General features: G+C 62.5%; 54 protein-coding genes and 7 pseudogenes (1 of these 61 running past the window's edge). 15 read left to right on the forward strand and 46 right to left on the reverse strand.

From position 1 onward, the window contains the following. Positions 1-1,113: 1,113 nt before the first annotated feature. Both PSOLE_RS06270 and PSOLE_RS06275 read right to left on the reverse strand, forming a co-directional pair. The gene (locus PSOLE_RS06270) at positions 1,114-2,274 is read right to left on the reverse strand and encodes a GGDEF domain-containing protein (RefSeq protein ID WP_074857715.1); all 1,161 of its coding nucleotides are present in this window, start codon (positions 2,272-2,274) and stop codon (positions 1,114-1,116) included. A gap of 197 nt (positions 2,275-2,471) precedes the next feature. Then, positions 2,472-3,320 (reverse strand): glycoside hydrolase family 19 protein, encoded by an 849-nt coding sequence (locus PSOLE_RS06275; protein ID WP_157837782.1) that lies wholly within the window; start codon positions 3,318-3,320, stop codon positions 2,472-2,474. A gap of 114 nt (positions 3,321-3,434) precedes the next feature. Here PSOLE_RS06275 and PSOLE_RS06280 point away from each other — a divergent pair. Next, positions 3,435-4,392 (forward strand): annotated as a pseudogene (locus PSOLE_RS06280) (tyrosine-type recombinase/integrase); the annotation flags it as partial. 20 nt (positions 4,393-4,412) lie between these two features. Further along, positions 4,413-5,999 carry an ABC-F family ATPase gene (locus tag PSOLE_RS06285; protein WP_003460829.1) on the forward strand — a complete coding sequence of 529 codons (1,587 nt, stop codon included), beginning with the start codon at positions 4,413-4,415 and terminating at the stop codon, positions 5,997-5,999. Positions 6,000-6,122: 123 nt separating this feature from the next. On the opposite strand, the pseudogene PSOLE_RS06290 reads toward PSOLE_RS06285, so the two are convergent. Beyond that, positions 6,123-6,548 (reverse strand): annotated as a pseudogene (locus tag PSOLE_RS06290) (NAD(P)H-dependent oxidoreductase); the annotation flags it as partial. A gap of 47 nt (positions 6,549-6,595) precedes the next feature. Between PSOLE_RS06290 and PSOLE_RS06295 the strand changes: the two are divergent. After that, the gene (locus tag PSOLE_RS06295; protein WP_003460827.1) at positions 6,596-6,754 is read left to right on the forward strand and encodes a hypothetical protein; all 159 of its coding nucleotides are present in this window, start codon (positions 6,596-6,598) and stop codon (positions 6,752-6,754) included. Between the two features lies 1 nt (position 6,755). Here PSOLE_RS06295 and PSOLE_RS25265 read toward each other — a convergent pair. Next, positions 6,756-7,119 (reverse strand): annotated as a pseudogene (locus PSOLE_RS25265) (methyl-accepting chemotaxis protein); the annotation flags it as partial. Between PSOLE_RS25265 and PSOLE_RS06305 the strand changes: the two are divergent. The 3 genes and pseudogenes from PSOLE_RS06305 to PSOLE_RS24370 all read left to right on the forward strand — a co-directional run. Further along, positions 7,117-8,418, forward strand: a pseudogene (locus PSOLE_RS06305) (nucleobase:cation symporter-2 family protein); the annotation flags it as partial. The pseudogenes PSOLE_RS25265 and PSOLE_RS06305 sit on opposite strands and share 3 nt — an antisense overlap. Before the next feature lie 76 nt (positions 8,419-8,494). Then, positions 8,495-9,354: pseudogene (locus PSOLE_RS06310) on the forward strand (outer membrane protein OmpK). A gap of 157 nt (positions 9,355-9,511) precedes the next feature. Then, on the forward strand, positions 9,512-9,979 hold the full coding sequence (locus PSOLE_RS24370) for a hypothetical protein (protein ID WP_211281478.1): 468 nt from the start codon (positions 9,512-9,514) through the stop codon (positions 9,977-9,979). Positions 9,980-10,186: 207 nt separating this feature from the next. On the opposite strand, the gene moaA is transcribed toward PSOLE_RS24370, so the two are convergent. Continuing rightward, on the reverse strand, positions 10,187-11,182 hold the full coding sequence (gene moaA / locus PSOLE_RS06325; protein ID WP_074857707.1) for a GTP 3',8-cyclase MoaA: 996 nt from the start codon (positions 11,180-11,182) through the stop codon (positions 10,187-10,189). Between the two features lie 212 nt (positions 11,183-11,394). On the opposite strand from moaA, the gene PSOLE_RS06330 reads away from it, so the two are divergent. Continuing rightward, positions 11,395-12,039 (forward strand): TetR/AcrR family transcriptional regulator, encoded by a 645-nt coding sequence (locus PSOLE_RS06330; protein ID WP_003460821.1) that lies wholly within the window; start codon positions 11,395-11,397, stop codon positions 12,037-12,039. A gap of 179 nt (positions 12,040-12,218) precedes the next feature. On the opposite strand, the gene PSOLE_RS06335 is transcribed toward PSOLE_RS06330, so the two are convergent. Next, the gene (locus tag PSOLE_RS06335) at positions 12,219-12,755 is read right to left on the reverse strand and encodes a FlgO family outer membrane protein (RefSeq protein WP_074857704.1); all 537 of its coding nucleotides are present in this window, start codon (positions 12,753-12,755) and stop codon (positions 12,219-12,221) included. After that, entirely contained in the window at positions 12,755-13,408 is a 654-nt protein-coding gene (locus PSOLE_RS06340; RefSeq protein ID WP_003460818.1) for a hypothetical protein, read from the reverse strand. The genes PSOLE_RS06335 and PSOLE_RS06340 overlap by 1 nt, the downstream gene beginning before the upstream one ends. A 258-nt stretch (positions 13,409-13,666) precedes the next feature. Here PSOLE_RS06340 and PSOLE_RS06345 point away from each other — a divergent pair, with 258 nt between their 5' ends. After that, positions 13,667-14,017 carry a helix-turn-helix domain-containing protein gene (locus PSOLE_RS06345; RefSeq protein ID WP_084340990.1) on the forward strand — a complete coding sequence of 117 codons (351 nt, stop codon included), beginning with the start codon at positions 13,667-13,669 and terminating at the stop codon, positions 14,015-14,017. A 102-nt stretch (positions 14,018-14,119) separates the two neighbouring features. On the opposite strand, the pseudogene PSOLE_RS06350 reads toward PSOLE_RS06345, so the two are convergent. Then, positions 14,120-14,524, reverse strand: a pseudogene (locus PSOLE_RS06350) (GlcG/HbpS family heme-binding protein). Here PSOLE_RS06350 and PSOLE_RS06355 point away from each other — a divergent pair. The 5 genes and pseudogenes from PSOLE_RS06355 to PSOLE_RS06375 all read left to right on the forward strand — a co-directional run bounded on the left by PSOLE_RS06355 (position 14,444) and on the right by PSOLE_RS06375 (position 20,465). Continuing rightward, on the forward strand, positions 14,444-15,178 hold the full coding sequence (locus PSOLE_RS06355; RefSeq protein WP_074857721.1) for an NAD-binding protein: 735 nt from the start codon (positions 14,444-14,446) through the stop codon (positions 15,176-15,178). The pseudogene PSOLE_RS06350 and the gene PSOLE_RS06355 sit on opposite strands and share 81 nt — an antisense overlap. A gap of 268 nt (positions 15,179-15,446) precedes the next feature. Next, positions 15,447-16,746 (forward strand): annotated as a pseudogene (locus PSOLE_RS06360) (glycerate kinase type-2 family protein). 73 nt (positions 16,747-16,819) lie between these two features. After that, on the forward strand, positions 16,820-17,566 hold the full coding sequence (locus PSOLE_RS25120) for a pyruvate kinase (protein ID WP_373855135.1): 747 nt from the start codon (positions 16,820-16,822) through the stop codon (positions 17,564-17,566). A 222-nt stretch (positions 17,567-17,788) separates the two neighbouring features. Then, entirely contained in the window at positions 17,789-18,703 is a 915-nt protein-coding gene (locus PSOLE_RS06370; RefSeq protein ID WP_074857701.1) for an urea transporter, read from the forward strand. Positions 18,704-19,007: 304 nt separating this feature from the next. Then, positions 19,008-20,465, forward strand: coding sequence for an SLC13 family permease (locus tag PSOLE_RS06375; RefSeq protein WP_003460805.1), 1,458 nt, complete (start codon positions 19,008-19,010; stop codon positions 20,463-20,465). Positions 20,466-21,025: 560 nt separating this feature from the next. Here the strand turns inward: PSOLE_RS06375 and PSOLE_RS06380 are convergent. The 10 genes from PSOLE_RS06380 to ccmA all read right to left on the reverse strand — a co-directional run bounded on the left by PSOLE_RS06380 (position 21,026) and on the right by ccmA (position 28,367). After that, positions 21,026-21,352, reverse strand: coding sequence for a hypothetical protein (locus tag PSOLE_RS06380; protein ID WP_039964681.1), 327 nt, complete (start codon positions 21,350-21,352; stop codon positions 21,026-21,028). Further along, positions 21,352-22,560 (reverse strand): c-type cytochrome biogenesis protein CcmI, encoded by a 1,209-nt coding sequence (gene ccmI / locus PSOLE_RS06385; RefSeq protein WP_074857699.1) that lies wholly within the window; start codon positions 22,558-22,560, stop codon positions 21,352-21,354. The genes PSOLE_RS06380 and ccmI overlap by 1 nt, the downstream gene beginning before the upstream one ends. Beyond that, the gene (locus PSOLE_RS06390; RefSeq protein ID WP_003460802.1) at positions 22,557-23,045 is read right to left on the reverse strand and encodes a cytochrome c-type biogenesis protein; all 489 of its coding nucleotides are present in this window, start codon (positions 23,043-23,045) and stop codon (positions 22,557-22,559) included. The genes ccmI and PSOLE_RS06390 overlap by 4 nt, the downstream gene beginning before the upstream one ends. Next, a complete protein-coding gene (locus tag PSOLE_RS06395) occupies positions 23,042-23,581 on the reverse strand; it encodes a DsbE family thiol:disulfide interchange protein (RefSeq protein ID WP_003460801.1) in 540 nt (179 codons plus the stop codon). Before PSOLE_RS06395 ends, PSOLE_RS06390 begins: the two co-directional genes overlap by 4 nt. Then, on the reverse strand, positions 23,578-25,551 hold the full coding sequence (locus PSOLE_RS06400) for a heme lyase CcmF/NrfE family subunit (protein ID WP_074857695.1): 1,974 nt from the start codon (positions 25,549-25,551) through the stop codon (positions 23,578-23,580). The genes PSOLE_RS06395 and PSOLE_RS06400 overlap by 4 nt, the downstream gene beginning before the upstream one ends. Continuing rightward, complete coding sequence (gene ccmE / locus PSOLE_RS06405; RefSeq protein ID WP_003460799.1) at positions 25,548-26,036, reverse strand: cytochrome c maturation protein CcmE; 489 nt, start codon at positions 26,034-26,036, stop codon at positions 25,548-25,550. The genes PSOLE_RS06400 and ccmE overlap by 4 nt, the downstream gene beginning before the upstream one ends. Then, on the reverse strand, positions 26,033-26,209 hold the full coding sequence (ccmD, locus tag PSOLE_RS06410; protein WP_003460798.1) for a heme exporter protein CcmD: 177 nt from the start codon (positions 26,207-26,209) through the stop codon (positions 26,033-26,035). Before ccmD ends, ccmE begins: the two co-directional genes overlap by 4 nt. Then, complete coding sequence (locus PSOLE_RS06415) at positions 26,206-26,961, reverse strand: heme ABC transporter permease (RefSeq protein WP_003460797.1); 756 nt, start codon at positions 26,959-26,961, stop codon at positions 26,206-26,208. Before PSOLE_RS06415 ends, ccmD begins: the two co-directional genes overlap by 4 nt. A 93-nt stretch (positions 26,962-27,054) precedes the next feature. Continuing rightward, positions 27,055-27,726, reverse strand: a complete 672-nt coding sequence (ccmB, locus tag PSOLE_RS06420; protein WP_003460796.1) for a heme exporter protein CcmB — start codon at positions 27,724-27,726, stop codon at positions 27,055-27,057. After that, the gene (gene ccmA / locus PSOLE_RS06425; protein ID WP_074857692.1) at positions 27,723-28,367 is read right to left on the reverse strand and encodes a cytochrome c biogenesis heme-transporting ATPase CcmA; all 645 of its coding nucleotides are present in this window, start codon (positions 28,365-28,367) and stop codon (positions 27,723-27,725) included. The genes ccmB and ccmA overlap by 4 nt, the downstream gene beginning before the upstream one ends. A 204-nt stretch (positions 28,368-28,571) precedes the next feature. On the opposite strand from ccmA, the gene fliK reads away from it, so the two are divergent. Then, the gene (gene fliK / locus PSOLE_RS06430) at positions 28,572-30,101 is read left to right on the forward strand and encodes a flagellar hook-length control protein FliK (RefSeq protein ID WP_055986372.1); all 1,530 of its coding nucleotides are present in this window, start codon (positions 28,572-28,574) and stop codon (positions 30,099-30,101) included. Further along, positions 30,098-30,445 (forward strand): EscU/YscU/HrcU family type III secretion system export apparatus switch protein, encoded by a 348-nt coding sequence (locus tag PSOLE_RS06435; RefSeq protein WP_074857689.1) that lies wholly within the window; start codon positions 30,098-30,100, stop codon positions 30,443-30,445. The genes fliK and PSOLE_RS06435 overlap by 4 nt, the downstream gene beginning before the upstream one ends. Before the next feature lie 95 nt (positions 30,446-30,540). Here PSOLE_RS06435 and PSOLE_RS06440 read toward each other — a convergent pair whose 3' ends face one another. The 28 genes from PSOLE_RS06440 to fliI all read right to left on the reverse strand — a co-directional run. Further along, the gene (locus PSOLE_RS06440) at positions 30,541-30,954 is read right to left on the reverse strand and encodes a DUF2802 domain-containing protein (protein ID WP_055986378.1); all 414 of its coding nucleotides are present in this window, start codon (positions 30,952-30,954) and stop codon (positions 30,541-30,543) included. A 3-nt stretch (positions 30,955-30,957) separates the two neighbouring features. Further along, the gene (locus tag PSOLE_RS06445) at positions 30,958-31,437 is read right to left on the reverse strand and encodes a chemotaxis protein CheW (protein ID WP_003243242.1); all 480 of its coding nucleotides are present in this window, start codon (positions 31,435-31,437) and stop codon (positions 30,958-30,960) included. Between the two features lie 96 nt (positions 31,438-31,533). Then, on the reverse strand, positions 31,534-32,337 hold the full coding sequence (locus PSOLE_RS06450) for a CheW domain-containing protein (protein ID WP_074857687.1): 804 nt from the start codon (positions 32,335-32,337) through the stop codon (positions 31,534-31,536). Between the two features lie 86 nt (positions 32,338-32,423). Continuing rightward, positions 32,424-33,212, reverse strand: a complete 789-nt coding sequence (locus PSOLE_RS06455; RefSeq protein ID WP_003460780.1) for a ParA family protein — start codon at positions 33,210-33,212, stop codon at positions 32,424-32,426. Positions 33,213-33,294: 82 nt separating this feature from the next. Further along, on the reverse strand, positions 33,295-34,104 hold the full coding sequence (motD, locus tag PSOLE_RS06460; protein WP_003460778.1) for a flagellar motor protein MotD: 810 nt from the start codon (positions 34,102-34,104) through the stop codon (positions 33,295-33,297). A gap of 12 nt (positions 34,105-34,116) precedes the next feature. Next, a complete protein-coding gene (locus tag PSOLE_RS06465; RefSeq protein ID WP_055986384.1) occupies positions 34,117-34,857 on the reverse strand; it encodes a flagellar motor protein in 741 nt (246 codons plus the stop codon). 25 nt (positions 34,858-34,882) lie between these two features. Next, positions 34,883-36,016: a protein-glutamate methylesterase/protein-glutamine glutaminase gene (locus tag PSOLE_RS06470; RefSeq protein WP_055986388.1), complete on the reverse strand. Its 1,134-nt coding sequence runs from the start codon at positions 36,014-36,016 to the stop codon at positions 34,883-34,885. Positions 36,017-36,061: 45 nt separating this feature from the next. Beyond that, a complete protein-coding gene (locus tag PSOLE_RS06475; RefSeq protein ID WP_074857684.1) occupies positions 36,062-38,281 on the reverse strand; it encodes a chemotaxis protein CheA in 2,220 nt (739 codons plus the stop codon). Positions 38,282-38,293: 12 nt separating this feature from the next. Next, a complete protein-coding gene (locus PSOLE_RS06480; RefSeq protein WP_003460774.1) occupies positions 38,294-39,082 on the reverse strand; it encodes a protein phosphatase CheZ in 789 nt (262 codons plus the stop codon). A gap of 19 nt (positions 39,083-39,101) precedes the next feature. Next, entirely contained in the window at positions 39,102-39,476 is a 375-nt protein-coding gene (locus PSOLE_RS06485; protein ID WP_169886842.1) for a chemotaxis response regulator CheY, read from the reverse strand. 100 nt (positions 39,477-39,576) lie between these two features. Continuing rightward, complete coding sequence (gene fliA, locus PSOLE_RS06490) at positions 39,577-40,323, reverse strand: RNA polymerase sigma factor FliA (protein ID WP_074857682.1); 747 nt, start codon at positions 40,321-40,323, stop codon at positions 39,577-39,579. Beyond that, entirely contained in the window at positions 40,320-41,150 is an 831-nt protein-coding gene (fleN, locus tag PSOLE_RS06495; protein WP_169713309.1) for a flagellar synthesis regulator FleN, read from the reverse strand. The genes fliA and fleN overlap by 4 nt, the downstream gene beginning before the upstream one ends. 90 nt (positions 41,151-41,240) lie before the next feature. Further along, positions 41,241-42,551, reverse strand: coding sequence for a flagellar biosynthesis protein FlhF (gene flhF, locus PSOLE_RS06500; protein ID WP_074857675.1), 1,311 nt, complete (start codon positions 42,549-42,551; stop codon positions 41,241-41,243). 11 nt (positions 42,552-42,562) lie between these two features. Beyond that, on the reverse strand, positions 42,563-44,710 hold the full coding sequence (gene flhA / locus PSOLE_RS06505) for a flagellar biosynthesis protein FlhA (protein ID WP_074857672.1): 2,148 nt from the start codon (positions 44,708-44,710) through the stop codon (positions 42,563-42,565). A gap of 85 nt (positions 44,711-44,795) precedes the next feature. Further along, positions 44,796-45,932, reverse strand: coding sequence for a flagellar biosynthesis protein FlhB (flhB, locus tag PSOLE_RS06510; RefSeq protein ID WP_003460765.1), 1,137 nt, complete (start codon positions 45,930-45,932; stop codon positions 44,796-44,798). 2 nt (positions 45,933-45,934) lie between these two features. Beyond that, a complete protein-coding gene (gene fliR, locus PSOLE_RS06515) occupies positions 45,935-46,711 on the reverse strand; it encodes a flagellar biosynthetic protein FliR (RefSeq protein ID WP_003460764.1) in 777 nt (258 codons plus the stop codon). 7 nt (positions 46,712-46,718) lie between these two features. Continuing rightward, positions 46,719-46,988 carry a flagellar biosynthesis protein FliQ gene (gene fliQ / locus PSOLE_RS06520; protein WP_003460763.1) on the reverse strand — a complete coding sequence of 90 codons (270 nt, stop codon included), beginning with the start codon at positions 46,986-46,988 and terminating at the stop codon, positions 46,719-46,721. Between the two features lie 11 nt (positions 46,989-46,999). Continuing rightward, positions 47,000-47,785 carry a flagellar type III secretion system pore protein FliP gene (gene fliP / locus PSOLE_RS06525; RefSeq protein WP_003460762.1) on the reverse strand — a complete coding sequence of 262 codons (786 nt, stop codon included), beginning with the start codon at positions 47,783-47,785 and terminating at the stop codon, positions 47,000-47,002. Beyond that, positions 47,785-48,216 (reverse strand): flagellar biosynthetic protein FliO, encoded by a 432-nt coding sequence (fliO, locus tag PSOLE_RS06530; RefSeq protein WP_003460761.1) that lies wholly within the window; start codon positions 48,214-48,216, stop codon positions 47,785-47,787. Before fliO ends, fliP begins: the two co-directional genes overlap by 1 nt. 2 nt (positions 48,217-48,218) lie before the next feature. Beyond that, a complete protein-coding gene (fliN, locus tag PSOLE_RS06535) occupies positions 48,219-48,695 on the reverse strand; it encodes a flagellar motor switch protein FliN (RefSeq protein ID WP_003460759.1) in 477 nt (158 codons plus the stop codon). A gap of 70 nt (positions 48,696-48,765) precedes the next feature. Then, positions 48,766-49,737, reverse strand: a complete 972-nt coding sequence (gene fliM / locus PSOLE_RS06540; RefSeq protein ID WP_003460756.1) for a flagellar motor switch protein FliM — start codon at positions 49,735-49,737, stop codon at positions 48,766-48,768. Between the two features lie 12 nt (positions 49,738-49,749). After that, a complete protein-coding gene (gene fliL / locus PSOLE_RS06545) occupies positions 49,750-50,265 on the reverse strand; it encodes a flagellar basal body-associated protein FliL (protein ID WP_074857669.1) in 516 nt (171 codons plus the stop codon). Positions 50,266-50,504: 239 nt separating this feature from the next. Continuing rightward, entirely contained in the window at positions 50,505-51,731 is a 1,227-nt protein-coding gene (locus PSOLE_RS06550; RefSeq protein ID WP_074857666.1) for a flagellar hook-length control protein FliK, read from the reverse strand. Positions 51,732-51,798: 67 nt separating this feature from the next. After that, positions 51,799-52,152: an Hpt domain-containing protein gene (locus PSOLE_RS06555; protein ID WP_074857662.1), complete on the reverse strand. Its 354-nt coding sequence runs from the start codon at positions 52,150-52,152 to the stop codon at positions 51,799-51,801. 29 nt (positions 52,153-52,181) lie between these two features. Further along, positions 52,182-53,870: an ATP-binding SpoIIE family protein phosphatase gene (locus PSOLE_RS06560; RefSeq protein ID WP_074857659.1), complete on the reverse strand. Its 1,689-nt coding sequence runs from the start codon at positions 53,868-53,870 to the stop codon at positions 52,182-52,184. Positions 53,871-53,872: 2 nt separating this feature from the next. Then, a complete protein-coding gene (locus tag PSOLE_RS06565) occupies positions 53,873-54,178 on the reverse strand; it encodes an STAS domain-containing protein (protein WP_003460737.1) in 306 nt (101 codons plus the stop codon). Positions 54,179-54,263: 85 nt separating this feature from the next. After that, entirely contained in the window at positions 54,264-54,713 is a 450-nt protein-coding gene (fliJ, locus tag PSOLE_RS06570; RefSeq protein ID WP_003460736.1) for a flagellar export protein FliJ, read from the reverse strand. Positions 54,714-54,783: 70 nt separating this feature from the next. Further along, positions 54,784-55,469: the 3' portion of a flagellar protein export ATPase FliI gene (fliI, locus tag PSOLE_RS06575; RefSeq protein WP_055986414.1), read on the reverse strand. Its footprint extends 661 nt past the window's final position; only the last 686 of its 1,347 coding nucleotides appear in the window; the start codon falls outside the window, past its right edge — the gene reads right to left on this strand; it ends in the stop codon at positions 54,784-54,786.

Below are 55,469 nucleotides of genomic sequence, written 5' to 3' on the forward strand. Positions count from 1 at the left end.
TCCCCACACCCATCAGCGCCCCTTGCGGTTTGCCTGCCTGACCATGCTGCTGGTCAGGCGAGTGGTCGGGATTGCCACGTTCCCCGAGTCGCATCTATTCCCCGTTTAGGCTTCGTCTTTCCCCCGGCAGCGGTGTGGTACCGCATCACATGCCTCTACGGTGATGACCGGCTGCATTGCCATTTTTGGCTAGGGCCAATAATTGCCGTAGGCCCGTCAATGCTTACGAGGGTTCAGGCGACGATTCACATGCGTTAGCCATGCGGGTTAGGTCATTAGCCTCGTTACGTCCGTGCAATTCGGACGTATAGCGTTATCCGTCACCGGATAACACCCTCATAAGAGCGAGATATTGTTAATCGGGCTTCACACCCCAGGGTTGGCCCCTGACGCATGCCGATCTAATGAACTGGCAGGTACATGCCAGGCTCGGTACTTCCTATACAAGCGAAGTTGAGCAATGCGATTCGGAGCTTTTCGCTCCGTGCTTGGTTCAACACCCTACAACGTCTCACGACGGTGAATTTGGCTCACTGCCAGACGTTCGAGGGTGAGTTCTGCCCGGAGGGCAAGTTCACCCTCGGGTCAGACATTTTTAGTAACAATTCGATGATAGCTGAACGTTACTATCCTGTTTCTGTAACCGCTCATTGACCCATTTTAGGGTTTGAACAGATACAGCTTTTGTTATCCATCCCCGCCAAAACGAAGCGTTTCCAGGGTGTGGATTAACCAGGCTGAGCCGGTTTGTTGAATGCTTTTTCGGGCTTCAAACCCCCTGATAGCAAGGGGTTAAGGTGCCTAGGCGCATTAACCAAACCAAGCACGACACGTTCAACGTGTCGCACAAGGGCCTCCATTATATTCCTTCCCAGGTTCTATGCCACTTTGATAATCAATGCAGAAAATGCTTATGCAGGCCCGTAGATTGTGGTTTCTAGCACTGTGAGCCGAATCTCTAACATTTAAATACAAATGCGAACTCGAGATCGGGCACTCGATACAACCATGCCGTTCGTAGCTAACCCGCCCCAAACGCCCCTCTATTTTATGAGGAAATGCCGTGACCGCTTTTGGCCAGCCGTTATAGCCCGTAAATCTGCACTGACCGCTCTACCCCCCTGCCCACTCAACCCGATTCCGCCCCTGTGTCTTCCCCCGGTACAGGGCAGCATCCGCCAACTGCAGAAACGCATCGAAATCCTGCGCAGCTGTAAAAGCCCCCGAAGCGCCAAGGGTCGCCGTACAGCGAATCGGCTGCTTCACGCCTGTGCCAACCACTTCGTTGTGCTCGATCGCCGCACGCATGCGCTCGGCCAGTTGCTGGGCGCCGGTGCTGTCGGTACCCAGAGCGATGACCACAAATTCCTCGCCGCCCAAGCGGCAGACCAGGTCGCCCTGACGTGCCGTGGCCTTGAGCACAGCAGCGACGTGGCTCAGAACACGGTCACCGGCCTTGTGGCCATGGGTGTCGTTGATACGCTTGAAGTGATCGATATCCACGATCAGCAAATACGCCGGGCCAGCCGTGCGCGAGCGGAAGTGGGCGTCCAGGGCGTCCATCAGCCCGCGCCGGTTCAGCAGCTGGGTCAGCGGGTCATGCGCAGCCAGGTTGCGCAGTTCATCGGTAAGCCGGCGCAACACCAGCCACACGGCGCAGGGCGGTAGCACGGTCGCCAGGAATGACATGTAGAGGTAGAAAACCTTCTGGAAGCCACTGCCCATATCGAGGGCCGCCAGGCCACCATTGAGAATCACCGCGAACTTCATGGCATTGAGGATGCAGATGCCACCGATCAGCACGGCGAATACCAGCATCTCGACGCGCAGATCCCGGGCGAAGGTTCGCCGGCCATAAAGCACCACCACGGTCATGGCCAGAAACAACGAGGCACAGGCCGCAGCCAGCATGGCGTGACGGGCTTCGGTTCCCAGTAGCCATTGCACCAGTAGTTGCAACAGCGTGTAGCCGGCCATCAGGGTGAGCAACGGGCGCAGCACCGGCGTCGGCCGCTCGAAAAAGCGCATGGCGCCCAGCACATAGACGACAGGAGCACTGAGCGTCAGCGTGTGATTGATGACGCTCACCAGCCCCTCATCCGGTGGGCCGCCGAACAACTGCAGGATGTAGGCAAGGCCCAGCAACAGGTTGCCCAGCGCGAAGACTTCCATGCCCATTTTCTTGCCGTTCAGCCGGGTGCTGATCAGCAGGAACATCACGGAAAAGCACAGCAGGTAAACGCAGAGCATGCCGAGGATGACGGTAGTGACCATGGGTTCGCGCAAGTTGAGAGGTGGCAACAGGAGCCTAGCACTGAGGCTTTGACGCAAATCATGTGCGCCCTAGCTTCTCTCTGCGTTCCAGAGGCAATCGGCATGGCTGTTCAGGTCTGCGAATCCTAGACCTGAAGCGTCTGAGAAGGCAATCTGCCATCTCTGCACGCCTGCAGGGACAGCCTGACTGCGCTGGCCTATCGTGCGAAAAAAGAACGCCGAGTTGGCTGAGCCGGCTCCGCGATGCTGGCTACGGCTGGAGTGGGCACAGCCGGAATGCTCGGCGTGCTGGCCATGGCCGGTGCGGCAGGAGCAATCGGCGCCCTATTCGTTACCAGGGCCAGCGAAGGCAGCGCGACAAGATTGGCTGCGGCAGGCGCGACCGCCTCAGTTGAGGCGGCAGGCGAAGGGGCCGCACGCAGCTGCGTGACCGCCACAGCATCAGCAGGCGCCGAGCTGAGCGACGGGGAGCCAGCCGGCTCGACAGTCAGGCTGCCGCTAATGGCTTCAGCCAGGTACTTCTCGGTCTTTGCCTGCCGATCCGCCAGTCCATTGGTGCCGCCATTGATCTTCTTCGTGACACCGGTTACATCGCCGTTCTTGGCGGCCTCGCTCAGCCCAGGACGACTCTTCCAGTACCAGGTGGCAACTTTTGCCGCGACCTCGGGATCGGCAGCCATATCCGGATTACTCACCAAGTCTATGCCCAGCGCCTTCCCAGCGGCCTCGTAGTTGGATCGACCGCTAAGCTGCGTGTAGCCGCGCCCGCGGAACTTGTGACCATCTCCTGGCTCAGTGTTGCCCAGATTCCTGGCGCCCCATGCGCCGCCGTACATAGCCTCGCCAGTCGCCTCAGGCCCCTTGCTCAGGATGGCCTTTGTCTCGTCTTCAGTGCTGATGCCAGCGCGCGCGCCGAACATCTTTATGAACTGTTTCGGGCTGTAGCTCAGGTTCTCTTCAAGCCTGGTGAATCCAGCCGATTCATGATCCATCTGCGCCATAAAGGCGGCCTGCTCGTTCGGGTCGGTAATGCCGGATTCGGCCATGGCATGGCGCATCGCCTTCTTGCCGGTAGCGTAGCTGACCGAGTTCTTCGCCGCGCGCACGGCAGTGCAGGGGATCATCTCGCCGGTGCGCTCATCCTTCAGGTTCCTGCTGAAGGTGGGCAGCCCTGTGTCAGGCGACTTGGCGAATACGCTCAGCTCTGGCTGGATTCGAGGGATATTACGGCGGGAACCAGGCTCAACTACAAGAGCGTGCTCAACATCTACTGGATGCCGCACCTGGCACTGACGCGCATCGACCTCATCACGCCCACCCTGCTGCGCCGGATAGTCGCCGGCACCGAATGGACATCATCGGGCGTAAAGCGCAACGCCATCGTAAAACTGGCGGCAATCATGCGATCCGCTGTAGGTGATGGCCTGCTGCAGAAGAACCCGGCGGAATCGATGGAACTGCCGAAACGCACCAAGAAAGAGGTCGACCCGTTTCAGTTGGCAGAGGCAGAGCGAATCATTGATCGCCTCTACCAGACCGAGCACTGGCCAAGCCTGATCTATGCGGCGCTGTTCGAGTTCCTGTTCTTCACCGGGCTGCGCATATCCGAAGCGCTGGCGCTGCAGTGGCAAGATGTGGGCACCGTCCATATACGCCGCACAGTGGCCCTGGGCGAGCTGGAAGAGCGCACCAAGACCGGCAGCGACCGTTTCGTGCTTCTGAATCAGCGAGCGCTGCGGGCACTGTGGTTTGCCAAGGTCTACGCCGACCGGCGCTTGCTGGGTGTTGGCCGGGTCACGTCTACCCCGCATGTATTACCGCCATCGAAGGGCCAGGTACACGTTAAACAGACATCCAACGTGCACCACCAGTGGCGCCCCACCCTGCAGGTACTGGGCATTCGCTACAGGCCGCCATACAACTGCCGTCACACCTATGCGACAATGTGCCTGACTGTCAGGCCTCAACCCCGCCTTTATCGCTCAGCAGCTCGGCCACTCCGTGCAAATGCTGATCTCAACATACGCGCGCTGGATCAACTCAACCTCTGACTGGGGTGAGCTGGAAAAGCTCGAAAACGGTATCAAATCGGTATCGGAGCAAACCAGGCGTCTCTAAGCAATTGATAGGTAAGTCCTTTGATTTCCACCGCTAACATCACCATGCAGTTCGGCGCCAAGCCGCTGTTCGAGAACGTTTCCGTCAAGTTCAACAACGGCAACCGCTACGGCCTGATCGGCGCCAACGGCTGCGGCAAGTCGACCTTCATGAAAATTCTTGGCGGCGACCTCGAGCCTTCCGGCGGCCAGGTGATGCTCGAGCCGAACGTGCGTCTGGGCAAGCTGCGCCAGGATCAGTTCGCCTACGAAGAATTCAACGTGATCGATACTGTGATCATGGGTCATGAGGAGCTGTGGAAGGTCAAAGCCGAGCGCGACCGCATCTACTCGCTGCCGGAAATGAGCGAAGAAGACGGCATGAAGGTCGGCGAGCTCGAAGGTGAGTTCGCCGAGATGGATGGCTACACCGCCGAATCGCGTGCGGGCGAGTTGCTGCTGGGCCTGGGCATTCCGCTCGAGCAGCATTTCGGCCCGATGAGCGAAGTCGCCCCCGGCTGGAAACTGCGCGTGCTGCTGGCCCAGGCGCTATTCTCCGACCCGGACGTGCTGCTGCTCGACGAGCCGACCAACCACCTGGACATCAACACCATCCGCTGGCTGGAAACGATCCTCACGGCGCGCAACAGCACCATGATCATCATTTCCCACGACCGTCACTTCCTCAACTCGGTCTGCACCCACATGGCTGACCTGGATTACGGCGAGCTGCGCCTGTTCCCGGGCAACTACGACGAGTACATGACTGCCGCGACCCAATCGCGCGAGCAGTTGCTGGCCGACAACGCCAAGAAGAAAGCGCAGATTTCCGAGCTGCAAAGCTTCGTCAGCCGCTTCTCGGCCAACGCCTCCAAGGCCAAACAGGCGACCAGCCGCGCCAAGCAGATCGACAAGATCCAGCTGGCCGAGGTCAAGCCGTCGAGCCGTGTCAGCCCGTTCATTCGCTTCGAGCAGAACAAGAAACTGCACCGCCAGGCCGTGACCATCGAGAAGGTGTCCAAGGCCTTCGACGACAAGGTGCTGTTCAAGAACTTCAGCTTCACCGTCGAAGCCGGCGAGCGCGTGGCGATCATCGGCCCCAACGGTATCGGCAAGACCACCCTGCTGCGCACCCTGGTCGGCGAAATGCAGCCCGATGCCGGTTCGGTGAAATGGACCGAGAGCGCCGAGGTTGGCTACTACGCTCAGGATCACGCCCACGATTTCGAAGATGACGTGACCCTGTTTGACTGGATGGGCCAGTGGACCACCGGTGAACAGGTGATCCGCGGCACCCTCGGGCGCATGCTGTTCTCCAACGACGAGATCCTCAAATCGGTGAAGGTGATCTCCGGTGGTGAGCAAGGCCGCATGTTGTTCGGCAAGCTGATCCTGCAGAAACCCAACGTGCTGGTGATGGACGAACCGACCAACCACCTGGACATGGAATCGATCGAAGCGCTCAACCTGGCGCTGGAGAACTACCCGGGCACGCTGATCTTCGTCAGCCATGACCGCGAGTTCGTCGGCTCCCTGGCCACGCGCATCATCGAGCTGTCGGATAACGGCGTGACCGACTTTTCCGGCACCTACGACGATTACCTGCGTAGCCAGGGCATCATCGTCTGAAACTCCCAAACTCCCCTCTCCCATTTATGGGAGAGGGGTTGGGGGAGAGGGCTGGACGACAGCACTCTCAGCCCAGAAACAACAAAGCCCGCTTTCGCGGGCTTTGTTGTTTCAGCGCTCTGCTCAGGCAGTGGCGAACAGCTCGCAGATACGCTGCGCTGCACCTTTCATAGCTTCGCCGCGCGGCTCTTCACCGTAGGCCAGGCTTTCGGCGCGAACGATCTCGATGTCGTCGATGCCGACGAAGTTCAGCATGCGCACCAGATAGTCCTCATGCGCCTGGCCAGACGGCTGGCCGGCATGAATGCCACCGGCGCTGGAGGCGATCACCACGGTCTTGCCGCCAGCCAGCCCTACCGGGCCGCTCTCGGTGTACTTGAAGCTCTTGCCGGCGACGGCGATGCGGTCGATCCAGGTCTTCAGTTGGCTGGGAATGGCGAAGTTGTACATCGGCGCACCGATGACGATAGCATCGGCAGCGAGAAACTCTTCCAGGGTGCGTTCGGCCAGCTCGGCCTCGTGTTTCTGCGCGGCGTCACGCAGCTCGGCCCGGGGGGGGCATTACTCCGCTGCCCACCACCTAATGCCATGAGGAATTGGCCAATGGCAGCCTGGTTTCATTGCTGCCGCACTGGACGGTGCCTGAGGGCTATATCCAGTTGGCCTACACCCACGGGCGCGGCATGTCGCCGGCTGTCCGCGCCTGGATCGAGTTGCTCAGCGACGCATTCAGTCGCTGGAACTTCCCGCTCTGACTCAGATGCGGAACTGACGCACCAGCACCCCGAGGCGATCACCCAGGCCTGCCAGGTTGCGTGCTGTCTGCGCTCCACGCTCGGTTTCGTCGGCAACGCTATCCACAGCAAAGGCGATCTGATTCACGCTGCGATTGATGTCCTCGGCCACTGCCATCTGCTCTTCAGCGGCGCTGGCGATCTGCGTGTTCATCGGCGACCACGGCGAAACCGCGCGCGGCTTCGATGGCGACGTTGAGCGCCAGCAGGTTGGTCTGCTCGGCGATGGGGCGGATCACGTCGAGCACGCTGACGATGGACTGCACGTCCTGTTGCAAGCTGTCGAGCGATACGCCGCTACTGCGGATGTCCTCGACCAGCGAGTGAGCATGGCGCTGTTCGTTTCCGGCCTCGGCACCTTCGTCCAGGCCAAACGCATCGGCCCGATCGGCTCTGGCCTGCTGTGTTTGCAGGGCACCAGTTTCGGCTTCCTCAGCGTGATTCTCAGCGCCGGCTTCATCATCAAGGGGCGTGGCGCCAGTGAGGAGGAAATACTCGCCACGCTGTTCGGCATCTGCTTCTGCGCCGCCTTCGTCGAGATTGCCTTCAGCCAATTCATCAACAAGCTGCGCAAGGTCATCACCCCGGTGGTCACCGGCACCATCATCTGCCTGATGGGCTTGTCACTGATCAAGGTGGGCATGACCGATCTGGCCGGCGGCTATGGCGCGCCAGACCTCGGCGCCCTGCACCATCTGGCCCTCGGCGGCCTGGTGCTGGGCACCATCGTCCTGCTCAACCGCGCCTCGTCACAGGTCCTGCGCCTTTCTGCGGTGATCATCGGCCTGACCCTGGGCTTCGCCGTTGCCTGGTTCACCGGCCGGGTGGACTTCGCCAACATGGCCGAGGTACCGCTGATCAGCGTGCCGCAGCCATTCAAGTATGGTTTCGGCTTCGACTGGATCGCCTTCGTGCCTATCGCCGTGATCTTCCTGATCACTCCACTGGAGACAGCAGGCGACCTGACCGCCAACTCGATCATTTCCAAGCAGCCGGTCAAAGGGCCGGTGTACATGCGCCGGATCAAATCCGGGGTGCTGGCCGACGGCTGCAACTCGGCAGTCGCCGCCATGTTCAACAGCTTGCCGATGACCACCTTCAGCCAGAACAACGGGGTGATTCAGCTCACGGGCGTAGCCAGCCGCCATGTGGGCTTCTACATCGCCGGCATCCTGGTGCTGCTGGGCCTGTTCCCGGTGGTGGGCGCGGTGTTGCAAATGATGCCCAAGCCCGTGCTCGGTGGCGCCACCCTGATCATGTTCGGCACCGTTGCGGTGGCCGGCATCAAGATCCTCAGCGAAACCGGCCTGCACCGCCGCAATGTGCTGATCGTGGCCATTTCCCTGGGCCTCGGCCTGGGCGTGGCCGGCGTACCGGATGTGCTCTCGCACATGCCGGACGTACTGAAGAATATCTTCGGCTCGCCCATCACCATCGGCGCCTTCAGTGCCATCGTGCTAAACATCTTCCTGCCCGACGAGAACCACGAAGTCGAGGAAGACGACTACGACCCCGAGGCGCACCTGCACACCGTGCTGCAGAACCGCCCGGACGATGTAGCCAGCGACGACGACAGCCTCAAGACGCTCAGCCGCGACCTCGACCCGGCCGCCCGACCCAGCTGATCCCTGACTTAGAACCAACTCCCGGCGGCACGCTGCCGGGAGACGCACGCTTGCACGCCAACAATAAGGAAAACCGATGAAACTCAAGCATCTGCCCCACTGCCTCGCCCTGTCAGCCGGATTGTTCTCCGGCCAGCAAGCACTCGCTGGCGACCTGCTCTACTGGCAGGACAACAGCCTGTCCTACCTGTACGGCGAGAACTTCCAGCGCATGAACTTCAACGGCGAAGAACAGCGCACCCAGACCACCTTCACCTTCGAGCACGCCAGTGGCTGGGCCTGGGGCGACATCTTCTACTTCCTCGACTACATCCGCGCCGACAACCAGCAGTCGCGCGGCAGCTTCGACAACGTCACCTTCCGCCAACACGACAAGAACTCGTTCAACTACATGGAGTTCTCCCCGCGCGTGAGCCTGAGCTGGCTGACCGGGCAGAAGCTGGCCGCCGGCCCGATCAAGGACGTCTTCGCTGCCTTCACCTACGAGAAAGGCGAAGGCGGCCCAGGCCCGGAGAACTACCTGTACGGTGTTGGCCTGGACTGGGAAGCGCCCGGCTTCACCTACTTCAAGACCAACCTGTATCAGGTGAAGATCAATAACCACACCTTCTTCGCCGACAGTGACAGCAACGGCTACGTCACCCAGCTGACCGTCAGCGCGGCTTACCCGTTCAGCCTCGGCGATCAGGACTTCGTCGTCGACGGCTTCCTCGACTGGCGCTCGCCGTCGCGTGACGCCGGCACCCAGACCTCGGTCGGCTCCTCGATCCAGGTCAAGTGGGATGCGGGCAAGGCCTGTTCGGCAAGGAGCGCCAGCTCTACGTGGGCATCGAGATCAACATGTGGCGCGCCAAGTACGGCGTGAAACCGGTGGATGGGTCGGGCGATCGTTTTGACCAGACGGCTGTGCAGGCACTAGTCAAGTATCACTTCTGACCGCTGTCGCACCGCACTTGGCCGACGTCGGGTAGGGACAGCGGCCGGGTAAAAAGGGGGATGGGCGCTCGCGCCCTTCCCCCTTTTTCTTGTGCGCCCAGCATGGGCGCACTCCTGCGGGTGCAAGTCCCGCCGTAAGTTGATCACAGCGAACGAAGTGAAGCGCAACTGCGTGAGGGTGACCGAGCGTGGGGAGGAAGCGTGGAGCGTAATCTGCGAGCCGATGAACAAGAACCGGATAGAAGGCGCTATGGAGCAGGGCGAGCGGGCAATGAACCGCAAAGCTCTGGTGATCAAGGCGAAGTGGCGTAGATCCGGCGGTTGTGCAGAGAAGGAGTGCGTTCTTACCTGGGGAGATCTCGCCGCGCTGCAGGGCCGGCAACAACTGATCCACCGGCAACGCCTTGTAGCTCAGGCTAACCCCGCTATCGACGGCGAAGGCATCCAGCACCTCACGAGCGAAGCCACGGTACTGACCTTCGCCATCGAGGCTGTAGTGCGGGGCGAATGGCAGGTCCTCGACGCCAACCACGTAGGTGCGCCAAGGCAGCGGGCGTCAGCAGAATGGTGGAAAACAGGCACAGTCGTACGGGCTGCATTGAGAGCCTCCTTATTGTTGTTTTGAGATTGCGGTGAGGGCTTAGTGTCGCGTCAGGCATAAGATGTCGCTCAGGCGCAGGCCTGAGTAGGAGCCCCGCCTCGGGGCGAAGCTTTTCAGTCGCCTGAACCGGCCCATTCGCCGCAGGGCGCGGCTCCTACAAGGACTGTCCAGCCTGCTGTAATTGATGTGGCTGTCTCGACCCATAGGCAACAGATTATTCGTATCGCGACACTAACCGCCGGTCATGCTCATGAAGCGCACCACCTGCACCTGCTCGTCGGTGGCGAAATGGTGCCGCTCGGGCTTCAGACGCAACGCCTCGATCAGCGCCTGGCGTAGGCGCTCGCTGTCACCCGGATGCGCGCGCAGCAGGCGCTTGAGGTCCAGCGCGTTGTCATGGCCGAGACAGAGCACCAGCTTGCCCTCGGCGGTGACCCGCACTCGGTTGCAGTCGCCGCAGAAGTTGTGGCTGTGCGGCGAGATGAAACCTACCTGGGTCTGCGTACCGACCACCTGCCAGTAGCGCGATGGCCCGCCAGTGACCTTGCTGCTACGCACCAGCGCATGGCGCTGTTCGATACGCTGGCGCACCTCGTCGCTGGAGCAGAAGGTCTGCTCGCGACTGTGGCTGACCACGCTGCCCAGCGGCATTTCCTCGATGAAGCTGATATCCAGGCCGCGCTCGATGGCGAACTCGACCAGATCCAGCACCTCGTCGTCGTTACGCCCACTCTGCACCACGCTGTTGAGCTTGATCCTGTCGAAGCCTGCGGCACGCGCGGCGTCGATGCCGGCCAGCACCTGTTCAAGCTTGTCGCGTCGGGTGAAGGCGGCGAAGCGCTCGCGCTGCAGTGAATCCAGGCTGATGTTCAGGCGCCGCACACCCGCCGCGCGCAACGGCGCAGCCATCTCCGCCAGTTGCGAGCCATTGGTGGTAATGGCCAGGTCATCCAGCTCGTCACGCTCGCCCAGGCGCTGCAACAGGCTCAGCAGGTTCTTGCGCACCAGCGGCTCACCCCCGGTGATGCGGATGCGCCGCACACCCAGCCCGATGAAGGCATCGGCCACGGCATACAGCTCTTCCAGGCTGAAAATCTGCTGGCGCGGGGCGAAGACCATGTCCTCGCTCATGCAGTAGGTGCAGCGAAAATCGCAGCGATCGGTCACCGACAAACGCAGGTAGGTGATGCGCCGACCGAAGGGATCGACGAGCTGATGGGTATTCACGGTGGGTCTCCTGCAGCGTCACGAGCCGAGACTTTTATGTCATGGATAACGCTGTGCGCGATAGAAACAGAAAAGCGATTTCTTGTATACAGAAATTTGACCACAGAGTCAGTTAAGCGCTGAGAGCCCGTGGCCGCTGCCTTGAGCCTCGCGCAAAGCCGGTGCTACCATGCCCGACCGCCGCCCGGCGGCAGAGCAAATCACAGGGCCTTATGACCAGCATCCGCGAGCGTAACAAAGAGCTCATCCTGCGCGCAGCCAGCGAGGAGTTCGCCGACAAGGGCTTCGCCGCCACCAAGACCAGTGACATTGCGGCCAAGGCAGGCCTGCCCAAGCCCAACGTCTACTACTACTTCAAGTCCAAGGAAAACCTCTACCGCGAGGTCCTGGAAAGCATCATCGAGCCACTGCTGGCCGCCTCTGCCCCCTTCAACCAGCCGGGCCATCCGAGCGAGGTGCTGACCGCCTACATCCGCTCGAAGATCCGTATCTCCCGCGAGCTGCCGCATGCCTCCAAGGTATTTGCCAGCGAGATCATGCACGGCGCGCCGCACCTGTCGCCAGAGCAGACCGAACAGCTCAACGCCCAGGCCAAGCACAACATCGCCTGCATCCAGCGCTGGATCGATCAGGGCCTGATGGCGCAGGTCGACCCGCACCACCTGCTGTTCAGCATCTGGGCGGCGACCCAGACCTACGCCGATTTCGACTGGCAGATATCCACCGTCACCGGCAAGGCCAGCCTGGACGATGCCGACTACGAAGCCGCCGCGCAGACCATCATTCGCCTGGTGCTCAAAGGCTGCGACGTCAGCCCGATGCCATCGATGGCCTCCGAACTGGTGACCAGCGCCTGATCCTCAGCTGTGCGAACCTGGGCAATCGCATAAAGCCTTTCTCCCTCCATTCAGAGGATGGCAGAGCTCTTGTAGGAGCGGATTTATCCGCGATAACGCTCGATGAAATCGCGAATAAATTCGCGCCTACACCGTTCATGCGATTGCCCAGCCGTGCGCACCGAAAAGCCTCCGACAGCTCAATAACGCTTGGCGCGCAGCATCACCCGCACGTCGTCGTTGATCGGTAGCGCATAGTCATGGGTCGCCAGCACCACGTTGGTGGTCGGCTGGATCACCTTCAGGTTGATGAACACATAGTCCTTGCTCTCACCGTAGCTGCCGACGATCACCGCCTGGGCGTTGTGAGCGTTGGCCAGTTCGTGGATCTCGCGGGTCAGCATCAGCTCACCCTGGCTCTGCGAGATGTACACGTTGTTGCGGAACTTCATTTCCACCATGCGCTGGCCGGCCTGGGTGAAACGCGCGGAGATCTGCTCGGAAACCAGGCGACCCATGGTCGAGGAGCGATCCAGCGCGTCGACGTTGACCAACGTGGCGATGATCATGGTGCTGCCGCTGCCGGGCAACTGCTGCAACAGCGCGTTGGCGGCCTGATGGTTGGCCTGGATGAAGGGCGAGTTGCGCGCGCTTTCGTAGCTCGGGCCACTCGTCTGCGCACAGCCGGCGAGCGCCGCCAGCAGCAGAGCCAGCAAGGGAGATGCCAGACGTTTCATCACAAGCCCCCCTTGAGCGGCAGAACCGCGTTGCGGGCATACAGCCCCCAGTCGCTCTGGGTGGTGTAGTAGGCGCTGCTGGTCTGGGCGTAGTAGCGCTCGTGGCTGGAAACGCTGGTGGTGACGATCAGCTCGGTCTTCGGCACGAAAGCCCCGCCACTGGCCTTGGAGCCGAACCAGCGGACGCCATCGACGGCGGCCGTGCCGGCGATCATCGCCGCCCCCGGCGAGACGTTCTCGTAGATGTTGCGCAGCACCCACAGACCGCCGGCGATCAGGCTCAGCTCGCCGGCGGCGGCCGGACGCTGGCGGTTCTCGGCGAACTGCACGGGCTGGGCGCTGAGCTCGACCAGCAGGGTGCCGGGGCGCTCCGCACTCTTCATTACCGGATAGCCGGCACGGGTCAGCTCGGTGACCAGTTGCGCGGTGAACGCCTCCTCGAACGGGCTTTCGCTGCCCTTGCGTACCACATACAGCGGGTGTTTTTCCGGCATCGCCGCCATCAACTGGCGGGCACTGTCGCCGGCGATCAGTTGCCAGTGCGACGCCGCCTGGACGTGCTGCTGCTCCTGGGTCGGGAAGTTGGTCGGCTGCGGCGCCTGCGCGTAATGCGCGCAGCCACCGAGCAGCGTGCTGCTTGCAAGCAGGCCCATGATGATTCTTCTTTACATATTATAGATCCCTGGATAAGAGATGCGAGAGATCCCGCTTGGCCATTCGGCGCCATGCTCCAATCCCCCGCTCCGCTCGGGCCGTTTCACGCTCCCCACGACCCTTGCCCAGGTGATTGCGACATGACACTGGGCATATTAGATCATTTGTATGGCTAAACAAATTAGAGCCTAACGGGCAGGGTGTGAACGCTTAATCATTTCGCGCATGGATCTCGATATGACAACTTAGGTTTACCCGTGCGCCAGGAACTCGCAGCAATAGTCGGAAAGATCATCGCCCGCCACCGCGCCGCCATGGCTATCACGCATGAGCAGCTGTCACTGGCCCTGGATGACGACCCGATCACCATCTCCCGCTTCGAACGCAGCGTCAGCCTGCCCTCGCTGCTGACCATCCAGCGCCTGTGCGAGATCTTCGGCGCGTCCTTCTGCCAGTTCTTCGCCGAAAGCGCCGAGCCGCAGACGGCCAATGGCGAGTCCGCCGCCCTGCAGGCCATGCTCGATACCCTGTCCGGGGAGGAACGGGAATTCGCGGTGGATACACTCAAGCGCTTCTGCCGCCTGCAGAGCAGGCAGCAACGTCAATAGAGCAAAGCGCTGCGTTTCGCGGAAGCCGTGGGAGGGGCTTCAGCCGCGACGCCGGCAGCGGTACCAAGGCTCGCGGCTAAAGCCCCTCCCACATCATCAGCCCTAGGCGACGCCCGCATCCGCCTTCAGGCCGAGCGACTCCAGCGCACTCACCGCGCATTGCTCATCGATGTCCGAGGTGTCGCCGGTGATGCCGAAGACGCCGATCACTTCGCCGCGTTCATCGCGAATCAATACCCCGCCCGGCGCGGGTACCTGGCTGCCTTGAGCCAGGTTGTTCACCGCCCCGATAAAGGCCGGGCGCTGCTGCGCGTCGGCGGCGATCAGGCGCGAGCCCTTGCCCAGGGCCAGCGCGCCCCAGGCCTTGCCGATGGCGATCTACGGTCGCAACAGGCTGGCGCCGTCCTCGCGTTGCAGGCTGATCAGATGCCCGCCGGCATCCAGCACCGCGACGGTCAGCGGCGCGGCCTTTATCTCGCGCCCCACAGCCAGGGCGCGACTGCCGATGGCGTTGGCGTTGGCGTTGGCGTTGGCAAGGTAGTGATCGACAAGAGCTCGATCTCCCCCACCGCGACCAAGACCTTCGCCGAGAAGATCAAGGTCACCGGCGCCGCCTACCTGGACGCCCCGGTGTCCGGCGGTGAAGTTGGTGCCAAGGCCGCGACCCTGTCGATCATGGTCGGTGGCTGCCCGAATGCCTTCGAACGCGCCCTGCCGCTGCTGCAGGCCATGGGCAAGAACATCACCCGCGTCGGCGGCAACGGCGACGGCCAGACCGCCAAGGTGGCCAACCAGATCATCGTCGCGCTGAACATCCAGGCAGTGGCCGAAGCTCTGCTGTTCGCCGCCAAGAACGGCGCCGACCCGGCCAAGGTGCGTGAAGCGCTGATGGGCGGCTTCGCTGGCTCGAAAATCCTCGAAGTGCACGGCGAGCGCATGATCAAGGGCACCTTCGATCCAGGCTTCCGTATCAGCCTGCACCAGAAGGATCTCAACCTGGCGCTGTCCGGCGCCCGCGAGCTGGACCTGAACCTGCCCAACACCGCCAACGCCCAGCAGGTGTTCAGCACCTGCGCGGCCCTCGGCGGCAGCGGTTGGGACCACTCCGGCCTGATCAAGGGTCTGGAGCATATGGCCAACTTCAATATCCGCGGCGAGTAACAAAGCGCCCTCTCCCCCGGCCCCTCTCCCGCATGCGGGAGAGGGGAGACAAGCAGCTCGGCGTTATACCGATTTTCAGCGTACGCCAAACCAGTCCCCTCTCCCATTTATGGGAGAGGGTCAGGGAGAGGGGCTTTGCTTCTGGCCCACCCTTTCGACCTTCCTGGCAGGAGGTGTCACGGCCCGATTGCCAGGTTGGTCGATTCCACTCCCCAGATGCTGCGCGCGGCATCTGCGGACTGGAATCGATCTGCAAGAGAACACCGCCATGACCTTCGATCCGCAACGCCTGCTGCGCGACCTGTTCGCCACCGCCATCGCCGCCGCGCATCCGCGCCAGGTGCTGGCCGACCACTTGCCCGCCGACCGCAGCGGCCGCGTCATCGTCATCGGCACCGGCAAAGCTGCGGCGGCCATGGCCGAGGTGATCGAGCAACAGTGGCAAGGCGAGGTCAGCGGCCTGGTGGTGACCCGCTACGAGCACGGCGCTGACTGCAAGAAGATCGAAGTGGTGGAAGCCGCCCACCCGGTACCGGACGGCGCCGGCGAGCGTGTCCCCGCCGCCTGCTGGAGCTGGTGTCGAACCTGACCGAAGACGACCGGGTGATCTTCCTCCTCTCCGGCGGCGGCTCCTCGCTGCTTGCTCTGCCGGCCGACGGCATCAGCCTTCAGGACAAGCAGGCGATCAACAAGGCGCTGCTCAAATCCGGCGCCACCATCGGCGAGATGAACTGCGTGCGCAAGCACCTCTCGGCGATCAAGGGCGGCCGTCTGGCCAAGGCCTGCTGGCCGGCCACGGTTTACACCTACGCCATCTCCGACGTGCCCGGCGACGAGGCCACGGTGATCGCCTCCGGCCCCACAGTGGGCGACCCGACCACCTCGGCCGAAGCCCTGGCGATTCTGGCTCGCTACACCATCGACATCCCGGCCAACGTGCGCGCCTGGCTGGAGATCCACGCTCGGAAACGGTCAAGCACGGCGATCCGGTACTCGCCCGCAGCCACTTCCAGCTGATCGCCACCCCGCAGCAATCGCTCGACGCCGCCGCCAGGGCCGAGGCTGCCGGCTTCCCGGCGCTGATCCTCGGCGACCTGGAGGGCGAGGCACGCGAGGTAGCCAAGGTGCACGCCGGCATCGCCCGGCAGATCGTCCTGCATGGCCAGCCGATCAAGCCGCCGTGCGCGATCCTTTCCGGCGGCGAAACCACCGTCACCGTGCGTGGCAACGGCCGTGGCGGGCGCAACGCCGAATTCCTCCTCAGCCTCACCGAGAGCCTCAAAGGCTTGCCTGGCGTCTATGCGCTGGCCGGCGACACCGACGGTATCGACGGCTCCGAAGACAACGCCGGCGCCATCATGACGCCCTACAGCTACGCCCGCGCCGGCATCAAGGGCCTGAGCGCCCGCGACGAGCTGGACGACAACAACGGCTATGGCTACTTCGCCGCCCTCGACGAGCTGATCGTCACCGGCCCGACCCGTACCAACGTCAACGACTTTCGCGCCATTCTGATCCTCGCAATCTTGGAAACTGCAGGTGCGGAACCACCGGGCTCCTCCTTGTAGGGCGGGTGCAACCCGCCAAAGCGCTGGTGGCGGGTTGCACCCTCCCTACGCCGCAACGCCATCAACAAAACTCATGACCAAGGTCTGCCAGATGACTCCCGACAAGAAAGTGAAAATCCTCGCCACCCTCGGCCCGGCCATCCGCGACGCCGCGCATATACGCCATTTGGTGGAAGCCGGGGTCAACCTGTTTCGCCTCAACTTCAGCCACGGCGAACACGCCGACCACGCCCAGCGCTACCAGTGGGTGCGCGAGGTTGAGCGCGAGCTGAACCAGCCTATCGGCATCCTCATGGACCTGCAGGGGCCGAAGCTGCGCGTCGGCCGTTTCGCCGAAGGCAAGGTGCAACTGGTCAACGGTCAGAGCCTGCTACTGGACGACGGTCGCCTGCGCCTGAAGGTGATCGCCAAGCAGGCAGAAGCCACCGCCAGCGACGCCATCAACTGCGCCATACGCCACATCAGCTCGATCCTGCCGGTGGCGGCATTGGCCAACTACACCGAATCCGGTGCCAGCAGCCTGCGCACCTCGCGCGAGCGGCCCAAGGCGCCAATCTTGAGCCTCACGCCGAGCCTCACCACCGCCCGCCGCCTGATCGTGGCCTGGGCATCTACTCGGTGGTTAACGAACACCTGCGCAAGGTCGAGGAAGTCACCAGCACCGCCCTGGAAATCGCCCCAGGCTCAGGGCCTGGCCAAGCATGGCGAAACCGTGGTGATCACCGCCGGCGAACCCTTCGGCCAACCCGGCAGCATCAAGAGCCTGAGGATCGAAACGCTGCATAGAGCCGACGATTCTCAACGCAATAAAGAACCGTAGTCCGGATGAAATCCGGGGAATGCTCGACTCCTGCTTCCCGGATTTCATCCGGGCTAGGCATATAGCCAACGCAGGATGTCGCGGGGCCGCCAGGGCCTTGCACACCTGCTATGGCAGGGCGTTTTTGGTGCGCACAGCGCACCCTACACGGCTCCTGGACAACTCCCCTCTCCCGCTTGCGGGAGAGGGCTGGGGGGAGAGGGCTCTCTTGGCGCATATATCATGCCTCCACTACCAACCTCACACCCTGCCCTGCACAGCCTGCGCGCCCTGCTCTGCGGCTTCGCCCAAATCTTCCTGCAACAGCACCCCGGCTGCGGCCTGCTGGTGCTGCTCGCCATCCTTGTCGGCGCCCCGGATTTGCTGCCCGGCGCTTTGCTCAGCGGTCTGACCTCGATGCTGATTGCGCAACGCCGCGGCTACCCGCCTGCGGATATCGCCATCGGCCTGTATGGCTACAACGGCATCCTGCTCGGTCTGCTGCTCTGCCTGAAACTGCCATGGACACCGCTGCTGCCCGGGCTGATCATCGCCAGCGCCGCCCTCTCCAGCCTGCTGCTGGCACCCTGGATGCGGCGCATGCGCAAATATGGCTGGCTACCTGCATTCACCTTTCCCTTCGTGCTGCTGGGTTGGCTGTTGCTGGCTCTGTTCGGTCAGCTCCAGCCGCTACTCGCTCCCCCGGCAGACATAGTCGCTACGCCTGAGCTGAACGCCCTGCAGTTGTTGCTCGCCGTGCTATGCGGCCTGGGGCAGGTGATTTTTCTCGACTCGCCATGGGCCGGCCTGTGCCTGCTGCTCGGCTTGCGCCTGGCCGACGGCCACGCAGCGCTCTGGGCGTTGCAGGGCTCCAGCGGCGGACTCATGCTGGCGATGGTCAATGGCTGGCCCACCGATGCCGCCCTGAGCAGCCTCTACAGCTACAACGCCAGCCTCGCTGCCATCGCCCTGAGCCGGGTGCATCGCTGCCCGCTGGCTCCCGGGGCAGGCGTGCTGCTCGCCCTGCTCTTGCAATTCGGGTTCGCCAGCCTTGGTCTGTCCGTACTGACCCTGCCCCTTATCCTCGCCTGCTGGCTTATAAGAGTCGCCCTGCAAAGCTGGCATAGGGTGCTCAGAGACACCCCACCAACGGCCTAGAGTCGCGCACGCAGGTGCCTTCATCGCGTTCCAGCCCGTTATTGACCAGGCAGCACCATACGCAGGCACTTTTCTTACGGAACCTGACGGCCGTACTGAGCAACACCATGCAGCCAGTACTGCCCATATTGCCGGCAACCACCCGCAATAGCGCAGAGTCTTGTGCAGCCGCTGCTCAGCAGAGCATTGCCAGGGCCATCGTCCTTCTGAAACAGGCTGAAGCAAACCCGGATAGCCATTGCGTGGTTATAAAGTCGCACCCTGGGCTATAAAGCCCGCCCTTTTGACAATAAGGAAACGCGCCATGGCCGTTACCACCCATGAATCCACGGCTGCTGCCAAAGCCGCCTGGATTGGCCTGATCCTGGGTCCATTGCTACTGCTCCTGTGCCTGGTTACCGAACCACCAGCGGGGCTTTCCGAGACAGCCTGGGCCACCATTGGCCTGGCCTTGCTGATGGCAACCTGGTGGTCGACCGAGGCCATCCCGATTCCGGCCACCTCGCTGTTGCCAATCCTGTTGATCCCGGCGCTGGGCATCGACAGCCTCAACGCCGCGACCGCGCCCTATGCCAATCCAACCATCTACCTGTTCCTCGGCGGCTTCATCCTGGGCCTGGCCATGGAGCGCTGGAACCTGCACAAGCGCATCGCCCTGATGACGCTGCTGGCCATGGGCAGCAAGCCGAGCAGGCAGATCGCCGGTTTCATGATGGCCACTGCCTTTCTCAGCATGTGGGTGAGCAATACCGCCACCACCATCATGATGCTGCCCATCGGCCTGTCGGTGATCGCCATGCTCAGCGGTGAAAATAAAACCAGCGAGACCGACCGCGAGCGCTTCGCCACCGCCCTGCTGCTGGCGATTGCCTATGCAGCAAGCCTGGGGGGGATCGCCACTTTGATCGGCACACCACCCAATGCGCTGCTGGCCGCCTTCCTGGCCGACAACTACGACGTACAGATCGGTTTTGGTCAGTGGATGCTGCTGGGCGTACCGGTATCCGCGATGATGCTGATCTTTACCTGGTGGTGGCTGACCCGTGACGGCTTCAACCTCCGCGGGCATGACAGCACTCAACTGATCCGCAGCGAGCTGGCCGAGCTGGGCCCGCTGAGCCGGGGTGAGAAGCTGGTGGCACTGGTGTTCGTGGTCACGGCACTGGCCTGGATATTCCAGCCGCTGATCGCCGACTGGATATCGGGTGTGAACGACACCAGCATCGCCATCGCCGCAGCACTGGCGCTGTTCATCATCCCGGTAGACACCAAGAAACGTGTATTCCTGATGAACTGGGAAAGCGCCGGCAAACTGCCATGGGGTGTATTGCTGCTGTTCGGTGGTGGCTTGTCGCTGGCCGGCGTGATCCGCAGCTCCGGCCTGGCCGAGTGGATTGCACAGAGTCTCGGCGCATTGGGTGCCCTGCCCGTGATCGCGATAGTCGGCGTGGTGGTGCTGGTGATCATCTTCCTCACTGAAATCACCTCCAACACGGCGACTGCCGCCGCCTTCCTGCCGCTGCTGGGTGCGCTGGCCGTGGCTCAGGGGATGCCGGCCGAGCTGCTGGCGATTCCGGCCGCCATCGCCGCCAGCTGCGCCTTCATGATGCCGGTGGCGACACCACCGAACGCCATCGTGTTCGGTACCGGGCATATGAAGATACAGTCGATGATCAAGGCCGGCTTCGCCCTCAACCTGTTCGGCGTGGTGGTCGTCACGCTGGCCTGCTACCTGCTGGTGGGCTTGATCTGGGCGCATTGAGCCCGGAGCGAAGCTATCCGTCAGTCAAGCGTCAATGCGCCGCCCGTACAGGGGCGGCGCTGCGCCACGAATCGAGAGAGCGCCGCAGCGGCAAAGCTTCGCCCCGGGGCGGGGCTCCTACACAGAAACCCGGAACACCCCTACCCGTAGGAGCGGCGCCCCGCCGCAAATCGAGAGAGCGCCGCAACGGCAAAGCTTCGCACCGGGGCGGGGCTCCTACACAGAAACCCGGAACACCCCCTACCCGTAGGAGCGGCGCCCCGCCGCAAATCGAGAGAGCGCCGCAACGGCAAAGCTTCGCACCGGGGCGGGGCTCCTACGCAGAAACCCGGAACACCCCCTACCCGTAGGAGCGGCGCCCCGCCGCGAATCGAGAGAGCGCCGCAACGGCAAAGCTTCGCACCGGGGCGGGATTTCGACATAGATGCCGCACAAGAGCCGCGCCTCGCGACGAATCAAGCACGGCGCAAAGCCAAAACCTTCGCGCCGAAGCGCCTGCGAAAGACGACCCGAGAAGTCTTATCTGAAATGCGGCGGGTTGCTCCCGCCCTACCGCGCGATCAGCGATTCTGATACTGGCGGAACAGCCCCGGAGGAATGCCGGAGCTGTCGGTATCCCGCCACGGCCCGCCGGCCTGTGGCGACCAGCTCCAGCCGCCCTCCCAGCGGTAGAAGATGCGCTCGCGGTAGTACAGATCACGTGCACCTTCGACTACATAGACGCCCAGCCCCGGGTTCCAGTGGCTCTTCACCCCAGGCGGCGGCGCGTAGCGCGGGTGCGACGGCTGCTGCACCGGCGGCAACTGGCCAACCGGTGTACTCGGTTGCTGCAATACGCAGCCGCTCAGGCCAAGCCCGAGTACGCAGGCCAGCACCAAACGCTTCACTATGGCTGCCCGTCACGGCTGTCGATCAGTAGCGTCTGTACGTCAGTGGCCGAGTTGGCTACAGAACCGCTCTGGCCGATCCACTCACCCTGAGTGGCATTGCCGGCGCGCGATATACGCGCCACCAGTTGCACCTGATCGAATTGGGAGATTTTCAGCTGTGGCATCATCGCATCCACATCCGACAGGCTGACTTGCGCCGGCAGGTCGGAAACCTTCAGGCGCTTGACCGCCAACGGCACCGGCGGGCCACTGAGGGCACGGGCAAAGATGAACACGGCATCGTCCGGCTGCACGTTCTGCTGCACGTCGGGCGCCAGCGATACGCTGACCTGCAGCGCCTGAACCTTGGCGTCCGGCTCGGCTGCAGCGCTGGGCTGCTCGCCCTCAGCCATCTGCTGGCGGGCACGTTCGATACCACCGGCGATGGCCGCACGGGACGGATCCTGCTCCGGCAACACGGCGACCAGACGCTCCCAGTAGCGCACGGCATCGGCATAGCGCTGGCTTTCGTAGGCAGCGATACCCAGCAGACCGAGACTGGTGACCTCTTCCGGATCAGCCTGCAACGCTTCGTCGGTAAGCGCCTGCAGTTGCTCGTTCCACTGTTTGCCTTCGGCGAAATACAGCGCCTGCGCCCATTGACCGAGCAGCTCCGGCGCACGTCCGGCGACGTCCACGGCACGCCCGAAGGCCTTGGCAGCATCTGCGGCACGCTCCTGCGCCATGTAGGTACGACCGAGGAAATACCAGGCCTCGGCGGAGTCCGGCTGCTGCTGCACGGTCTGCTCCAGGCGCGCAGTCATCTCCTCGATGCTTTGCGGCTGCGCAGCGGCCAGTTGGCGCGCCTGCACGACTTCATCGGCAGCACCCCAGTGCAGGTACAGAGCCACGCCAAGTACCGGCACCAGCAACGCCGAAATCAGCGGAATCTTGCCGCCGAGCACGCTGCTGCGGCGCTGCACGCCTTCGGTATCATCCAGCAGCTCGCGCGCAGCCTCGGCGCGGCCGGCCTCCATCTGTGCATCGTCGAGCACGCCGGCCTGGAGTTGGTTTTCCAGCTCCTGCAGGCGCTCCTGATAGAGGGTGACGTTAAGTGCGGTACGGTCTTCTTCGGCCTGCAGCTTGCGAATACGCAGTACCGGAATCAACAGAAAAGCCAGGGCAGTCAGCAACAGCAGCCCGGCGGGCAACCAGAAATCGATCATCGGTCTTTGTTGTCCTGAGAGTTTTGCTCGAGCAATGCGGCGAGGCGCGCCTGCTCATCGACGGAGAGGCCAGCAGCAGAGCGGTCTTTGTTCTGGCTGCGACGGCGCAGGAGAATCACCCCCAGCACACCGAAGCCGATTACCAACATGCCGGCCGGGCCGTACCAGAGCAGCAGCGTGCGACTGGTCAGCGGCGGCTTGTAGAGCACGAAGTCGCCATAGCGCGAGACCAGGAAATCGATGATTTCCTCGTTGCTCTTGCCCTCTTCGAGCATGCGGAAGATCTCGTTGCGCAGGTCCATGGCGATCGGCGCATCGGAGTCGGCGATGTTCTGGTTCTGGCACTTCGGGCAGCGCAGCTCTTCGATCAGATTGCGATAGCGCTGACGCTCGGCGTCGTTGGCGAACTCAAAGGTATCGATGGCGGCATGCGCACTGGCCAACAGCCCCAGTGCCAAACTGGCAAAAATCAACAGACGCTTCATGGCTGGGCCTCGTCAACCAATTGCTGGTAGATCGGCGCCAGCGTCTCGCGCCAGATCCGCTCGTCGATGGTGCCGACGAACTTGTGACGGATGATGCCCTTGGCATCGACGAAGAAGGTTTCCGGCGCGCCGTACACACCCAGGTCCAGACCGAGGCTGCCCTTGGCGTCCTCGATGTTGAGCTGATACGGATTGTGCAGGTCGCGCAGCCATTTCTGCGCAGGTTCGCGCTGATCCTTGTAGTTGACCCCATGGATCACCACGCCAGCCTCGGCCAGCTTGTTCAGCACCGGATGCTCGTGACGGCAGGCCGGGCACCAGGTGGCCCAGACGTTGACCAGCGCAGGCCGGCCCTTGATGTCAGCCTCGCTGAGGGTGCGCTCGGGATCGTCCAGCGCCGGCAGGCTGAAAGCCGGAAACGGCTTGCCGATCAGCGCCGAGGGCAACTCGGACGGGTCGAGGAACAGGCCGCGATAGAGGAATACGGCAATCGCCAGAAAGGCCAGCAGCGGCAACAGCAGGAGCAGGCGTCTCATGCGCTGGCCTCCTGCATGCCCAGGGCTTCGCGCACGCGGGTTCTGACCTTGATGCGGTAGCGCTTGTCGGCTGCAGCGAGGAAGCCGCCGAAGCCCATCAGCAGCGCGCCCAGCCAGATCCAGCGGACGAACGGTTTGATGTGAATGCGTACGGCCCAGGCGCCCTGCTCCAGCGGCTCGCCGAGGGCGACGAACAGGTCGCGAGTGAAGCCGGCATCGATGCCCGCCTCGGTCATGGTCGCCTGCTGCACGGTGTACAGGCGCTTCTCCGGGTGCAGCACGCTGATCTGCCGCTCGCCGTCGAACACACGCACCGTGCCCTTGTCGGAAATGAAGTTGGGGCCTTCATGATGCACCGCGCCCTCAAACTGGAAGCGATAGCCGCCCAATTCCACCGAGTCACCCGGCGCCATACGCAGATCGCGCTCGTAGCTGCCAAGGCTGGTGAGCACCACACCCAGGGCGCATACGGCGAAACCGAAGTGCGCCATCTGCATGCCCCAGTAGCTGCGGCCCAGGCTCGGCAGGCCTTTTAGCAGGCCCTTGTGCCGGGTCTTGTCGAGGATGTCGCGCACGCCAGCCAGGATCACCCAGAAGGCCAGCAGGCAGACGGCCAGAACGGCCCAGTGGAAATCGCCATGCAGGAAAGTGGCGACTACCGCCAGCACCACGCTGGCCACCAGCACCGGTGCCAGCATGCTGCCCAACCATTTCAGCGGGGTATCCTTCCAGCGCACCAGCACGCCGACACTGATCACCGCCATCAGCAGTGCCATCAGCGGCAGGAACAGCGCGTTGAAGTAAGGCGGGCCGACCGACAGCTTGGCGCCGGTCAGCGCATCGAGCACCAGCGGGTAGAGGGTGCCGAGCAGAATCATCGCGGCCGACACCACCAGCACGATGTTGTTGACCAACAGCAGCGCCTCACGCGACCACAAGCCAAAGCCGACCTGGCTCTTGACCACCGGCGCGCGCACGGCGAACAACGCCAGCGAACCGCCCACCACCACCAGCAGGAAGGCGAGAATGAACACGCCGCGCTCCGGGTCGGTGGCAAAAGCATGCACGGAGGTCAGCACACCAGAGCGAACCAGGAAGGTACCCAGCAGGCTGAGGGAGAAGGCGGCGATGGCCAGCAGCACCGTCCAGCTCTTGAACACGCCGCGCTTCTCAGTCACGGCCAATGAGTGGATCAGCGCCGTGCCCACCAACCAGGGCATGAAGGACGCGTTCTCTACCGGGTCCCAGAACCACCAGCCGCCCCAGCCGAGCTCGTAGTAGGCCCACCAGGAGCCCAGGGCGATACCGATACCAAGGAAAGCCCAGGCAACGGTAGTCCAGGGCCGCGACCAGCGCGCCCAGGCAGCATCGAGCTTGCCGCCGAGCAATGCGGCGATGGCGAAGGCAAAGGCCACCGAGAAACCGACGTAGCCCATATACAGCATCGGCGGATGCACGATCAGGCCGAAGTCCTGCAACAAGGGATTGAGGTCGCGGCCATCAGCCGGCGAGTTCGGCAGCAGACGTTCGAAGGGGTTGGAGGTGACGATCAGGAACAGCAGAAAACCAATGCTGATCATGCCCATCACTGCCAGTACGCGGGCCAGCATCTCCTCCGGCAGGTGGCGCGAGAAGATCGCCACGGCGAAGGTCCAGCCCGCCAGAATCAACGCCCACAGCAGCAGGGAGCCTTCGTGTGCGCCCCACACCGCACTGAACTTGTAGTACCAGGGCAGTGCCGTGTTGGAGTTGTTGGCCACGTAGGCGACGGAGAAATCGTCGACCATGAATGCATAGGTCAGACAGATGAAGGAAAACAACAGAAAGGCGAACTGACCCCAGGCAGCCGGCTGCGCCAGGCTCATCCATTGGTGGTCACCGCGCCAGGCACCGATCAGCGGTAGCGTCGCCTGTACCAGGCACAGGCACAGCGCCAGAATCATCGCCAGATGGCCGAGCTCGGGAATCATTGTGCGCTCTCCTGCTGATAGCCTTGTTTGGCGGCCTTGGCCTCGTTGTGCTTCTGCATCATTCCGCTCTTTTCCAGCGCCTGCATGACTTCAGGCGGCATGTAGTTCTCGTCGTGCTTGGCCAGTACCTCGTCAGCCACCAGCACGCCCTCTGCATTGACACGCCCCAGAGCGACGATGCCCTGCCCTTCACGAAACAGATCCGGCAGGATGCCGCTGTAGCGAATGGTCACGCCATGGGCGCCATCGGTGACGACGAAGTCGACTTCCAGGGTATCGGGGGAGCGCTTCACCGAGCCCTCTTCGACCAGACCACCGGCACGAATGCGCGTGCCCTCGGGCGCTTCGCCATTGGCGATCTGACTCGGGGTGTAGAACAGGTTGATGTTCTCCTGCAGCGCGGTCAGCGCCAGCGCCACGGCGATGCTGACGCCACAGAGGATGGCCAGAACGATGTACAGGCGTTTCTTGCGAACCGGATTCACTTCGACTTCTCCCGGCGCAAACGACGCGCCTCGTCTTGCAGGTAACGGCGGCGCGCCAGGATTGGCAGCACCACATTCAACGCCAGGATCGCCAGGCTGACGCCGTAGGCACTCCAGACGAATACACCATGAGTGCCCATGGCGAGAAACTCGGAGAACGACGCGAAACTCATGCCTTGCCCTCCACCAATGTCTGCACTTCGGCTTTCACCCAACTGCTGCGCGCTTCACGCTTGAGCACTTCAAGACGCATGCGATAGAGCAGCACGGCGCCGAAGAAGCAGTAGAACCCCAGCACCGCCAGCAGCAGCGGCAGCCACATCTCCATCGGCATGGCCGGTTTTTCGGTGATCTTGAAGGTGGCGGTCTGGTGCAGTGAGTTCCACCATTCCACCGAGTACTTGATGATCGGAATGTTGACCACACCGACGATGGCGAGCACGGCACAGGCCTTGGCGGCGCTGTCGCGGTTGCTGATCGCATTGCCCAGGGCGATGACGCCGAAATACAGGAACAGCAGGATCAGCATCGAGGTCAGGCGCGCGTCCCATACCCAGTAGGTGCCCCAGGTCGGTTTGCCCCAGATGGCCCCCGTGAGCAATGCGATGGCGGTCATCCAGGCGCCGACGGGGGCAGCCTGCTGCAGGGCGACATCGGCCAGCTTCATCTTCCACACCAGCCCGACCAGGCCGGCGATCGCCAGGGTCACGTAGATCGACTGCGCCAGGAAAGCCGCCGGAACATGAATGTAGATGATGCGAAAGCTATTGCCCTGCTGGTAGTCCGGCGGCGCGAACGCCAGGCCCCAGATCAGGCCAGCGGCGATCAGCAACACAGCAGCGATACTGAGCCAAGGCAGCCAGCGGCCGCTCATCTCATAGAACCACTTGGGCGAACCCCACTTGTGAAACCACGTCCAGTTCATTCAGTCGACTCATCATCTACACGTAGCCCGGATGCAATCCGGGGAGGCTATCAAGAGCTCCCGGATCGCATCCGGGCACATCACGGTTCGTTCTTATTCGCCGACACTGATGGTCAGACCGGCGGCAATCGCAAAAGGTGTCAGGGTCACCGCCAGGGCGGTGAGGCTGGCCAGCCACAACAGGTGACCGCTAGCCGGCAGTCCTTGCAAGGCCGCCTGCAGCGCCCCGCTGCCAAGAATCAGCACCGGGATGTACAGCGGCAGGATCAGCAGCGCCAGCAGCAGGCCGCCGCGCTTAAGACCAACGGTGAGCGCCGCGCCCACCGCGCCGAGCAGGCTCAGCACCGGGGTGCCGAGCAGCAGGGAAATCAGCAGTACCGGCAGGCAACGCCCAGGCAGACCAAGCATCAGCGCCAGCACAGGCGCCAGCAAAACCAGCGCCAGACCGCTGAAAAGCCAGTGTGCCAGCACCTTGGCCAACACCAGAAGAGGCAGGGGGTGCGACGAAAGGACCCACTGTTCCAGCGAGCCATCCTCGAAATCACTGCGGAAAAGCCCGTCCAGCGAGAGCAGCACGGCCAAAAGGGCTGCGACCCAGACCAGACCCGGAGAAAGGGTTTGCAACAATTGCGTCTCTGGTCCCACCGCCAGCGGGAACAGCGCAATGACGATGGCGAAGAATACCAGGGGGTTGGCCAGGTCGGACGGACGACGAGCAAGCAGACGCATTTCCCGCGACAGCAGCTGTGTGAAAACGTTGCTCATGCCGCGTGCTGCCCCAGATCCAGGTCGCGATAGGTCGCCGGTGTACGCTGCAGACTGTGGTGAGTGGTCAGCACCACGACGCCACCGCGTTCGCAATGGCCGGCCAGGTGCGCTTCGAGTTGCGCCACACCGCTCTTGTCCAGCGCGGTGAACGGCTCATCGAGCACCCACAGCGGCGGCGTATCGGCCAAATAAAGGCGTGCCAGGGCGACACGGCGCTGTTGGCCGGCCGACAGGGTATGACAGGGAACATCTTCGAAACCGCGCAGGCCGACCGCCTCCAGCGCCTGCCAGATCGCCTCGCGATTGGCCGGGCGATGCAACGCGCAGAGCCAGGCCAGGTTCTCTTCGGCAGTCAGCAGGCCCTTGATGCCGGCGGCATGGCCAATCCACAACAGGTTGCGCGCCAGTTCACTGCGCTGCTCGGCCAGGGCCTGGCCCTGCAAAAGGATGTCGCCGGAGGTCGGCTGACGCAGGCCAGCGATCAGCCGCAACAGGCTGGTCTTGCCACTGCCGTTGGGGCCGCTGATCTGCAACATGTCGCCTGGCTGCAGGGCGAAGTGCAGTTGCTCGAAGAGCATGCGCCAGTCCCGCTCACAGCTGAGCGCCACGGCTTCGAGAAGGGGAACGGGACGGGTCATCGATACCTGGCAGGGTTAAAGTCGACGGTGCTCCGGCCGCTATACTGACGCGTGCCGGAAGTGCGCTGCGCAACGGGCCGGCATTATACATGTCGCATCACTGTCCCCGCAGTCAGCATTTTCGACAGGGTGTTAATCTGTCGCAGACAAATCGGCCGTAGGGTGTACTCGCGAAGCAGTACACCATCAGATACGTGAGAGCCCATGAGCGAAATCAGCAGCCCACGCCCGCTTCCCCCTGCCGTGCCGGTGATTCGCAACACTGCGACTGCCGCAGACATGGCCGTGCGCCTGTTGCAGCCGCTGGAAGGCATGCTGGCAGCCGGCGAAAGCGCCAAGGCCGAAGTCGTGGCGATTCGCGAGCAGGCGCAAAGCTTCCAACTGCTGCTCAAACTGACCCTCGCCGGCGGCAAGCAGGCGACTCTGCAAGCCGAAAGCCCCAGGCCACTGGCCCAGGGCAGCGCACTGGTGGTCACAGCACTGTCCGAGACTCGCCTGGCGCTGGCCTTGCAGGCTGGCGGTGACAAGCCGCTGACCAGCCTTGATCTGCAACAACTACCGCCCGGCACGCTGGTGCAGGGCAAGGTCGTCAGCAGCGCCCCGCTGCCGACACAGAATGCGCAGACAATCTATCGCCTGGTGGTGAACCTGCTCAATACCCCGCTCGCCGGCAGCCAGCTGGCGCTCGACAGTCCGCAGGCGCTGCCGCTCGGCAGCCTGCTCAGCGCGCAGGTGCAGGGCAGCCAGAGCCTCGCCTTCCTGCCGCTCAGTGGCCGCCTCGATCAATTGGTACTGGGCCAGCAACTGGCCGCCCAGCAGAATCGCCAGGCATCGCTGGAGGGTCTGTTCAAGGGCCTGCAGAAGCTGAGCGGCGGCGATGAAGCCCTGCGCGGCAGTATCGACAAACTACTTGGCGCCCTCCCCGACAGCACCCAGCTGAGTACCGCCAAGGGCCTGGCCCAGGCACTCGAAGGCAGCGGTGTGCTGCTCGAAGCCAAACTGCTGCAGGGCCAGACCGGTACACTGCCGCAGGACCTGAAGGCCAACCTACTGCGTCTGATCGCCCAGCTGATGCCGCAACTGCCAGGGGTTTCCGGCCCCCTTGCCGGCCTGCAGAACGCCCTCGGCCAGAACCTGCCCAACCTGGCCCGGCAACTGCTCGGCGCAGGCGCTGCCGGGTCGGCACGCCAACAGGCGCTGACCTTTCCCCTGCCCTCACGCTTGCTGCAGAACATGGATGGCGAAGCCGACCTGGAAACCCTGCTGAAGCTCGCCGCAGCGGCCGTCTCACGGCTGCAGACGCACCAACTGTCGAGCCTCGCGCAAACCCAGGTCGACGCCAACGGCAACCTGCTGACCACCTGGCAGCTGGAGCTGCCCATGCGCCATCAGCAGGAGGTGATTCCGCTGCAGGTCAAACTGCAGCGCGAAGACAGCGCCAAGGCGGAAAAAGCGGAACAGAAGGAAACACTCTGGCGCGTGGAACTGGCCTTCGATCTCGACCACCTTGGCCCACTGCAGGTTCGGGCTCAGTTGCTACGCGGCAGCCTCTCCAGCCAGTTATGGGCCGAACGCGCCGATACCGCATCGCTGATCAACGCCGAACTGGGCAACCTGCGTGAGCGCCTGCAAGCCGCGGGCCTGGAAGTCGGCGAACTGGCCTGCAGCCAGGGCATGCCGCCGCAAGGGCCGAAGACCTCGCTGGAACAACGCTGGGTGGACGAAACCGCATGAGCCGCAAGTCGCAGTCCGAAGCGCGTCAGGCCATCGCCCTCAACTATGACGGGCAAACCGCGCCAATACTCTGCGCCAAGGGTGATGACGAACTGGCCGAAGCCATCCTCGCCATCGCTCGCGAATACGAAGTGCCCATTTACGAAAATGCCGAGTTGGTGCGTTTGCTGGCGCGCCTGGAACTGGGCGACGCCATTCCGCAAGCGCTGTATCGCTGCATTGCCGAGATCATCGCCTTCGCCTGGTACTTGCAGGGCAAGACACCGGAAGGTTTCGAGCAGGGGCAGGACAGCGAGCGCGACGTGACGCCGACGCTACCCCGCTTGAGCGGGCCGACTCGCTGATTTCGCGACGGAACACATGCAGGGCAAGAAAAAGCTTGGCTATGTCTGCGTTAGCTGTTGCCAAGCGGTTCAAAGCTTCGCGACTGAAGCCGCTCCTACGGTTTTTTGGGCTGGTGCAGGCGGCTGATCAGCTCGGCCTCGGCCTTGCTCAGGCCACAGGACTGGGTCAGGTCATCGACGCTGGCGCCCATGCCCACCAGGCGAGCAGCCTGGGTGAACGACAGGCTGCTGGGGTCACGCTGTTCGATCTGGCTGACCTTGTCCGGCAGCGGCGCCACTACTCGGCGCAGCTCATGCAGCTCTTCGCCCATGCGAATGCTGCCGGTCAGGTAGGCGTCGAGACGCTTGCTCAGCTCCCTGATCCGCGCATCGCGCACGGCGTCACGCTTGGCCTGCTCAACCAGCAGGCGCTGCTGGTTGCGGTACAGGCCTTTGCAGACGATGCCCAATGCCACGCATAGCAGCGCCACGAAGGCCAGGGCCGCGGCAAGCATGGCGAACTCGGACATGGCTCAGATGCTCTCCAGCTCCGACCACTCTTCCTCGGACATCATCTTGTCCAGTTCGACCAGGATCAGCAGCTCGCCGTTCTTGTTGCACACGCCCTGGATGAACTTGGCCGACTCGTCGTTACCGACGTTCGGTGCAGTCTCGATCTCGGACTGACGCAGGTAGACCACTTCGGCCACGCTATCGACCAGGATGCCGACCACTTGCTTGTCCGCTTCGATGATGACGATACGGGTGTTGTCGGTGACCGGCGCCGAACCCAGGCCGAAACGCTGGCGGGTATCGATTACGGTAACCACGTTGCCACGCAGGTTGATGATGCCCAGCACATAGCTCGGAGCACCCGGTACCGGGGCGATCTCGGTGTAACGCAGGACTTCCTGCACCTGCATCACGTTAATGCCGTAGGTCTCGTTATCCAGGCGAAAGGTCACCCACTGCAGAATCGGATCTTCGGCACCCTGTGCAGAACTTTTCTTCATGTCCCTAGCCTCATCAAAAACCGCTCAGTGCGGCATGCGCGGGTCGACCCGCTTGTCATCAACTATAAGAGCCCGTTGGCACTGGCTCACCAATTCTCAATGCAGTTTGCCGCCATTCAGGCGTTTCGCCCCGCCGCTGGCGATCAGCTCGGCCAGTGCCGCGACGTCGAGCAGCGCGCACATGTGCTCGATCACCGTGCCGGCCAGCCAGGGCCGCTGGGTACGCTGGCTGCGCCACTTGACCTCGCTCGGGTCCAGGCGAATCGAACGGCTGACCTGATGCACGGCCAGCCCCCACTCGTAGCCCTGCACCGAAATCACGTACTGCAGGCCTTCGCGGAAGTCATCTCGGTAACGATCCGGCATCACCCAGCGCGCAGTGTCCAGCACCTTCAGGTTACCGGCCTGGCTCGGCAGGATACCGAGGAACCAATCCGGCTGCCCGAACAGCGGTGTCAGCTCCTGACCTTCCAGTGGGTAAATCGACCCCAAGCAGATCAATGGCACGGCCAGGGTCAACCCGGCAACGTCGAACAGCAGGCATTCGAACGGCTCCTCGGCCCAGGCAGGGCGACCATCGGCCAACAGCGCAGCCGGCTGTGGCGCCAGCTCGGCAGCGGGAGCAAGCGCCGGCGGCGCCTCGTCGATGAGCGGAGCTTGTATCGGCGCGAGTAATTCAACCGGTGCGACGTCCATCTGTACCAGCGGTTCAACCACGCTAGCGGGCACAACCGGCTCAACCAGCCGCGCATCGCGCACCTGCTCCTCGAGCACAGCGGCCTCGAACTCGTCGAGGCTGACGGACATCTCCAGTTCGGCAGCGGCCTCCTGTAGCAGCCCGTCAAGGTAGGACTGCAGGGCCAACTGGGAACGCGTGGCGGTGGCGAGGTTACGGCTCATGACTGGAACCCGGAATAAGATCTTGACAGCCTATCGGCCGCTGCATGCTCCGACTTGAGTGTCGCAGTTCAACACAGACGCTCATTTCAAGCCACCTGCGCCGCCGGGTGATGAGTCAGAAGATGCTTGAGCAGTGCCCGATAGGCGATCACGCCACGGCTGCCCGCATCGAACTGCGAAGGCGTCCGCCCTGCCCGACTGGCATCACGCAAGCGCGTATCGACCGGAATATAGGCCGGCCACAGGTGCTCGGGATAGGTATTGCGCAGCACCCGCAGCGTGCTCATGGACGCCTGGGTACGACGGTCGAACAGCGTCGGCACGATGGTGTAGGGCAAGGCCTGCTTGCGCGAACGGTTGATCATCGCCAGCGTGGTGATCATGCGCTCCAGGCCCTTCACCGCGAGGAACTCGGTCTGTACCGGAATCACCAGTTGCTGGCTGGCTGCCAGGGCATTGACCATCAGTACGCCGAGCAGTGGCGGGCTGTCGATGACAGCATGATCGAAATCTTCCCACAGCTGCGCCAGGCTCTTGGCGATTACCAGACCCAGGCCACTCTGCCCCGGTGACTGGCGCTCGAGCGTGGCCAGCGCGGTGCTCGACGGCAACAGGGAGATATTCTCGTGACTGGTGCTGTGCAGCAGCTGCTTGGGCAGGCCTTGCGGCACATTGCCCTGATGCAGGAACAGATCGAAGCAACTGTGCTCCAGCGCATCGGGGTCATGACCGAAATAACTGGTCATCGACCCATGCGGATCGAGATCGACCACGACCACACGCTTGCCGGCATCGGCCAACAGGCCTGCCAGGGCGATGGAGGTGGTGGTCTTGCCGACCCCACCCTTCTGATTGGCTACTGCCCAGACTTTCATTTTCTCTCATCCTCCCGGCAAGAGGCGCTCAGGCCGAGAATGGCTATCGCACGCACGCAGCAGGCGACTGGGATTTGACGGCTCACGACTGTGGAACCCCCGACGTAGGCGCTGGTGCAGGTTGCGTGCCAGCCTCTGACTGCTGGGTCGCGGCACTGCCAGCGCCACGTCGCGTGTCGAGGTTGCGCGAAATCACCAGCACGACCCGGCGATTACGCCCCCTGCCCTCGGCTGTGGCATTGTCCGCTACCGGCTGGAACTCGCCGTAACCGACAGCAGCCAGACGTGAAGGGTCGACACCATCCATGGCCAGCATACGCACGATGCTCGCCGCGCGCGCCGCAGACAACTCCCAGTTGGTCGGATACTGCGCTGTCTGAATTGGCACGTTGTCGGTGAAACCTTCCACCTTTATCGGGTTCTGATAAGGCGCCAGAATCTTGGCGAGCTTCTCGATGATGTCGAACGCCTGATTGTTTGGAATGGCATCACCACTGGGAAACAACAGACTGGAGCTGAGCTCGATCTCGATCCACATCTCGTTGCCGCGTATGGTCAGCTGATCACTCTTGATCAGCTCGCCAAACACCTCGCGCACGCTGGAGGCGATGCTTTGCAGGGCCGAATCCGAGCTGGGGTCGTCCATCGAGGTGTTATCAGGCTCACTGGTGCGCGGCCGTTCCTCACCGACCGGAATCGGCTTGATCGAGCGTTCAGGCTGATTGAACACGCCCGTCAGCGACTCCGAGAGGATCTTGTACTTGCCTTCGTTGATCGAGGAAATCGAGTACATCACCACAAAAAAGGCGAATAGCAAGGTGATGAAGTCGGCATAGGAGACCAGCCAACGCTCGTGATTCTCGTGCTCTTCATGATGCCGCCTGCGCGCCATGCCATACCTCCATCAGTCCATGAAGCCTTGCAGCTTCAGTTCGATGGAGCGCGGGTTCTCACCCTCGGCGATGGACAGGATGCCCTCCAGCAGCATCTCGCGGTAACGCGACTGGCGCAGAGCAATGGACTTGAGCTTGTTGCCCATCGGTAGCAGCAGCAGGTTGGCGAAGCCGACGCCGTAGATGGTGGCAACGAACGCCACGGCAATGCCGCTGCCGAGAATGCTCGGATCAGCCAGGTTGCCCATCACGTGAATCAGGCCCATCACTGCACCGATAATACCGATGGTTGGCGCATAACCACCCATGCTCTCGAACACCTTGGCGGCCTGGATATCGCGCGCCTCCTGGGTATAGAGATCGACCTCCAGAATGCTGCGAATGGATTCCGGCTCGGCGCCGTCGACCAGCAACTGCAGACCTTTGCGCGCATAGGGGTCAGGCTCGGCATCGGCCACTGCCTCCAGGCCGAGCAGGCCTTCCTTGCGTGCCACCATGCTCCAACCGGTCACACGATTGATACCGCCGACCAGATCGATACGCGGCGGGAAAAAGATCCAGCGCATGATGCTCATGGCACGCTTGAACACCTGCACCGGCGCCTGCAGAAAAGCCGCGCCCAGCGTGCCGCCGATGACGATCAGCGCCGCCGGACCGTTGAGCAAGGCACCAGCGTGCCCGCCTTCGAGATAATTGCCGCCCAGAATGGCAACGAACGCCAGGATGACGCCAATCAGGCTCAGTACATCCATGCGCATGTTTCCGACTTAGCGTTCGTCACTGGCAGGCCTCGGTCAGGTGCCGGCCGATGTCATCCAGGCCGTAGACCGCATCCGCCAGATTGGCTTTGACCACGGCCATGGGCATGCCATAGATCACGCAACTGGCCTCGTCCTGCGCCCACACCTGGCTACCGCCCTGTTTGAGCAGGCGCGCACCCTCACGGCCATCGGCGCCCATACCGGTGAGTACCACGGCCAGCACCTTGTCACCGTAAGACTTGGCGGCAGAGCCGAAAGTGATATCGACACAGGGTTTGTAGTTGAGGCGTTCGTCACCCGGCAGGATTTTTATCGCGCCACGCGCATCGACCATCATCTGCTTGCCACCAGGCGCCAGCAGCGCCAGGCCTGGGCGCAGGATATCGCCATCCTCAGCTTCCTTGACCTGAATGCGGCAGAGCTTGTCCAGGCGCTCGGCGAAAGCCTTGGTGAAGGCCGCCGGCATGTGCTGGATCAGAACCAGCGGCGCCGGAAAATTGGCCGGAAGCTGGGTCAGCACGCGCTGCAGCGCCACCGGGCCACCGGTCGAGGTGCCGATGGCCACCAGCTTGTAGGCCTTGCGCTTGGGCGCTGACGACGTAGGGGCTGCGCCACCGGCCGCTGCCGCCGGACGCGCAGCAACAGGAGCCGGTGCAGCAGGTCGCGTCGAGACAGCAGGACGACTGGTCGGCGCCGCGCTCGGACTAGCCGCAGTCGGCGCCGGAGCCACCGCGGCCGCACTGAAACGGCGGTTGCTGCGCGCGATGCTGTGCACCTTCTCGCACAGCATCTGCTTGACCTTTTCGGGGTTGCGCGAGATGTCTTCGAAGTTCTTCGGCAGGAAATCCACTGCCCCCGCATCCAGCGCATCGAGCGTGACGCGGGCGCCTTCATGAGTCAGCGAGGAGAACATCAGCACCGGCGTCGGACAGCGCTGCATGATGTTTCGAACCGCAGTGATGCCATCCATCATCGGCATCTCGTAATCCATGGTGATCACGTCGGGCTTGAGCGCCAACGCCTGATCGATGGCTTCCCGCCCATTGGTGGCCGTGCCCACGACCTGAATACTGGGGTCAGCAGACAGAATTTCCGACACGCGCCGACGGAAGAAACCGGAGTCGTCTACCACCAAGACCTTGACTACCATACACACTCCTAGACGGCGTGGACCTCGGGTCCACGCCGCGAAACATCAGAACCGTCGAGCGTAGCGCTTGAGCATGCTCGGTACGTCGAGAATCAATGCAATGCGTCCGTCGCCCGTGATCGTGGCGCCGGACATCCCGGGCGTGCCTTGCAGCATCTTGCCCAGCGGCTTGATTACCACTTCTTCCTGGCCGACCAGTTGATCGACGACAAAGCCGATGCGTTGGCTGCCAACGGTGACGATCACCACATGGCCTTCACCCTGCCCCTCCTGGAATGCCTGCGGCACCAGCCAGCGCTTGAGGTAGAACAGCGGCAGCGCCTTGTCGCGCACGATCACCACTTCCTGGCCGTCGACCACGTTGGTACGCGACAGGTCGAGATGGAAGATCTCGTTGACGTTGACCAGCGGGAAGGCGAAGGCCTGATTATCCAGCATCACCATCAGCGTCGGCATGATCGCCAGGGTCAGCGGCACCTTGATGACGATCTTCGAACCCTGGCCCTTCTGCGAGAACACGTTGACCGTGCCGTTGAGCTGGGAAATCTTGGTCTTCACCACGTCCATGCCGACACCACGGCCGGACACGTCGGAGATCTCGGTCTTGGTCGAGAAGCCCGGGGCGAAGATCAGGTTGTAGCATTCGAACTCGTTCAGGCGATCGGCCGCGTCCTTGTCCAGCAGGCCTTTCTCGACGGCCTTGGCACGTAGCACGTCAGCATCCATGCCTTTGCCGTCGTCGGTGATCGACAGCAGGATATGGTCGCCTTCCTGCTCGGCGGACAGCACCACGCGGCCTGCGCGAGCCTTGCCGGCCTTCTCGCGTTCTTCCGGGGTTTCAACGCCGTGGTCGACAGCGTTGCGCACCAAGTGCACCAGCGGGTCAGCCAAGGCCTCGACCAGGTTCTTGTCGAGGTCGGTTTCCTCGCCCACCAACTCGAGGTTGATTTCCTTCTTCAGGTTGCGCGCCAGATCGCGCACCAGGCGCGGAAAGCGGCCGAAGACCTTCTTGATCGGCTGCATGCGGGTTTTCATCACCGAGGTCTGCAGATCCGCAGTCACCACGTCGAGGTTCGACACTGCCTTGGACATCGCCTCGTCGCCGCTGTTGAGCCCCAGGCGCACCAGACGGTTACGCACCAGCACCAGTTCGCCGACCATGTTCATGATCTCGTCGAGGCGCGCGGTGTCGACCCGTACGGTGGTTTCCGCTTCGCTCGCGGCCGGCGCCTTGTCAGCAGCCGGCGCGGGCGCGGCAGAAGCACGAGCAGCAGCAGGCTCAGGTTTGGCTGCTGCGGGCTTGGCAGGCGCGGCGGCCTTGGGCACTGCTGCAGGTTTGGCCGCGGCGGCAGGCGCTGGCGCCGGCTCAGCGGGCGGCACGAATTTGCCCTTGCCGTGCAATTGATCGAGCAGCGCCTCGAACTCGTCATCGGTGATCTCATCACCCGCCGGAGCGGGCGCTGCAGCAACGGCTGCAACCGGAGCAGCAGCTTCGGCGGTGGCCGAGAACTGGCCTTTGCCATGCAGTTGATCGAGCAGCGCTTCGAACTCGTCATCGGTGATCTCATCACCTGCCGCTGCGCCAGCAGGCGCAGAAGCAACTACCGCAGCGGCAGGCGTTTCGACCGTACCGGCGAACTGCCCTTTGCCGTGCAACTGATCGAGCAGCGACTCGAACTCGTCATCGGTGATCTCATCGCTGGCACTGGTCTGTGCACTCGGGGCGGCAGCCGGCGCGTCACCCAGGGCATCGAGCAGTTGCTCGAATTCGCTGTCGGTGATGTCGCCCGCGGCAGCGGACGGCGTAGCTGGCTGAGACACCGGCACGGGTTCCGGCTCGGCCTGCTGCACCGGCGCAGGAGCCGCTTCGGCGCCGCCCGGTTCGGCCAGGCGTGCCAATGCCGCCAGAAGTTCAGGCGACGCGGGCGTCGGCTCGCGGCGCTCACGCACCTCGCCGAACATGCCATTGATAGCATCAAGAGCCTCGAGCACCACATCCATCAACTCCGACTCGACGCGACGCTCACCCTTGCGCAGGATGTCGAAGACGTTTTCGGCGATATGGCAGCACTCCACCAACTCGTTGAGTTGGAGGAAACCCGCTCCACCCTTGACGGTATGAAAACCGCGGAAGATGGCATTGAGCAGGTTCATGTCGTCCGGTCGGCTTTCCAGCTCGACTAACTGTTCGGACAACTGTTCGAGAATCTCGCCGGCCTCTACCAGGAAATCCTGGAGGATCTCTTCATCGGCGCCGAAGCTCATATTGTGTGCTCCTTAGAACCCTAGGCTGGACAGCAGGTCGTCGACATCGTCTTGGTTGGAGGCAACGTCATCACGCTTATCGGCATGAATCTGCGGACCTTCACCCCGCGATGGTTCTTTTAATTTTTCCTGTTCGGCGCGTAGCACGTCGTGGTTGTGCTGAATGCCGGCAAAACGGTCGACCTGGCTGGCCATGAGCATCAGCTTGAGCAGGTTGCTTTCCACTTCGGTCACCAGTTGGGTGACACGCTTGATCACCTGGCCGGTGAGGTCCTGGTAGTCCTGCGCCAACAGAATGTCGTTGAGATGACCGGAGAGCTTGGCGCCATCTCGCTCGCTACGGGCGAGGAACAGCTCGACACGCTTGGCCAGCTCACGAAAGCCATCGGCACCGATTTCGCGGCGCATGAAACGACCCCACTCGACGCTCAGGCTTTGCGCTTCATCGCTCAGGTCGTTGACCAGCGGCGCGCTCTGCTCCACCAGATCCATGGTCCGGTTGGCAGCCTTTTCGGTCATGGTCACGACGTAGTTCAGGCGTTCGGTAGCGTCGGCGATCTGCGACAGTTCCTGGGCATGCGGCATACGCGGATCGAGCTGAAAATTGACAATGGCGTTGTGCAGTTCACGGGTCAGTTTGCCGACCTCGTGATACAGCCCGCGATCGCGGACCTTGTTCAGCTCGTTGATCAGTTGCACCGCAGCGCCGAAATTACCTTGCTCAAGGCTATCGACCAGATCGCGGGCATTGCTTTTCAGGGTCGACTCGAGGTCACCCAGCGTGGAGTCATCATGTTCCATAGCACCCTCGCGGCTGACATCAGCCGTTGACCCGCTCGAAGATCTTCTCGATCTTTTCCTTCAACACCTGAGCGGTGAAGGGCTTGACCACGTAGCCATTCACACCGGCCTGGGCCGCCTCGATGATCTGATCGCGCTTGGCTTCGGCAGTCACCATCAGCACCGGCAGGTGCTTGAGGCGATCGTCGGCACGTACCGCACGCAGCAGGTCGATGCCGGTCATGCCGGGCATGTTCCAGTCGGTCACCAGAAAGTCGAAACTGCCGCTTTGCAGCATCGGCAGCGCCGAGGTGCCGTCATCGGCTTCCGCGGTGTTAGTGAAACCCAAATCCCGCAAGAGGTTCTTGATGATCCGTCGCATCGTCGAGAAATCGTCAACGATGAGGATTTTCATGTTCTTGTCCAAGTCGACCTCCGTACAGTCCCAAACGTATTGCGCTTGCAACTACGCCCTTTAATCGTGAAACCGTTTTGCGCCTGCGAGTACGCCGCGTTCAGCCAGCGCGCCATTCACTCAGCCGCGAGCGCAAACGCGCCGCGCACTGGCTGTGCAACTGGCTCACGCGTGACTCGCTAACCCCCAGCACTTCACCGATTTCCTTCAAGTTCAGTTCTTCATCGTAATACAGCGCCAGCACCAGACGTTCGCGCTCCGGCAAACCGGCGATGGCATCGGCCAAGGCCGCCTGGAAGCGTTCGTCTTCGAGGTTCCGCGAAGGTTCGAGGTGAGTGTGTCCGGCGTCTTCGTGCAACCCATAGTGCTCGCCGTCCTGCAACAGGTCGTCGAAACTAAACAGGCGGCTGCCCAAAGTGTCGCCAAGAATGCCGTAGTAATCTTCCAGACTCAATTGGAGTTCGGCCGCAACCTCGTGATCTTTAGCGTCCCGCCCGGTTCTTGCCTCAACGACACGAATCGCATCGCTGACCATACGGCTGTTGCGGTGCACCGAACGCGGCGCCCAATCACCCTTGCGCACCTCGTCGAGCATGGAGCCGCGAATACGGATACCGGCGAAGGTCTCGAAACTGGCACCCTTGCTGGAATCGTATTTGCGCGAGGCTTCGAGCAGGCCGATCATGCCGGCCTGGATAAGATCATCAACCTGCACGCTGGCCGGCAGACGAGCCAGCAGGTGGAAGGCAATGCGCTTGACCAGCGGTGCATAGCGCTCGATCAACTGGTGCTGGGAGTCCTGCGCCTGAGCCTTGTTGTACATGCGAAGTCCAGAAGCTGCTGTCATATGGCCGAGTCTGCAGTCGGTTGTTGCACCAGACGCTCGACGAAAAACTCCAGATGGCCACGGGGATTGGCCGGCAACGGCCAGGTATCGACCTTCTGAGCGATCGCCTTGAACGCCAGAGCGCACTTGGATCGAGGGAAGGCTTCATAGACGGCGCGCTGCTTCTGCACGGCCTTGCGCACACACTCATCGTAGGGCACGGCGCCAACATACTGCAGGGCGACATCGAGGAAGCGATCCGTCACCTTGGTCAGCTTAGCAAACAGATTGCGGCCTTCCTGCGGGCTGTGCGCCATGTTGGCCAGAACGCGGAAGCGACTGATGCCGTGGTCACGGTTGAGCAGCTTGATCAACGCATAGGCATTGGTGATCGAGGTCGGCTCATCGCAGACCACCACGAGAATTTCCTGCGCGGCACGGACGAAGCTGACCACGGCATCACCGATGCCGGCGGCGGTGTCGATCACCAGCACGTCGAGGTTCTCGCTGATGTCGCTGAAGGCCTGGATCAGCCCGGCATGCTGCATCGGCGTGAGGCTGACCATGCTCTGCGTGCCGGAGGCAGCCGGCACGATACGGATGCCGCCCGGCCCCTGCAGGAGGACGTCGCGCAGGTCGCACTCACCGGCAATCACATCGGCCAGGGTGCGTTTGGGGGTCAGGCCCAGCAATACATCGACATTGGCCAGGCCCAGGTCAGCGTCCATCAACATCACCCGACGACCAAGGTCAGCCAGGGCCATGGACAGATTGACTGATACGTTGGTCTTGCCGACACCGCCCTTGCCGCCGGTCACTGCGATCACCTGTACGGGATGCATACCCATGTTCTTTCTACATCTTGTCTAACTTCGACGTGGCCCTCGGGCCGTTCACTCCCACGCACCTGCGCGAGAGGGTGCAACACTGTCGCTATTTCAGCCGGCGCGCTGCGCCGGGTTGTGGTAGAGACCGGCGAACATCTGCGCCATGGCCTCTTCACTCGGCTCCTCGGCAGCCTGCAGCCCCACGGCACGGCTGACCAGCTGATGGCTACGCGGCACGTGCAGATCGTCCGGAATCCGCGGCCCGTCCGTCACATAGGCTACCGGCAGTTGCTGGCCTATAGCCAGACCTAAAACCTCACCCAGACTCGCGGCTTCGTCCAGTTTCGTCAGTATGCAGCCTGAAAGGCCACAACGCTTGTAACTATGGTAGGCCGCCTTGAGCACTTGGCTCTGACTTGTTGCGGCCAGCACCAGATAATTCTTCGCCTTGATGCGTGCCGAGGCCAGGCTCTCCAACTGCAGGCGCAGCGCCGGATCATTGCCGGGCAGGCCGGCAGTATCGATCAGCACCACACGCTTCTTGCTCAGGGGCTCCATTGCCTGCAGCAGAGACTGACCAGGGTCGATCTGAGTCACCGACACGCCGAGAATGCGCCCCAGGGTCTTGAGCTGTTCCTGCGCGCCAATGCGGAAGCTGTCCATGCTCACCAGAGCGACCTGTTGCGAGCCGTACTTAAGCACATAACGCGCAGCCAGCTTGGCCAGGGTAGTGGTCTTGCCCATGCCGGCCGGGCCAACCAGCGCGATCACACCACCCTCTTCCAGCGGCTCGACCTTGGGCGTAGTGATCGCGTGAGCCAGATGCGCCAGCAGCATGCGCCAGGCCTGACGCGGCTCGGCCACACCGGCCACCTTGCTCAGCAGCGCCTGCGATAGCTCGGCAGACAGCCCCATGCGCTGCAGGCGGCGCCACAGATTGGCCTGCTGCGGGCGGCGGTTCTGCAGTTGTCCCCAGGCGATGGAGCCCAGTTGCACTTCGATCAGCTCACGCAGGCCGTTGAGCTCGAAGCGCATGGCATCCAGCGCACGTGGATCGACCGCCGGCGCAGCAGGCGCTACGGCCTCGACCGGGCGCTGCGGCTTGACCGGAGTCGCCGGCAGCTCGGGTGCCAACAACGACTCGTTGGCGAACAGTTGGCGATCCTTGCCAGCATCCTGCTCGGCACGCGTGCTCAGCTCCGCCTGGGCGCTGGCGATGCGCGCCTGGGTCTTGCGCAGCTCGGCTTCCAGCGCCGGGTTCGGACGCACGGGTGCCGGCACCTGATAATCCAGCGCAGCAGTCAGTTCGACACCACCGGCGACACGGCGATTGCCGATGATCGCGGCATCGGCGCCCAATTCATCACGCACCAGTTTCATGGCGGTCCGCATATCGGCGGCGAAGAAGCGTTTGACCTGCATGACCCTTTACCTCAGTTCTGGCCAACCGTAGCGACTATGGTGACCTGCTTGTTGTCCGGAATTTCCTGGTAGGCCAGCACGTGCATGCTGGGTACCGCCAGCCGCGCGAAGCGCGACAACATCGCCCGGATCGGTCCGGCCACCAGTAGAATCACCGGCTTGCCGAGCATTTCCTGGCGCTGCGCCGCTTCCACCAGGGAACGCTGCAGCTTCTCGGCCATGCCCGGTTCGAGGAGGATGCCATCCTCGCTGCCCTGACCGGCCTTCTGCAGACTGTTGAGCAAGATCTGTTCCAACCTTGGCTCGAGGGTTATCACAGGCAGCTCCGGCTCTAGCCCCACGATGCCTTGTACGATGGCGCGGGCCAGCGACACGCGCACTGCGGCGACCATCGCGGCGGGATCTTGACTCTTCGGCGCGACGTTGGCGATGGCCTCGGCGATGGTGCGCATGTCGCGCACCGGCACCTGCTCCTGCAGCAGCGCCTGCAACACCTTGAGCAGCGTCGACAGCGATACCAAACCCGGCACCAACTCTTCGGCCAGCTTCGGCGAACTCTTGGCCAGCAACTGCATCAACTGCTGCACTTCCTCGTGCCCCAGCAGCTCGTGGGCATGCTTGTGCAGGATCTGGTTGAGGTGAGTGGCAACCACGGTACTGGCATCGACCACGGTATAGCCCAGCGACTGCGCCTGATCGCGCTGAGTGGGGTCGATCCACACGGCCTCCAGACCGAACGCCGGATCCTTGGCGGCAATACCATTGAGCGGGCCGAACACCTGGCCGGGGTTGATCGCCAGTTCGCGATCCGGATACACCTCGGCCTCGGCCACGCTGACGCCCATGAGCGTCAAGCGGTAGGCGTTGGGCGCCAGATCGAGGTTGTCGCGAATATGCACCGAGGGCATGAGAAAGCCCATTTCCTGCGACAGCTTCTTGCGCACACCCTTGATCCGCGCCAGCAACTGGCCACCCTGGTTGCGATCGACCAGCGGAATCAGCCGGTAGCCGACCTCCAGGCCGACCATGTCCACCGGGGTGACGTCGTCCCAGCCCAGTTCCTTGACCTCCTGCGCCTTCTGCGCCGGCAGCAGCTCCTGTTGGCGCTGTACCTCCTTGACCTCCTCTTCCTTGGTCTTGCGCTGCTTGTTAGCGATCCAGTAGGCGGCGCCAGCGGCCACCAGGCCCAGGCTGATAAAGGAGAAATGCGGCATGCCGGGCACCAGACCCATGGCAATCATGATCGCCGCCGCCACCGCCAACGCCCGCGGCGAAGCAAACATCTGCCGGTTGACCTGGGCGCCCATGTCCTCGGAGCTGGAAACACGGGTCACCATCACCGCGGCGGCGGTGGACAGCAGCAGGGAGGGAATCTGTGCGACCAGGCCGTCGCCGATGGTCAGCAGGGTGTAGACCTTGCCCGCCTCGGCGAACGGCAGGCCGTGCTGCAGCACGCCGATGGCGATACCGCCGATGAGGTTGATGAACAGAATCAGCAGGCCGGCGATGGCGTCGCCGCGGACAAACTTGCTGGCACCGTCCATCGAGCCGTAGAAATCTGCCTCCTGCGCCACTTCACTGCGGCGTTTCTTGGCTTCGTTCTGATCGATCAGGCCAGCATTGAGGTCGGCGTCGATAGCCATCTGCTTGCCAGGCATGGCATCGAGGGTGAAGCGCGCGCTCACTTCGGAAATCCGTCCGGCACCCTTGGTGACCACCACGAAGTTGATGATCATGAGGATGGCGAACACCACGATACCGACCACGTAGTTACCGCCGATCACCACCTCACCGAAGGCCTGGATCACCTGCCCCGCCGCGCCGTGGCCCTCGTGGCCGTTGAGCAGCACCACGCGGGTCGAAGCCACGTTCAGCGCCAGACGCAACAACGTGGCCGCCAGCAGGATGGTAGGGAACACGGCGAAATCCAGCGGTCGCAACGCATAGATGCTGACCAGCAGCACGACGATGGACAGCGCGATGCTGAAGGTGAACAGAGTGTCGAGCAGAAACGGCGGGATCGGCAGCATGACCATGCCGAGCATGACCAGCAGCAGCAGGGGGATACCCAGGTTGCCGTGGCGCAAACCTGCAAGGTTGCTGCGTACGTCACCGATTAGCTGTGCGCGATCTACTGCCACGTCCCTACCCCAAACCATTCAATCTTTTGACGCGAAAGTGCGTCCTGAAGGGGTAATGGCAAGAAGCGTTCCATAAATGACAGGGCAGCGCCCAAGACGCACGTTACGAATCACGACGCAGATCTGGCGGGATGGGCAAATCCGGTAACGGGCCGGGGCGCTTGCCCTTGCCGGCCTGGTACTGACGCAACTGATAGACGTAGGCCAGCACCTGCGCCACCGCCAGATAGAGACCGGCGGGGATTTCCTGATCGAGTTCGGTAGAGTAGTAAACGGCCCGCGCCAGCCCCGGTGATTCCAACACCATCACCTTGTGCTCCTGGGCGATCTCACGAATCTTCAGCGCCAGGAAGTCGCCGCCCTTGGCCAGCAACAGCGGCGCCCCTCCCTTCTCCGGGTCGTACTTGAGCGCCACGGCGAAGTGCGTCGGGTTGGTAATCACCACATCGGCCTGCGGTACGGCCTGCATCATGCGGCGTTCAGCCATTTCACGCTGCAACTGACGAATGCGTCCCTTGACCTCGGGTTTGCCCTCGGTGTCCTTGTACTCGTCGCGGACCTCCTGCTTGGTCATCTTCAGCTTCTGCTTGTGACTCCACAGCTGGAATGGCGCATCCACGGCGGCGATCAGGATCAGGCCACAGGACAGCCAAAAAGCGCTCCAGCCGACCACCTTCAGACTGTGCAGGATGGCCGGCTCGATGGGCTCATTGGCGATGGCCAGCAAATCGTCCTGATCCACCGAAAGTACCACCAGCGCCACGGCGAGGATGACCAGGAACTTGGCCAACGCTTTGAGCAACTCGACCAGCGCCTGAACCGAGAACATGCGTTTGAGCCCCGCCAGCGGATTCATCCGACTGGCCTTGGGCTGCAGTGCTTCCGTGGAAAATAGCCAGCCGCCCAAAGCGATGGGGCCGACGATAGAGGCGATCAGCAAGGCGATCAAGAATGGCTGCATCGCCAGCAGGGCTTCCTTGCCGGAAGCCAGCAGGTAAAGCGCCATGCTGCGCTCGCTCATCAACACCTCACGCGGCAGGCTGAAATTGCCGCGCATGATGTCCATCAGCACGTTGCCCATGTAGGCACCGAAGATAATCAGGGCCATGGTGCCGGTGAGGGTGACCGCCAGGGTATTGAGCTCCTTGGAACGGGCGATCTGACCTTTCTTGCGCGACTCTTCAAGTCGCTTGCCTGTGGGTTCCTCGCTTTTGTCGGCACCGCTCTCGCTTTCGGCCATGGCTACCTCACCAGAGCGAATTCACCCAGCTGCTGCAAAGCATCGCTGGCCAGCGCCTGGAACAGGCTGCCGAAATCGGAAAGGCTGATCCAGTAGATCACCAGGCCCAGGGCCAGCGTCAACGGGAAACCGATGGAAAAGATATTGAGCTGTGGCGCTGCGCGCGTCATCACGCCAAATGCCAGGTTGATCACCAGCAACGCAGTCACTGCCGGCAAGGTCAACAGCAGGCCCGCGCCGATCACCCAACTCAGCTTGCCCGCCAGTGTCCAGTAATGGTTGACCATGAAACCCTGGCCGTAAGGCAAGGTGACGAAACTCTCCGCCAGAATCTCCAACGCCACCAGATGACCGTTGATCGCCAGAAACAGCAGGGTCACCAGCATCAGCATGAACTGGCCAAGCACCGGCACCGACACGCCATTGGTCGGGTCCACCATGGAGGCGAAGCCCAGGCCCATCTGCATGGCGATAATCTGCCCGGCCACGGCAAACAGGTGGAAGAACAACTGCAGGATGAAGCCGAACATGGCGCCGATCAGCACCTGTTCAAGTATCAGCAACAGGCTGCGCAAGTTCAGCGCATCAACCTGCGGCATCGGCGGCAATACCGGCACCAGCACGATGGTGATGGCCAGCGCCAGATACAGGCGCACACGGGTCGGAACCAGTTGGGTGCCGATGATCGGCATGACCATCAACATCGCGGCGATGCGGAACAACGGCAGCAGAAACTGGCCCACCCAGCTGCTGATCTGCGCATCGCTCAACTCCAACATGGCACCCTCAGCCGATCAGGTAGGGAATGTTCTGGATCAGCGTCTGGGTGTACTCCATCAGCTGACTGACCAGCCAGGGGCCGGCCCAGATCAGGGTAACCAGCATCACGATCAGGCGCGGCAGGAAGCTCAGCGTCTGTTCGTTGATTTGCGTGGCCGCCTGGAACATGGCCACGATCAACCCCACCACCAGACTCGGCACCACGGCCAGACCGACGATCAGCACGATCAGCCAGAGCGCTTCACGAAACAGATCAACCGCAACCTCGGGAGTCATCATCAGCCTCGCTATAAGGTGCCGAAACTGGCGGCCAGTGTGCCCATGATCAGCGCCCAACCATCGACCAGGACGAACAGCATGATCTTGAACGGCAAAGAGATGATCAGTGGCGAGAGCATCATCATGCCCATCGCCATGAGGATACTGGCGACCACCATGTCGATGATCAAAAACGGGATGAAGATCATGAAGCCGATCTGGAACGCGGTCTTCAGCTCGGAGGTGACGAAGGCCGGCACCAGAATGGTCAGCGGCACGTCCTCCACGCTGGCCAGGTCGGTGCGTTTGGACAGCCGCACGAACAGGGCCAGGTCGCTCTCACGGGTCTGCGCCAGCATGAAGTCGCGAATCGGCACCTCTGCCCGGCTCAGCGCTTCTTGAGCGATGATTTCCTCGTTCAGGTAGGGCTGCAGGGCATCGGTGTTAATCCGGTCGAAGATCGGCGCCATGATGAACATCGTCAGAAACAGCGCCAAGCCAACGAGAATCTGGTTCGAGGGGGTCTGCTGCAGACCCAGGGCCTGACGCAGGATGGAAAAGACGATGATGATGCGGGTGAAGCTGGTCATCAGCATGACGAACGCCGGTATGAAACTCAGCGCCGTCATGATCAGCAAAATCTGCAGGCTGACCGAATATTCCTGCTGCCCCTCGGCATCCGTCGACAGGGTAATAGCCGGGATCGACAATGGGTTGCTGCCCTGCTGAATCAGCGAACTGGCACTCGGCGGATCTTCGGCGAACGCCAGTGAAGCAGCCAGGCTCAGCAGCACTACCAGCAACAAACGCAACATCAGGATTTGTCCTTCTGATCCTTGCCCAGCAGCTCCATCAGGCGCTGGGCAAACTCCGGCGTAGCGGGCTCGGCATCGGACAGGTGCACGGGCTCCTTGAGCACATGCAGAGGCGCGATACGCCCGGCAGACAATCCCAGCAGAATCTGCTCGTTGCCCACCTGCACCAGCACCAGGCGATCACGCGGCCCCAGCGGTTGCGTGGCCAACAGCTTGATCACCTGCCCGCTGCGTGGCGCCAGTTGCTGCACGCGGCGTAGCAGCCAGGCCAGGACGAAGATCAGGCCGATGACCAGCAGCAACCCCAGCAGCAACTGCCCCAACTGGCCGGCCACATCGCTGCCGGCCATGGGCGTGGCGGCCTTGTCCGCAGGCTCGGCTGCCAGCGCAAACCCGGGCAGCGCAAGCAACAACGCTAAAAGTCGGGCCATGATCAGCGCAGCTTCTTGATACGTTCGCTGGGGCTGATCACATCCGTCAGGCGGATGCCGAACTTCTCGTTGACCACCACCACCTCGCCGTGAGCGATCAGGGTGCCGTTGACCAGCACATCGAGCGGCTCACCGGCCAGACGATCCAGTTCGATCACCGAGCCCTGATTGAGCTGCAGCAGGTTGCGGATAGTGATATCGGTGTTGCCCACTTCCATGGAGATAGACACTGGAATATCCAGAATCACGTCCAGATTGGGCCCATCCAGAGTGACCGGCAGATTGCTGGGAGACGGCGCACTGCCGAACTCTTCCATCGGCGCACGCGGAGCGGCCGGTGCCGCAGGCGCAGGAGTCTCCTGCGCAGCCAGCATCGCATCGATGTCGTCCTGCCCGGCATCGCCCGCCTCGGCCAGCGCTGCCGCCCACTCATCGGCCAGAGCCTGTTCCTCGGGAGAGGTATTTTCTTCGTCTGCCATCGTTTTTCCTCGCCTGGCTTCAGCTATTCGCTCACATCGGGCCTAGCGGCCCTGAAGCATGACCAGCACTTCAGCGCTGGCGTTCGATTGGTTCCAGCACCTGCAGGGCCAGATTGCCCTTGTGCGCCCCCAGCTTGACCTTGAAGGTCGGCACACCGTTGGCGCGCATGACCACATGCTCCGGCAATTCCACCGGAATCACATCGCCCGGCTGCATGTGCAGGATGTCGCGCAACTTCAACTGGCGGCGCGCGACCGTGGCCGCGAGCGGCACGCTGACATCGAGGATGTCCTCACGCAGCGCCTTGATCCAGCGCTCGTCCTGATCGTCGACATCGGACTGAAAGCCGGCATCGAGCATCTCGCGGATCGGTTCGATCATCGAGTACGGCATGGTGATATGCAGGTCACCACCACCGCCGTCGAGTTCGATATGGAAGGTCGACACGACCACCACCTCGCTCGGGCTGACGATATTGGCCAGCGCCGGGTTGACCTCGGAGTTGACGTACTCGAAGTTGATATCCATCACCGCGTGCCAGGCCTCACGCAGGTCGACGAACGCCTGGTCGAGCACCATGCGCACCACGCGCAGTTCGGTGGGGGTGAACTCGCGCCCCTCGATCTTGGCGTGACGGCCGTCACCGCCAAAGAAATTGTCGACCAGCTTGAATACCAACTTGGCATCGAGGATGAACAGACCGGTGCCGCGCAACGGCTTCATCTTCACCAGGTTGAGACTGGTAGGCACGTACAGCGAATGCACGTATTCGCCGAATTTCATCACCTGCACACCACCGACGGCGACGTCGGCCGAGCGGCGCAGCAGGTTGAACATGCTGATACGGGTATAACGAGCGAAACGCTCGTTGATCATCTCCAGGGTCGGCATGCGTCCACGGACGATGCGATCCTGACTGGTCAGGTCATATTGCTTGACGCTACCCGGCTCGGCAGCGTCCTCGGTTTCCACCAGGCCGTCATCGACGCCATGCAACAGCGCATCGATCTCGTCCTGGGAAAGCAGGTCTTGCACGGCCATCTTCGGCTCCCGCTACTGCAACACGAAATTGGTGAACAGCACCTGCTCGACCACGGTGCTGCCGGTTTCCTTCTGCGCCAGCTCCTGCACGCTGGCCAGCGCCAGCTGCAGGAGCATCTCCTTGCCCAGCGGCGTTTGCAGCGCGGCAAAATCCTGGCCGGACAGCAGCATCACCAGGCGGTTGCGCAATACCGGCATATGCACCTTGAGCTTTTCCATGCCGGCGCTATCGCGGCTCATCAAGGCCATGCTGACCTGCAGGTAGCGGGTACGATTCTGGTGATTGAAATTGACCACGAAGGCCGGCATCAGATCCTGGTAGATGGCCGGCTGGCGCACAGGCGCCGCCGCGGCCTCTGCCGACTTGACCTCCTCGCTCTTGTCGCCCTTGCTGAAAATGAACCAGGTACTGCCCACGGAAAGGCCAACGGCCAGCAGCAGGCCCACCACGATCAGAATGATGAGTTTGAGCTTGCTCTTGCCGGTGGGTTGTCCGTCGGCAGTCGGTGCCGCTTCTTTCTTAGCCATGCCAATAATCCGTCAGTACCTACGTTCTTTCCGCATTCAAAGGGTTAAGAGCAAGTGTTATGCCAGCATATGAGCAGGCTTGTCTAACTCCGGGCCGCGGATTTAACAGCTCCAGCTGCCTGCTGTCACCCAAAATGCATTCGCCCGAGCACCTTTCGGCAACCCGGGCGAATGCAAGTCTAGCGGAGGAACACCGATCGTCGGCCATTGCCCAGTGTCGATACAGGCTTAACCGCCACTCACGCGTAGTAGTCGACCAGCCCACGGCCAGCGGTCAAGCGCTCGCTGCGCACTTCCTGATGGGCACCAGGCTGCAACTCGTCACTGGCCAGCAGATCATCCCGCGAGCCGGACCCACCGCGACCGCCCTCGCCCTGCCCCTGCCAGCCACGGTTAAGCGACTGATCGGAGACGTTGGCATCCGCCAGGTTCATGCCTTGCTGCGCGAACAGCTCACGCAGACGATGCATCTGCCCTTCCAGCGCTTCACGCACCCCGGCATTGGGGCTGGCGAAGGTCACCTGCGCCTGGTCCTGGGACAGGTTCACGCGCACTTCGAGACGCCCAAGATCTGCAGGGTCCAGCTGAATTTCGGCCGACTTGAGGTTCTGGCTGGAAAGCCACATGACACGATCCACCACCGCCTCACTCCAGCCGCCCTGTTGCATGGCGACCGGCTGACCGGGTACCAGTGGCAGGCGTTGCGCGGCGCCAGCCTGATGACTGAGCGCCTGCGTCAACGCATTGAGCTTGCTGACGAACTGATCGGGTCGAGTGGGCTGAGCGCTGTCCTTGAGACTCTCCAGGGCGTCCTTGGGCAGACTTTCAAGTGGCAGGTCCAGGGTCGGTTCTTCAGTGCTCTCGCCTGACTCCTCGCCTTTGCCCATGGCTGCCATGGCCGCGGCGAAGTCCGTGCTGGTCGCCACACGCGCGCTCTTGATCGCGGCATCCTGCGGGGCCTGGGCCTTGCTCGCTTCTTCTGCCGGCTGTTTGAGCAGCGCCAGCGGATCGAGAGCATCTTCCTCAAGCACTGGCTCAGCATTATCGGCAGCATCGCTGTTGGCACCGGTAATCACCAGCGCCGGCAGCGCCGACGACTCCTCGGTTAGCGGAGCATCGTCTACCTGCGCCTGGATACCGCCCAGCGCCATTGCCAGCAACGGATCGAGCTCTTCTGCAGCGCCCTCCTGCGTCGGCAAGGAATTGCCGGGGGCGGCAACCGCAGGCTGCTCGGCGGCAGTTGAAGCGGCATCGGGCTCCCCTGCTGACGGCGCAGACTTCTGTTCCTGGCTGGTTTTGTCGGTACTGCCAGCGCGCTCGCCAGGCTTGGCCTGACGCTCCTTGGCATATACCTCGGCAAAGCTGGAAGCACCGTTCTTGCTGGGTTCCGGCGCTTTGGCCGGCTGCTTCGCTTTGCTCTTCACCTCAGGCGTAGCCTGCAGGCGTAGGTCGGGCAACGCGGACATGGACGCTCTCCGTCTGATGGGTCGTGACAGGATCAGAGCAAAGGGCGGGCCAACTCGTGAAACGGCGTCAGACGCGATAGCGCTGACGCTCGGATTTGAACAGGATGCGCACGATGGCGAACTCGCGCTCGATCTGCTCGATCAGCGCCGGGGCCAGGTCCAGGGCCTCGCGCCGCCCCGCGTCTTCGAGTTCCTTGCACAAGCTGGCTAGAAGCACCGCTCCCATGTTGCTACAGCTGCCCTTGAAGCTGTGCGCAGCCAGGCGCAAGCCCTGCGCATCCCCCTCGGTCGCAGCCACATGCAGCAGACGCAGACGCTCCTCGGAATCGGCCACGAAGGTATCGAGCAGAATCGGGTATTCGTCCTCCATGACGTCCTGCAGGGCCGCCAGGACGGCTTCGTCGAGATGGATATCGGACACCGGGTCACTCCCTGAACAACAGCGTCGCATTATGCCTCAGAGGACCAGCAAAACTCCACGCTGACTCCCTGGCCAACCGGGGCAATCTGGAAACCATCGCAGAGCTGACGAACCAGGGCAAGACCGCGACCACACAGGGCTTCGTCACCAAGCGCCATGACGGTGAGCGGATCGAATCCGGGACCACTGTCCTCGACCCGGACGATCAGTCGCCCTCCCCCTTCTTCCGGCAGCATCTGCAAATGAAATCGTACATAGCCATCCTGCAAGGACGCCAGACGCAGACGTCGCTCCCGATAATACTCGGCAAAGCCGCTGGCATTCTGCTTGAGCGAGGAGTCCAGCCCCATTACCCCATGCTCCAGGGCATTGGAATAGAGCTCGGCGAGCACGGTATACAGCTCACCACCACGCGGCCGCAACGCCCGCACGTCCAGCAGCAGCTGCAGCAAAAATGGCAGTGGGTTGAAGTGACGCAGGCTCAGCGCTCGAAACTCGAAACTGGCCGACCAGTCCATCACGCTGCCCTGACCGCTGTCGGCAAAGGCCAGTGGGCGAGGATGCTCGTCGTCTTCGGCCAAGCCGACCTGAACCATGCTGACGTCATCCTGTTGCTCGCCACGGAACGCCGCCAGCGCCAGCTGGATTTCCTCGAACAATGCCTGCGGTTGACGATTGGCGTCCAGAAGCTCGAGCAGGCGCGCCTCGCCGAATAGCTGCCCTTGCTGGTCACTGGCCTCGAGCACGCCATCACTGAGCAGAAAAATACGATCTCCCGGCGCCAGCGGATAGACCTCACAGCGATCACTGAACGCCGCTGGTTCGAGGATTCCCAGGGGCAGATGGCGTGACACCAATGACTGACGCGGGCGACCATCGCCATGTAGCAGGTAGCCATCTGGCAACCCACCACTCCACACCTCGAGCAAGCCTCGCTTGCTGCTGATATTGAGCACGGTGGCGCAGCAGAAAACGCCCACCGGAAGGATGCGCTTGAGCTTGGCGTTGATCTCGCGAAGGATCTCGGCAAGGGCATGACCTTTGGCCGTCATGCCGTAGAACACCTCGGCCAGCGGCATCGCGCCAATAGCCGCCGGCAAACCATGACCGGTGAAATCGCCCAGCATCACGTGCATGCCGCCAGACGGTTTGTACGCCGCCAGCAGCAAATCACCATTGAACAGCGCGTAGGGCGACTGCATGTAACGGATGTTCGGCGCATCCAAACAGCCGGAATGCGCCACCTTGTCGAATACGGCCTTGGCAACGCGCTGCTCACGCAGCAGATGCTCGTTGTGCCGGGCGATCAGGTCGCGCTGTTGCAATACCGTGTCGTGCAGACGGCGCAGACGATACATCGCCCCGATCTTGGCCTCGAGTATCACCCGGTTATAGGGCTTGGCGAGAAAGTCGTCGCCACCGGCCTCGAGACAGCGTACCAGCGCCTCACCCTCGGTCAGCGAAGTGAGGAAGATGATCGGCACCAGCGCTTCACCAGCCTTCTGCTTGATGCGCCGGGCGGCCTCGAAACCATCCATCACCGGCATCAACGCATCCATCAACACCAGTTGTGGACGCGCCTGCTCGAACAGCGCGACGGCTTCCAGGCCATTGCTGGCGGTGAGCACACGATGCCCCTGACGACTGACGATGGTGGACAACAGCATGCGGTCGGCCGCGTTGTCCTCGGCGATCAGAATGGCAAGTCGCTCAGGCATGCTCAGCTGATCTTGAACAACTGCTCGAAGTTGGAGATGGCGAGGATCTTGCGCACGTCACTGCTGCAGTTGAGCAGGCTGATCTGCGCCGAATCGCCGCCAGCATGGTCACGCAACAACAACAGCATGCCCAGTGCCGAACTATCCAGATAGCTGGTGTCACGCAGGTCGACCTGATAACGCTTGGGCGTCAGGTTGACGCGCTCGTAGGCGTCACGAAATTCCTGGTGGGAGGCGAAGTCGAAGCGTCCTCGAATCACAATGGTCAGCTCTTGCCCGTCGGCCGAGGGCTGCGAGGTAATGGCCATGTCTACTCCTTTGTCGAGACTTTGCCAGATAGGGCAATTCACGCTTGAAGGTGTAGCATCTGGTCGGCGACGAAACAACCACTATTCAGGGTTCACCACGGTCGATCAGGCGTTGCGCCAGCTCGTCGAGCAGTTTCTGTTCGCGCTTGTCCTCGGCCAATCGGGCTTCGTCAATGTAGCGCTGGACCAGTTTGCGCAGCCCCTCGAGACGCGCATAGCGTTGCTGCCAAACAGCGCGCACCTTTTCAAGATTGGCGCGATGCCACTCCAGACTTTGCTGCTGTTGGCCGACCGCCGTCTCCAGTTGCGCCAGAAAGCGCTGGTAGTTCATCAGCCACTGGCCGGAAACGCCCTTGCTGCCCTCGCTGATCCACTGCTGCTGGTAGTCGCCACGAAAACGCTCCAGCTCGCCCAGCTTGGCCTCAGCCTGCCCCACCAGCCCTTGGCAATGCCCGAGCTGGCGCGCGGCCTCGCGCTCGGCCTTTTCTGCCATCTCGACGACCGGCTGCAGACGCTTTGCGCGGCTCAGGCTCATCCGCGCCCCGTAGGGCGGGTGCAACCCGCCAGATCGCCCTGGCGGGTTACACCCGCCCTACGGTAACAGGTCACTGTCCCAACACCCCAGCCAGCTGCTCGCGGCTCTGCGCCATTGACACGTTCTCGTCGAGGCCCTGACGCAGGTACTGAGCCATGACCGGCTGACGGGCGATGGCCTGATCGGTATCCGCATCACCGCCCGGCACGTAGGCACCCACGCTGATCAGATCGCGGCTCTGCTGATAGCGTGACCACAGCTGCTTGAAGCGCTGCGCCTGCTTGAGCTGCTCCGGCGGCACGACCTGCGGCATGACCCGGCTGATCGAGGCCTCGATGTCGATCGCCGGATAGTGCCCCTCTTCCGCCAAACGGCGGGACAGGACGAAGTGTCCGTCGAGCACACCACGGGCAGCATCGGCGATGGGGTCCTGCTGATCATCACCCTCACTCAGCACCGTGTAGAACGCGGTGATCGAACCACCGCCGGCTTCGGCATTGCCGGCACGCTCGACCAGCTTGGGCAGCTTGGCAAAGACCGAAGGCGGATACCCCTTGGTTGCAGGCGGCTCACCAATGGCCAGGGCGATTTCGCGCTGGGCCTGGGCGTAACGGGTCAGCGAATCCATCAGCAGCAGGACGTTCTTGCCCTTGTCGCGGAAATACTCGGCGATGCGCGTGCAGTACTGCGCCGCGCGCAGGCGCATCAGCGGCGCATCGTCGGCCGGCGAGGCGACCACCACCGAGCGCTTGATGC

Source organism: Pseudomonas oleovorans subsp. oleovorans, assembly GCF_002197815.1.
Classification (GTDB): Bacteria; Pseudomonadota; Gammaproteobacteria; order Pseudomonadales; family Pseudomonadaceae; genus Aquipseudomonas; species Aquipseudomonas oleovorans.

What these genes read in the sequence shown, in the direction of transcription:
- PSOLE_RS06270 (WP_074857715.1), bottom strand. Translation starts at nt 2,274, where the DNA reads ATGGTCACTACCGTCATCCTCGGCATGCTCTGCGTTTACCTGCTGTGC.
- PSOLE_RS06275 (WP_157837782.1), bottom strand. Translation starts at nt 3,320, where the DNA reads ATGGCCGAATCCGGCATTACCGACCCGAACGAGCAGGCCGCCTTTATG.
- PSOLE_RS06330 (WP_003460821.1), top strand. Translation starts at nt 11,395, where the DNA reads ATGACCAGCATCCGCGAGCGTAACAAAGAGCTCATCCTGCGCGCAGCC.
- PSOLE_RS06335 (WP_074857704.1), bottom strand. Translation starts at nt 12,755, where the DNA reads ATGAAACGTCTGGCATCTCCCTTGCTGGCTCTGCTGCTGGCGGCGCTC.
- PSOLE_RS06340 (WP_003460818.1), bottom strand. Translation starts at nt 13,408, where the DNA reads ATGGGCCTGCTTGCAAGCAGCACGCTGCTCGGTGGCTGCGCGCATTAC.
- PSOLE_RS06355 (WP_074857721.1), top strand. Translation starts at nt 14,444, where the DNA reads ATGCCCGCCGGCATCCAGCACCGCGACGGTCAGCGGCGCGGCCTTTAT.
- PSOLE_RS25120 (WP_373855135.1), top strand. Translation starts at nt 16,820, where the DNA reads ATGACCAAGGTCTGCCAGATGACTCCCGACAAGAAAGTGAAAATCCTC.
- PSOLE_RS06370 (WP_074857701.1), top strand. Translation starts at nt 17,789, where the DNA reads ATGCCTCCACTACCAACCTCACACCCTGCCCTGCACAGCCTGCGCGCC.
- PSOLE_RS06375 (WP_003460805.1), top strand. Translation starts at nt 19,008, where the DNA reads ATGGCCGTTACCACCCATGAATCCACGGCTGCTGCCAAAGCCGCCTGG.
- ccmI (WP_074857699.1), bottom strand. Translation starts at nt 22,560, where the DNA reads ATGATCGATTTCTGGTTGCCCGCCGGGCTGCTGTTGCTGACTGCCCTG.
- PSOLE_RS06390 (WP_003460802.1), bottom strand. Translation starts at nt 23,045, where the DNA reads ATGAAGCGTCTGTTGATTTTTGCCAGTTTGGCACTGGGGCTGTTGGCC.
- PSOLE_RS06395 (WP_003460801.1), bottom strand. Translation starts at nt 23,581, where the DNA reads ATGAGACGCCTGCTCCTGCTGTTGCCGCTGCTGGCCTTTCTGGCGATT.
- PSOLE_RS06400 (WP_074857695.1), bottom strand. Translation starts at nt 25,551, where the DNA reads ATGATTCCCGAGCTCGGCCATCTGGCGATGATTCTGGCGCTGTGCCTG.
- ccmD (WP_003460798.1), bottom strand. Translation starts at nt 26,209, where the DNA reads ATGAGTTTCGCGTCGTTCTCCGAGTTTCTCGCCATGGGCACTCATGGT.
- PSOLE_RS06415 (WP_003460797.1), bottom strand. Translation starts at nt 26,961, where the DNA reads ATGAACTGGACGTGGTTTCACAAGTGGGGTTCGCCCAAGTGGTTCTAT.
- ccmB (WP_003460796.1), bottom strand. Translation starts at nt 27,726, where the DNA reads ATGAGCAACGTTTTCACACAGCTGCTGTCGCGGGAAATGCGTCTGCTT.
- ccmA (WP_074857692.1), bottom strand. Translation starts at nt 28,367, where the DNA reads ATGACCCGTCCCGTTCCCCTTCTCGAAGCCGTGGCGCTCAGCTGTGAG.
- fliK (WP_055986372.1), top strand. Translation starts at nt 28,572, where the DNA reads ATGAGCGAAATCAGCAGCCCACGCCCGCTTCCCCCTGCCGTGCCGGTG.
- PSOLE_RS06435 (WP_074857689.1), top strand. Translation starts at nt 30,098, where the DNA reads ATGAGCCGCAAGTCGCAGTCCGAAGCGCGTCAGGCCATCGCCCTCAAC.
- PSOLE_RS06440 (WP_055986378.1), bottom strand. Translation starts at nt 30,954, where the DNA reads ATGTCCGAGTTCGCCATGCTTGCCGCGGCCCTGGCCTTCGTGGCGCTG.
- PSOLE_RS06445 (WP_003243242.1), bottom strand. Translation starts at nt 31,437, where the DNA reads ATGAAGAAAAGTTCTGCACAGGGTGCCGAAGATCCGATTCTGCAGTGG.
- PSOLE_RS06450 (WP_074857687.1), bottom strand. Translation starts at nt 32,337, where the DNA reads ATGAGCCGTAACCTCGCCACCGCCACGCGTTCCCAGTTGGCCCTGCAG.
- PSOLE_RS06455 (WP_003460780.1), bottom strand. Translation starts at nt 33,212, where the DNA reads ATGAAAGTCTGGGCAGTAGCCAATCAGAAGGGTGGGGTCGGCAAGACC.
- motD (WP_003460778.1), bottom strand. Translation starts at nt 34,104, where the DNA reads ATGGCGCGCAGGCGGCATCATGAAGAGCACGAGAATCACGAGCGTTGG.
- PSOLE_RS06465 (WP_055986384.1), bottom strand. Translation starts at nt 34,857, where the DNA reads ATGGATGTACTGAGCCTGATTGGCGTCATCCTGGCGTTCGTTGCCATT.
- PSOLE_RS06470 (WP_055986388.1), bottom strand. Translation starts at nt 36,016, where the DNA reads ATGGTAGTCAAGGTCTTGGTGGTAGACGACTCCGGTTTCTTCCGTCGG.
- PSOLE_RS06475 (WP_074857684.1), bottom strand. Translation starts at nt 38,281, where the DNA reads ATGAGCTTCGGCGCCGATGAAGAGATCCTCCAGGATTTCCTGGTAGAG.
- PSOLE_RS06480 (WP_003460774.1), bottom strand. Translation starts at nt 39,082, where the DNA reads ATGGAACATGATGACTCCACGCTGGGTGACCTCGAGTCGACCCTGAAA.
- PSOLE_RS06485 (WP_169886842.1), bottom strand. Translation starts at nt 39,476, where the DNA reads ATGAAAATCCTCATCGTTGACGATTTCTCGACGATGCGACGGATCATC.
- fliA (WP_074857682.1), bottom strand. Translation starts at nt 40,323, where the DNA reads ATGACAGCAGCTTCTGGACTTCGCATGTACAACAAGGCTCAGGCGCAG.
- fleN (WP_169713309.1), bottom strand. Translation starts at nt 41,150, where the DNA reads ATGGGTATGCATCCCGTACAGGTGATCGCAGTGACCGGCGGCAAGGGC.
- flhF (WP_074857675.1), bottom strand. Translation starts at nt 42,551, where the DNA reads ATGCAGGTCAAACGCTTCTTCGCCGCCGATATGCGGACCGCCATGAAA.
- flhA (WP_074857672.1), bottom strand. Translation starts at nt 44,710, where the DNA reads ATGGTTTGGGGTAGGGACGTGGCAGTAGATCGCGCACAGCTAATCGGT.
- flhB (WP_003460765.1), bottom strand. Translation starts at nt 45,932, where the DNA reads ATGGCCGAAAGCGAGAGCGGTGCCGACAAAAGCGAGGAACCCACAGGC.
- fliR (WP_003460764.1), bottom strand. Translation starts at nt 46,711, where the DNA reads ATGTTGGAGTTGAGCGATGCGCAGATCAGCAGCTGGGTGGGCCAGTTT.
- fliQ (WP_003460763.1), bottom strand. Translation starts at nt 46,988, where the DNA reads ATGACTCCCGAGGTTGCGGTTGATCTGTTTCGTGAAGCGCTCTGGCTG.
- fliP (WP_003460762.1), bottom strand. Translation starts at nt 47,785, where the DNA reads ATGTTGCGTTTGTTGCTGGTAGTGCTGCTGAGCCTGGCTGCTTCACTG.
- fliO (WP_003460761.1), bottom strand. Translation starts at nt 48,216, where the DNA reads ATGGCCCGACTTTTAGCGTTGTTGCTTGCGCTGCCCGGGTTTGCGCTG.
- fliN (WP_003460759.1), bottom strand. Translation starts at nt 48,695, where the DNA reads ATGGCAGACGAAGAAAATACCTCTCCCGAGGAACAGGCTCTGGCCGAT.
- fliM (WP_003460756.1), bottom strand. Translation starts at nt 49,737, where the DNA reads ATGGCCGTGCAAGACCTGCTTTCCCAGGACGAGATCGATGCGCTGTTG.
- fliL (WP_074857669.1), bottom strand. Translation starts at nt 50,265, where the DNA reads ATGGCTAAGAAAGAAGCGGCACCGACTGCCGACGGACAACCCACCGGC.
- PSOLE_RS06550 (WP_074857666.1), bottom strand. Translation starts at nt 51,731, where the DNA reads ATGTCCGCGTTGCCCGACCTACGCCTGCAGGCTACGCCTGAGGTGAAG.
- PSOLE_RS06560 (WP_074857659.1), bottom strand. Translation starts at nt 53,870, where the DNA reads ATGCCTGAGCGACTTGCCATTCTGATCGCCGAGGACAACGCGGCCGAC.
- PSOLE_RS06565 (WP_003460737.1), bottom strand. Translation starts at nt 54,178, where the DNA reads ATGGCCATTACCTCGCAGCCCTCGGCCGACGGGCAAGAGCTGACCATT.
- fliJ (WP_003460736.1), bottom strand. Translation starts at nt 54,713, where the DNA reads ATGAGCCTGAGCCGCGCAAAGCGTCTGCAGCCGGTCGTCGAGATGGCA.